Genomic DNA, 57,671 nt, shown 5'->3' on the forward strand with positions numbered 1-57,671 from the left:
GCCAGCTTTTAGTAGCGCCGGGTAGCGAGGAGTGTGGGGGGATAGGCCCTAGCGGGGGTCTTTTGCCATGGATGGCAAAAGTAGCTTACAGGGATGTATTTACAGCGCCCCCGCGTAGGCCTATCACCGCATTAGCTCCGAGCAATGTCACAAGTACCGATTATGCAACGACAACCCCCGAGCCCCTTATGACCACGCCGTTCGTACATCTTCGTGTCCACACCGAATACTCCCTGGTCGATGGCCTGGTGCGCCTCAAGCCGCTGGTCAAGGCGGCGGTGGCACAGGGTACGCCGGCATTGGCCGTCACCGACGAGGCCAACCTGTTCGGCCTGGTGAAGTTCTACAAGGGCGCCGAGGGCGCCGGCCTCAAGCCGATCATCGGCAGCGACCTGTGGCTGCGTAACCCCCATGACGAGGGTCACCCCTACCGCGTGACCTTGCTTGCCATGAATGGCGAGGGCTATCGCAACCTCACCGAGTTGATCTCGCGGGGCTGGATGGAAGGGCAGCACCAGGGTCGGGCGTTGCTGGAGCGCGACTGGGTGCTGGGGCAAAGTGACGGGCTGATCGCTCTCTCCGGCGGTCGCGATGGCGACATTGGCCGCCACCTGCTCAGTGATCATCCCGACCAGGCGCGGGCGCTGCTTGATGAATGGAATGCGGCGTTTCCCGGGCGTTTCTACCTGGAACTGATCCGCACCGGCCGGCCGATGGAAGAAGAGTGCGTTCACCTGAGTGTCGATCTCGCGGTGGCGAGCGGTACACCGGTGGTGGCCACCAACGATGTGCGCTTTCTCGAGCGTGACGATTTCTGGGCCCACGAGACGCGGGTGTCGATCGGCGAGGGCCGGGCGCTGGATGATTCGCGTCGCGAGCGCAAGTACAGCGAAGAGCAGTACCTCAAGAGCCCCGAAGAGATGGCCGAGCTGTTTGCCGATCTCCCCGAGGCCCTCGAAAACAGCCTGATGATCGCCGCGCGCTGCAGCGTCGATGTGCGCCTCGGCGAGATTTTCCTGCCCGAGTTCGAAATCCCCGAGGGGATGACCCAGGACGAGTTCTTCCGCAAGGTCTCCCACGACGGTCTCACCGAGCGTCTCGATTTCCTGTTCCCCGCCGAGCGCTATCCACGTGACGGCGCCGAGTACGCCGAGATCGATGCGCGCTATCGCAAGCGGCTGGATTTCGAGCTCGACATCATCATCCAGATGGGCTTCCCCGGCTATTTCCTGATCGTCATGGACTTCATTCAGTGGGCCAAGGACAACGACGTCCCGGTAGGGCCCGGGCGTGGCTCGGGTGCCGGCTCGCTGGTGGCCTATGCCCAGAAGATCACCGACCTCGACCCCATCGGCTATGACCTGCTGTTCGAGCGCTTCCTCAACCCCGAACGCGTCTCGATGCCCGATTTCGACGTCGACTTCTGCATGGAGAAGCGTGACCGGGTCATCGAATACGTGGCCGAGCGCTATGGTCGCAACGCCGTGTCGCAGATCGTCACCTTCGGCACCATGGCCGCCAAGGCGGTGGTGCGCGATGTGGCGCGTGCCCAGGGGCGCCCTTACTCGCTTGGCGACAAGCTCTCCAAGCTGATCCCCTTCGAGGTCGGCATGACCTTGGCCAAGGCCATCGAGGCCGAGCCCGCGCTCAAGGAGTTCGTCGAAGCCGACGAGGAGGCCCAGGAAATCTGGGAGATGGCGCTCAAGCTAGAAGGCATCACCCGCGGTACCGGCAAGCATGCCGGCGGCGTGGTCATCGCGCCGACCAAGCTCACTGATTTTTCGCCCCTGATCTGCGATGAAGACGGCAGTGGCCTGCGCGTTCAGTATGACAAGAACGACATCGAGGAAGCCGGGCTGGTCAAGTTCGACTTCCTCGGCCTGCGTACGCTGACGATCATCGACTGGGCGCTTGAGATGGTCGACAAGGTGCGCGGCGTGGAGGGCCAGGGGCCACTCGACATCAACAGCATTCCGCTCGACGACGCCCCGACCTTCGAGATGCTCAAGCGTGCCGAGACCACGGCGGTCTTCCAGCTCGAATCGCGAGGCATGAAGGAGCTGATCAAGCGCCTGCTGCCCGATTCGCTGGATGACATGATCGCCCTCGTCGCGCTGTTTCGCCCCGGCCCGCTGCAGTCAGGCATGGTCGACGACTTCATCAACCGCAAGCACGGGCGTGCCGAGATATCCTATCCGCACCCCGACTACCAGCATGAGCTGCTCAAGCCGGTGCTCGAGCCCACCTACGGCATCATCCTCTACCAGGAGCAGGTGATGCAGATTGCCCAGGTCATGGCGGGCTACTCGCTAGGCCAGGCCGACATGCTGCGCCGCGCCATGGGCAAGAAGAAGCCCGAGGAGATGGCCAAGCAGCGCGCGGGCTTCATGGAGGGTTGTGCGGCCAACGGCATCGACAAGGACCTGGCGGGAAACATCTTCGACCTGGTGGAAAAGTTCGCCGGCTACGGCTTCAACAAGTCGCACTCGGCCGCCTATGCGCTGGTCTCCTACCAGACCGCCTGGCTGAAGGCGCACTATCCCGGTCCGTTCATGGCGGCGGTGATGTCCACCGAGATGGACAACCTCGACAAGGTGGTGCCGCTGATCGAGGAGTGCCGCAACCTGGGGCTCACCGTGACGCCGCCCGACGTCAATGTCGGTGAGTACAAGTTCAGCGTCGATGACCAGGCGCGAGTGGTCTACGGCCTGGGCGCGATTCGCGGGGTGGGTGAGGGGCCCATCGGTGCCATCGTCGAGGCGCGTGAGGCCGACGGGGCGTTCAAGGATCTGTTCGACTTCTGCCGCCGGGTGGACCCGAAGCGCATGAACAAGCGCACCCTGGAGGCGCTGATTCGCTCCGGGGCCCTGGATACCCTGGGCCCGAACCGTGCGGTGCTCTCGGCGGCACTCGACGATGCACTGAAGGCCGCGGCCCAGACCCAGACCAACCAGAACCTGGGCATGATCGACATGTTCGGCGAGGCCTTCGCCGACGAGGTGGAAAGCGACGCCTATGCAAGCTACCGGAATGCGCGCGAATGGACCGACAAGGAGCGCCTGGCGGGCGAGAAGGACACCCTTGGGCTGTACCTGACCGGTCATCCGATCGATGAGTACGAGAAGGAGCTCGCGCGCTTCGTCTCCACCCGGATCAGTGATCTCAAGCCATCCCGCGAGCCACAGCGGGTAGCGGGCCTGGTGGTCGGCCTGCGGACCATGAAATCCAAGCGTGGTGATACCATGGCCTTCATCACCCTCGATGACCGCACCGGGCGCATCGAAGCCTCGCTGTTCGGCGAGGTCTTCGAGACGCTGCGTGGCGAGATCGAGGCCGACCAGGTGTTGATCGTCGAGGGCGAAGTGTCCAGCGACGACTATTCCGGTGGCCTGCGGCTGCGTGGCAAGGATGTCACGCCGATGGTCGCGGCGCGTACCCGCTATGGCCAGGCGGTGGAGCTTTCGCTGGATGCCAGTGCCGTCAATGGACGGCTGGTCGATAGCCTGCGCGATAGCCTGGCCCCGCACCGTGACAGTGACGGCCTGCCGGTGCGCCTGCGCTACAGCAATTCCGCCGCCACGGGGTGGCTGGAATTGGCCGACGAGTGGAAGGTGCGCCCCTGCGACGAGCTGCTGATCGGCCTGCGCGACGTGCAGGGGCAGGATGGCGTGCGCCTGAAGTATCGCTGAACCGGCGGCTCCCCGCTCTGCGGGACGCGTCTTGCGTGGGAATGTCAGGGTGCGATAATGCGCAACATTCGACGACTTTCACCGGTCTTTCCGCGGCCGACGAGACAAGGCTAGCCCATGAACCCGAACTATCTAGACTTCGAACAGCCCATCGCCGAGCTCCAGGCCAAGATCGAGGAGCTGCGATTGGTCGGTAACGACAGCCAGGTCAACCTCAATGACGAGATTGGCCGGCTGGAGGACAAGAGTCGCAAGCTGACCGAGTCGATCTTCAAGGACCTCACGCCCTGGCAGGTGTCGCAGCTTTCGCGCCATCCCCAGCGCCCCTACACCCTGGACTACCTCGAGCACGTCTTCACCGACTTCGATGAGCTGCACGGCGACCGACATTTCGCCGACGACGCGGCGATCGTCGGCGGGGTGGCGCGCCTCGACGACCGCCCGGTGATGGTGATCGGCCACCAGAAGGGCCGCGAGGTGAAGGACAAGGTGCGTCGCAATTTCGGCATGCCGCGCCCCGAAGGTTATCGCAAGGCCTGCCGGTTGATGGAGATGGCCGAGCGTTTTCGCATGCCGGTGCTGACCTTCATCGACACCCCGGGCGCCTATCCCGGTATCGATGCAGAGGAGCGTGGCCAGTCCGAGGCGATCGCCTACAACCTGGCCGTGATGTCGCGGCTCAAGACCCCGATCATCGCCACCGTGGTGGGTGAGGGCGGCTCCGGCGGAGCACTGGCCATCGGTGTCTGTGATGAGCTGGCGATGCTGCAGTACTCCACCTACTCGGTGATCTCGCCGGAAGGCTGCGCCTCCATCTTGTGGAAGAGCGCCGAGAAGGCCTCAGATGCCGCTCAGGCGATGGGCATCACGGCGAGTCGTCTCAAGGAGCTGGGGCTGGTCGATACGCTGATTCCCGAGCCGCTGGGTGGCGCCCATCGTCATCCGGTGGATACCTCCGCGCGCGTCAAGTCGGCACTGCTGGCAAGCCTCGAGCGGCTGGATGCCATGGACACCGATGAACTCCTGGCACGTCGCTATGAGCGTTTGATGAGCTACGGCGCGCCGATGTAAGGGGTGATGTAAGGGGGGCTTTCCCGCGCTGGGCCAACGCTGGCGGCGCCTGCTTGCCTGACCAGGTCTTCTCGTGGCCCCGCCGCCGGGCCGAGGATGAGCCATGTCCCTTCAGTCCATGATCGACAACGCCCTGGCAAAGACCTCGTCGGGGCGTGGTGTCTGGGTGGGCCTCTCGGGTGGGCTCGACTCCTCGCTGCTGCTCACGCTTGCCGCAACGGCCTGCCATCGTCATCCACGGCCCTTGCGCGCAGTGCATGTCCACCATGGGCTGCAAGTGGCCGCCGATGGGTTCGAGCGGCACTGCCGGCGGCTCTGCTCGCAGCTTGGCGTCCCGCTGACGGTCGAACGGGTGCATGTCGATCCACAGGCCGGCAAGGGGCTCGAAGGCGCTGCCCGCGACGCGCGTTATGCCGCTTTCGCCCGCTGCGTGCCAACCGGCGATACCCTGTGGCTGGCCCAGCATCGCGATGACCAGGCCGAAACCTGGTGGCTCGCCGCGCTGCGCGGTAGCGGCGTGCGGGGGCTTGGCGGCATGCCCGGCGAGCGCTTGTGGCATGGACGCACCCTGGTGCGTCCCCTGCTCGAGGCGTCAAGGGCCGAGCTCGAGGCGGAGGCCGCGCGGTTGTCGCTCGACTGGGTCGAGGATCCCAGCAATCGCGATGAGCGGCTCGATCGCAATTTCCTGCGTGGCAGTGTATTGCCACTGCTCGAGACCCGCTGGCCCAGGGCAAGCGCGGCACTGGCAAGAAGTGCCGAACTTGCCGGCGAGGCCGATGGCTTGCTTGCCGAGCTCGCCGAACTCGATCTGCAGCGTCTGGGTGAGGAGCCCAGCCGGTTGCCCATTGATGGACTAGCCACTCTGTCGGTTGCCCGCCAGCGTCTGTTGATACGCCATGCCTGCACTCGGTTGACCCTGCCCACCCCACCCGCCAGGCCCCTGAATGCGTTGCTTGAACAACTGACCGCGCGGGCGGATGCCGGCGTCAAGGTCGCATGGCCGGGTGGCGAGGCCCGCCGGTGGCACGGTTCGCTTTATCTGATGCCGCCAACCGAAACGCCTCCCGCTGGCTGGCAGATCCGCTGGGATGGCCGTTCGATGCTCGAGACCCCCTTGGGATCGATCGGCGTTCGGCTGACGCCCGAGTGCGCTGACGGCGCTGGTGACCACGCCTGCGTGCGGGGAGGCTGTCGAACAGGGTTTCGAGTGGCGCTTCGAGTGGCGTTTCGTCAGGGCGGTGAGCGCCTGCGTCTGGCCGGGCGCGGCGGGCGCGACCTCAAGCGGCTGATGCAGGAAGCCGGCGTTCCCCCCTGGCGACGGGCGTGGCTGCTGGTGGTCTGGCAGGCTGACGAGGTGGTGGCGGTGCTCGATCCCCAGGCCGGGCAATGGCTGCTGTGCGCCGAGGGATGGCGGGCCAGCGGCACCGACGATGATGCCCCCGCGCCACCGACCGAGTGATTCAGGTGGTCGTTTCGATATCCATTTCGAGGTTGAAACCGGCGGCCTTCTGGTAGGTGACCTCCTGCTCGAGGTCATTGATGAGGAGTGTCTGGTCGTCACCTGGCACTACGCCAAGGCGCAGGTCGTCGCCCTTGGCGAGGAGGCGGGGAGTGTCCGGTGGTTGCTCCGTGCGGGTGTGATTGAGCAGCACCGCCAGTCGCAGCAGACGGGCAAGCCGGGCATGGGACTCCTGTTCGGAGGTTGGCAGTGCCTGCCACTCCTTGAGGGGGAACTTGCGGCGGTGCGCGCGCACCAGGAAGGCCAGCAGGCGCTGTTCCGGGCGAGAGAACCCGGCCAGGTCGGAATATTCCAGCAAGTAGGCGCCGTGACGGTGGAACTGGCTGTGGGAAATTGCCAGGCCGATCTCGTGCAGACGGCTGGCCCAGCGCAGAAAGCGCGACTGGTCGTCATCCAGCCCCCAGGCAGAGCGCACCTGCTCGAACAAGTCCTCGGCGGTGGCGGCGACATTGCCGGCCTGGCGGTCATCCACGCCGTAACAGCGTTCGAGGCTTTCGACTGTCTTGAGCCGGGAGTCCTCGGGACTGTTGCGACCGACCATGTCATAGAGTACGCCTTCGCGAAGGGCGCCGTCGGCGTAACGCATGGTGGTGAGGTCGAAGGCCTCGAAGATCGCACAAAGGATGGCCACGCCAGCCGGAAAGACCCTGGCACGGTCTGACTTGAGGCCGTCCATGGCGACGCGGTCGAGCCGCTTGCACTTGATCAGCCGGGCACGCAGGTCATGCAATCCCTCGCGGGTCACCACGCCTTCCTGGGCGCCGCCATTGGCATGGATCACCGCGGCGGCGGCCTTGATAGTGCCGCTGGAGCCCACCGGGTCGTCCCAGCCCAGCTTCTGGTAGGGGCGACGAATATTGGCCAGCTCCGAAAGCGCGGCCAGTTCGAGCTTGCGAAAGCGCTTCTCGCTGAGCTCGCCATCGGAAAGGAAGCGATGGGTGAAGGTCACGCAGCCCATGCGCAGGCTTTCGAGTGCCAGTGGTTCGAAGCGCTCGCCAATGATGAACTCCGTGGAGCCCCCCCCGATGTCGACGATCAGGCGGCGGCCATTCTCGGCCAGGGCGTGGGCCGCCCCCAGATAGATCAGGCGCGCTTCCTCGCGGCCAGCGATGATCTCGATGCGTGCTCCCAGCAGCGCCTCGGCGCGTTCGATCAACGCCTGGCTGTTGGCGGCGTCGCGCAAGGCATTGGTGCCGACCACCCGCAGGTGGCCTGGCGTGATATCGCCAAGATAGGGGGCGAACCGAGCCAGACAATCCAGGGCGCGCTGCATGGTGGCTTCATCGAGCAGGCCATCTTCATTGAGCCCGGCGGCCAGCTGCACTTTCTCCCCCTGGCGTGCCACCACCTGCAGGCGTTCGTCCTGGTAGTTGGCTACCAGCAAGTGAAAGCTATTGGACCCGAGGTCGATGGCAGCCAGCCGGCGTGGTGCCTGGGCGGCCGGTGATGGTGCGCCGAAGGCGATGTAGTCGATGGCCGAGTCCTGTGGCGAAGTCATGGCGTGTCCTTTGAGTCTCCTGGGTGAAGGTTGCGGTGACCGTCGGGCGCTGTCAATCGTCATGCTTGGCGTCTGTGCAGGGCGGGGCTTGCGTTTGCGGCCGGCGTTGACTAGTATCGGGTCGTTCGCCTGTTCCGAATGCTTCCCGACCGTTTCACGGCGATCCCGTCTCGGTCAATTTCCAAGTCGTCAGACAGCCCACTGCTTCCAGCGGTTTTCCGGCCGATTGCCAGGCTCCGCTGGTCAGGCGAAAACGAACCTGCTCCCTCTACTCCCGATACGGCCCGGCGTCACCCTGTGTTTACTGCGGTCGCCTCCCCATGGCCATGGGATGTCATTATCACGAGTGGCAGCACGCCGGGCTCTGAACGCACCCCATGCGGCGTTTCCGTTTCGCCTCCCGTCATACGCGGCGCCTACACGCCCGGCTTCCACGAGCAATTTCTGAACAAACCGATGAATCTAACCGAACTCAAGCAAAAGCCCGTGCCGGACCTCCTGGAGACTGCCCGCGAGATGGGCATCGACAACCTGGCACGTTCCCGCAAGCAGGACATCATCTTCGCCATCCTCAAGAAGCACGCCAAGAGCGGCGAGGATATCTATGGTGATGGCGTGTTGGAGATCCTGCAGGACGGGTTCGGCTTCCTGCGCAGCGCCGATAGCTCCTATCTGGCCGGCCCCGACGATATCTACGTCTCTCCCTCGCAGATCCGCCGCTTCAATCTGCGCAAGGGCGATTCCATTTCCGGCAAGATCCGTCCGCCGAAGGAAGGGGAGCGCTATTTCGCGCTGCTCAAGGTCAGCCAGATCAACTTCGACCGGCCGGAAAACGCCAAGCACAAGATCCTGTTCGAGAACCTCACGCCGCTGTTCCCCCAGGAGCGGTTGCGCATGGAGATCGGCAACGGTTCCACCGAGGATCTCACCGCCCGCATCATCGACCTGGTCGCACCTATCGGCAAGGGCCAGCGGGGCCTGCTGGTATCGCCCCCGAAGGCGGGCAAGACGTTGATGCTGCAGAACATCGCCACATCGATCACCCGCAACAATCCCGAGTGCCACATGATCGTGCTGTTGATCGACGAGCGCCCGGAAGAGGTGACCGAGATGTCACGCACCGTGCGTGGCGAGGTGGTGGCGTCGACCTTTGACGAGCCGCCGGCGCGTCACGTTCAGGTCGCCGAGATGGTCATCGAGAAGGCCAAGCGCCTGGTCGAGCACAAGAAGGACGTGGTGATCCTGCTTGACTCCATCACCCGCCTGGCGCGTGCCTACAACACGGTGGTGCCGAGCTCCGGCAAGGTGCTGACCGGCGGTGTCGATGCCCACGCGCTCGAGAAGCCCAAGCGTTTCTTCGGTGCCGCGCGCAACATCGAGGAAGGCGGCAGCCTTACCATCATCGCCACCGCGCTGGTCGATACCGGCTCGAAGATGGACGAGGTGATCTTCGAGGAGTTCAAGGGCACCGGCAACATGGAAGCCCACCTGGACCGCAAGCTGGCCGAGCGCCGCGTCTACCCGGCGATCAACATTCGCCGCTCCGGCACACGGCGTGAGGACCTGCTGGCCTCCGAGGACGAGATGCAGCGCATGTGGATCCTGCGCAAGCTGCTCAATCCGATGGATGACACCGCCGCCACCGAGTTCCTGATCGATCGGCTCAAGGATACCAAGACGAATATCGAGTTCTTCGAGGCCATGAAACGACGTTGATTCTGGCCTGCTGCGCTTGACGATACGGCGTTGGAAAACATCTCAAGTTGCTCATTTACTAAAGTAAACTCCGCACTTTCGTTGTTTTCCGCCTTGTCTCGCCTTCGCTCGCTACGGCCAGCCTGCAACGTCTGCGCTTCCAAAGCTCCACCTGAGTGAGCGGCGCCGGGGACAGGCTGAAGCGGGGGTCTTTTGCCAGGGAAGGCAAAAGTAGCGTACAGGGAGGTATTCACAGCGCCCCCGCAGAAGCCTGTCGCCGGAACAGCCGCGGGCAAAGGACGAGCGGGAAGGAGAGGGGCGGCATGTTATGCTGCCCCTTTCGTCATTCTGGAAACGGGATCGTCCGAATGAAGTACAAGGACCTGCGTGATTTCATCGCGGCGCTGGAGGCCCAGGGGGAGCTCACCCGCGTGAGCGCCGAGGTCGACCCCTATCTCGAGATCACCGAGATCTGCGACCGCACCCTGCGGGCCGGTGGGCCGGCGTTGCTGTTCGAGAACGTCAAGGGCCATGCCATGCCGCTGCTCGGCAATCTGTTCGGCACGCCGAAGCGGGTGGCCATGGGCATGGGGCAGGAGTCCGTCGAGGCGCTGCGCGAGGTCGGCGAGCTGCTGGCGTTTCTCAAGGAGCCGGAACCGCCCAAGGGCTTCCGCGATGCCTGGGACAAGCTGCCGATCTTCAAGCAGGTGATGAGCATGGGGCCGAAGACGGTTCGCTCCGCCCCCGTGCAGGAGATGGTCTACGATGGCGACGAGGTCGATCTGGACCGCCTGCCGATCCAGCACTGCTGGCCCGGCGATGCCGCCCCGCTGGTCACCTGGCCGCTGGTGATCACCCGTGGCCCCCACAAGAAGCGCCAGAACCTGGGGATCTACCGCCAGCAGAAACTCGGGCGCAACCGCTTGATCATGCGTTGGCTGTCGCACCGCGGCGGTGCCCTGGACTTCCAGGAATTCCAGAAGGCCCACCCCGGCGAACCCTTCCCGGTGGCGGTGGCATTGGGTGCCGATCCGGCCACCATTCTGGGTGCCGTGACCCCCGTGCCGGATAGCCTTTCCGAGTACGCCTTTGCCGGGCTGCTGCGTGGCTCGCGCACCGAGCTGGTCAAGTGCGGCCATGCCGACCTGGAGGTGCCGGCTTCCGCCGAGATCATCCTCGAGGGGTTCATCTACCCCGACGACACCGCGCCGGAAGGCCCCTACGGTGACCACACCGGTTATTACAACGAGGTGGATCACTTCCCGGTGTTCACGGTCACGCGCATGACCATGCGTCGCGATGCCATCTATCACTCCACCTACACCGGTCGGCCGCCCGACGAGCCGGCGATCCTCGGCTTGGCGCTCAACGAGGTGTTCGTGCCGATCCTGCGTCGCCAGTTTCCCGAGATCGTCGACTTCTACCTGCCACCCGAGGGTTGCTCCTACCGGATGGCGGTGGTGACCATGAAGAAGCAGTATCCTGGCCACGCCAAGCGGGTGATGATGGGAGTGTGGAGTTTCCTGCGCCAATTCATGTACACCAAGTTCGTGGTGGTGCTCGATGACGATGTCAGCGCTCGCGACTGGAAGGACGTGATCTGGGCCATCACCACCCGCATGGACCCCGCCCGCGACACCGTGCTGGTCGAGAATACCCCGATCGATTACCTGGATTTCGCCTCGCCGGTCTCGGGCCTCGGTTCCAAGATGGGCCTGGATGCCACAAGCAAATGGCCCGGCGAAACCGACCGGGAGTGGGGCACGCCCATCGTCATGGACGAGACCGTCAAGGCTCGCGTGGGCGAGCGCTGGGACGAGCTGGGCATCACCCTTCCCCCCGACAACCCGAATTCCCGATAACTGCATGAGGCATTCATGACGCCAAGGACTTTGACCTGCCAGGTCACCGAGGTCGAGGATCTCTCGCCGGACGTCTTCCGTGTCCAGTTGGAGGGTCGCCGCGAGGCGGTGGCCCACTTGCCTGGCCAATACCTGGAGCTCAAGCTCGACGAGGCAACCTGGGTGCCTTTCTCGATCGCCAATGCGCATGTCGACGACGGTATGATCGAACTGCATATCCAGCACTGGCCCGAGCGTGATAATTCGGCGCGGATTCGCGAGCTGGTGCAGGTAGCCAGCCGCCTGACCCTGCGTTTGCCGGGTGGGGATTGCGTGTTGGACCCTTACAGCACGCGCCCGCTGTTGTTGATCGCCGCGGGAACCGGCTTCGCCCAGATGAAGGCGATCATCGAAGCCGCGCTGCATGCCGACCCCGAGCGGCGAATCGAGCTGTGGTGGGCAGCCCGTGAGCACCGTGACCTCTACCTCGAGCGCCTCGCCCGCGAGTGGGCCGAAGGCCACGCCAACCTGCGCTTTCATGCGGTCACCGAGGTGGCGCCAGAGCCTGGGGAGAGGGTCGACGGGGAGCGCACGCAGGCCCATCTCGGTCGTATCGATCAGGCACTGGCGGCAAGCCTCGAGGATGTCTCGGCGCACGATGTCTACCTGTCGGGCTCCCCCGGCATGGTGTACGCCTGTGTCGATGTGCTGGCATCGCTCGGGCTTGCGGCCTCGCGCACCTTCTCGGACGTGTTCGCCTATGCGCCTCGCGACCCATTGATCCCGACCACCGGCAGCCTGGTCAGGAAATCCCGCGGATGAGTGCTTCGCCGATTCTCATCACCGGTGGCGCGCAACGCCTGGGTCGCCACTGTGCCGAGCGGCTGCGCGATGATGACCACACGGTAATCATCAGCTATCGCCGTGAACGCCCGGAGCTCGATGCATTGCGCGAGCGTGGCATTGTCACCCTCAAAGCCGATTTTTCCAGTGAAGCGGGAATTCTCGACTTCATCGCCCGGCTCAAGGCCGAAACGCGTTCGCTGCGCGCGATCGTCCATAACGCCAGCGACTGGGCACCGGATTCCATGGGAGATGATGCCGGCGCCAACTTCGAGCGGCTGTTTCGGGTGCACATGCAGGCTCCCTATCTGATCAATCTGCACTGTCGTGAACTGCTCGATGCCTGCAGCGAGCCGCAGCGCGACATCATCCACATGACAGACTACGTGGTGCGCAAGGGCTCGAAGAAACACGCCGCCTATGCCGCCACCAAGGCGGGGCTCGACAACCTGACGCTGTCGTTCGCCGCGATGTATGCACCCGAGATCCAGGTCAACGCCATTGCACCGGCACTGATCATGCTGGGTGAGGGTGACGACGAGACCTATGCCGAGAAGGCCAAAGCCAAGTCGGCCATGCAGATGGTGCCGGGCCCGGGGGTGATCTATCAAAGCCTGCGCTACCTGCTCGATAACCGCTATGTCACCGGCGTGATCCTGCCAGTCGATGGCGGTCGGCATCTTCGCTAGAATCAAACGTCGATCCCGGCACCCCTGATAGCAGGGTTTACCGAGCAGGATTTACTGAACCTGGCTTATCGAGAAATGTTGACAGAGCGAACGTGCTCGACACTTCGCGATACGAGGAGAGAGACCCATGGCGGGACATGATGAAAACTTCAGCGATGACAGCGGCATCCTGCCGGTGATCATTGGTCTGGTCGTAGTGGTGAGCATGAGCGCACTGCCGGCGACCATCGGCTGGTTCCAGCTGTTTGCCGGCTGAATCGGCCTGAGCGTACTTGCCAGGCCCAGGCCGATGCGGCACGATGAAGGCTCAAAACAGGAGAACGGCATGATCCCGACAGCGCCTTCCAACGCCTTGCCAGACGCCGCCATTGGTGCGTGCGTAGCGGCTGGCGTGTCGCGCGGCGCGGCGATCATGGTGGCTCTTGCGCGGGTCGTTGTTTCAACGGATTCCATGGGACGTGGCTATTGGTTTGGCTACTGGTTTATCACCGGTGTGCCGGCGCCCTTGTCCCCGTTCAGCGAACCAGACCCGCAACCCCTGAACTGACACGATAGACATGGAGCAAGGCACACCCATCAAGGGTTGCCTTCCCCTGAACCCCCGGACGGCAACCCCGCCCGGGGGTTTTGCGTTTTAGGCCACCTGACATTGACATCCTCCAGACACCCACCCACTCCTCGCATCATCTCGACAAGGACCTGAATGCCATGAATGCGCCACTTGCCACCCCCTCCCAGACCGCTACCGCAAAGAAGGAGGATGCCGCGACAACGCGGGCCTTGCCGACACCCGGTGAATTGCGCCATGCGCAGCCCGTATCTCCTGGGCTGGCACGCCGCATCGATGCCCAGCGCCAGGCCATCCGCGATATCCTCGCGGGCCGTGACGACCGTCTGCTGGTAGTGGTCGGCCCGTGTTCGATTCACGACCCTGGCGAGGCGCTGGACTATGCTCGGCGCCTGGCCGAATTGGCGGACAAGGTCTCCGACCGGCTGCTGCTGGTGATGCGGGTTTACGTGGAGAAGCCGCGTACCACCGTGGGCTGGAAGGGACTGGCCTATGACCCGGCACTGGATGGCAGTGGGGATATGGCGCAAGGCCTGGCGATATCGCGCCGAGTGATGCGTGAGGTCGCTGAACTCGGCCTGCCGGTCGCCACCGAGCTGTTGCAGCCGATGCTGGCGCCTTACCTCGACGACCTGCTCGCCTGGGTGGCGATAGGCGCACGCACCACCGAATCCCAGCTTCACCGCGAGCTGGCCAGTGGTCTTGCGGCGGCGGTCGGCTTCAAGAATGCCACCAGCGGCGATATCGGCGTGGCACTGGATGCCATGCGCGCTGCAGCGCACCCGCATCAGCACTTCGCGGTCGCCCTGGACGGTCAACCGGAAGTGCGTGAGACCGCCGGCAATGCGCATACGCACCTGGTGCTGCGTGGCGGCCATGGCGAGCCCAACTACCAGGCGTCTCATGTCGCGGCGGCGCGGCGAGGGCTGGAAAATGCTGGCCTCTTGCCCCGGATAATGGTGGATTGCAGCCACGCCAACGCGCGCAAGGACCACCGCCGCCAGAGCGAGGTGCTGCTCGATGTGGTGGCCCAACGGCTAGCGGGAGAGCGGGCACTGTGCGGCCTGATGCTCGAGAGCCACCTGCACGAGGGCAAGCAGCCCCTGAACCCCGGCAAGCTTCGCCATGGGGTCTCGGTAACCGACGCCTGCATTGGCTGGGAAACCACCGAGCACCTGCTGCTCGACACTGCCCGGCGACTGCGCCTGAGCTGAACTGTACCCTGGCCGGCAATCCCGCGATAATCGCGGCTTTGCCCGTCACCCAGGAGAGCGACCATGCGGTTCACCTTCGAGCACCACGACCCCGAGACCTATCGCCGCAAGGCCAGGTTCATCAGCCTGGCCATGGCGGGGCAGTTGATCGTCTTCGCCCTGGTGTTCTCGCAGCTGCTGGCGCTGGCCTTTGGCGGCGGCTTCTGGTTCAACGTGCTGGGCGTGGTACTGGGGCTCGTGGCCACCAGCCTGGTGTTCGCGGTACTGCGCGAGCGGCCCTGGATGGGCGAGATGCGCTATGTCTGGCAGCTCAAGCATCACCTTTCGCGGGTCAGCGCCTACCTGCCGGCGCTGCGCCGTGGCATGGGCGAGGAAAACGTCACTGCGCTCGATGTCATGGCGTTCTATCACCAGGGCATGGCGCAACTCGCCGAACTCAACGGCCGCACCCTGGATGACGATGCCGAGCTGATCGCCGAGCGCGAGACGGTCAGGCTGGCTCGCCAGGCGCATGGGCTCGACGAGCGGGTGGAGGGCTTCGACCCTGATGACCTGAGCGCCTTCAAGCGCGGCTGAGCGGTGGGTTGCCTCGCTATCAGCCGCTGGCCCTAAGACTTGGCGGCGTAAGCGTAAAGCAGGGTTTCCTGGGCGCTGATTGGCGCCGCCCCCCCCGCCGACTGCTGAACATAGGTGCCGTCTGCCTGCAGTTGCCAGCTTTGGCAATTGTCGACCAGGTAGGTTTCGAGATCCTTGCGCACCCGCGCGGCAAGCTTGCGGTCGAGTATCGGGAAGCAGGTCTCCACCCGGTGGAACATGTTGCGGTTCATGAAGTCGGCGCTCGACGCCCAGACCTCCGGCTTGCCGCCATTCTGGAAATAGAACACCCGGGTATGTTCGAGGAAGCGGCCGATGATCGAACGCACGCGGATGTTTTCCGACACCCCCGGCAGCCCCGGCCTCAGGCAGCACATGCCGCGGATGATCAGGTCGCACTCCACACCGGCCTGGGACGCGCGGTAAAGCGCCTGGATCAGCTTGGGTTCGGTCAGCGAATTGCACTTGATGATCAGGTGCGCGCGTTTGCCCTTGCTTGCCATCGCGGCTTCCCGGTCGATCATCCCCACCATGCGTTCATGCAGGGTGAAGGGGGCATGCAACAGGGTCTCGATGTGTCGCGCGCGGCCCATGCCGGAGAGTTGCTGGAACACCTGGTGCACGTCTTCGCAGAGCGTCGGGTCGGCAGTCAGCAGGCTGTAGTCGGTGTACAGCTTGGCGGTCTTCGAATGGTAGTTGCCGGTGCCCAGGTGCACGTAGTGGCGCAGCTTGCCTTTCTCGCGACGCACCATGTGCATCATCTTGGCGTGGGTCTTGTAGGCCATCACCCCGTAGATGACGATAGCCCCGGCCTCCTGAAGCCGTGAAGCCAGCGCCAGGTTATCTGCCTCGTCGAAGCGGGCGCGCAACTCGATCACCACCGTGACTTCCTTTCCACCGCGTGCCGCTTCCACCAGCGAGTTGACGATCGGCGAGTCGGCACCGGTGCGGTAGAGGGTCTGCTTGATGGCCAGCACATCCGGGTCGCGGGCAGCCTCCGAGAGCAGATCTTCCACCGGCGAGAACGACTGGAAGGGGTGGTGCAGCAGGATGTCGCTGCCGGCGATGGCGTCGAACAGACTGACTCCCTTCTTCAATGACTTTGGCAGCCCCGGTGTGAAGGGGCGGTAGCACAGCTCCGGTCGCTCCACAGCGCCGAGTACCGACATCATGCGCGTCAGGTTGACCGGGCCATTGACGCGGTACAGGTCGTTCTCTTCCAGCGCGAATTCACGCATCAGGAAGCTCGATAGCTCCTCGGGGCAGGTATCCACCACCTCCAGGCGCACGCCGCTGCCGTAGCGTCGCGCCAGGAGCTCACCACGCAGCGCCGAGGCCAGATCGGACACCTCTTCGGGGTCGACGGTCATGTCTGCGTTGCGGGTCAGGCGAAACTGGTAGCAGCCGCGCACGGCCATGCCGGGAAACACCTCTTCGGCATGCGCGTGGATCATCGAGGAGAGGAACACGTATTCATCGAAGCCCTTGGCGCACAGCTCGCGAGGCAGGGCGATGACCCGCGGCAATGAGCGTGGTGCCGGCAGGATGGCAAGGCCACCCTCGCGTCCGAAGGCATCCTTGCCCTCCAGCTCGACGATGAAATTGAGGCTCTTGTTGACCAGGCGCGGAAAGGGGTGCGAAGGGTCTAGCCCTATCGGGCTGATCACTGGCATGATCTCGCGCTCGAAGTAGTCGCGCACCCAGGCGCTTTGGGCATCGTTCCAGTCGCTGCGCCGGCGGAATCGCAGCCCCTGGGCCTGCAGGGCGGGCAGCAGGGTATCGTTGAGGATGCGGTACTGGCGCTCGATCTGTTCGTGGGCCAGTTGGGAGATCTCGGTGAGCACCGAGCGTGGCGAGCGGCCATCGGAGCCGGTGGTATCGTCACCCAGGGCGATCTGATGCTTGAGGCCGGCGACGCGGATCTCGAAGAACTCATCCATGTTCGACGAGAATATCAACAGGAACATCAACCGGTTGAGCAGCGGGTGGGCCTCATCGAGCGCCTGTTCGAGCACGCGGATGTTGAACTGTAGATGAGAGAGTTCGCGGTTGAAGTACAGGCTCGGGTCGCCCAGGTCCGCCTCGGCTTCGGGCAGTGGCTTGGGCTTGATGCCGGTGCGCGTCTGGTTCAGTCGTGGCACCGGGGGGTCGTTGTGCGTGTCGTCACTCACCCCGGCGGCGGCCGAGGCGCTCTCCAGGCGAGCGGATGATTCGGGACTGCGATCTTCCATGGTCTCTCTCTCGAATGGTGGAAGGGAACGCAGCCCCCTCCGTCACTGCGCGAGCAGCCGAGCTGCGCGCTTGGCGAAATAGGTCAGGATGCCGTCGGCCCCCGCACGCTTGAAGCACAACAGGGATTCGAGTATCACGCTGTCGGCCTCTAGCCAGCCGTTCTCGAAGGCAGCCATGTGCATGGCGTATTCGCCACTGACCTGGTAGGCGAAGGTCGGCACCTTGAGTTCGTCCTTGACCCGGCGAACCACGTCCAGGTAAGGCATGCCAGGCTTGATCATCACCATGTCGGCACCCTCGGCGAGATCCAGTGCCACCTCGTGCAAGGCTTCCTCGCCGTTGCCGGGGTCCATCTGGTAGGTGCTCTTGTCGGCGCGGCCCAGGTTGGCCGCCGAGCCCACCGCATCCCGGAACGGCCCGTAATAGCGCGATGCATATTTGGCGCTGTAGGCCATGATGCGGGTATTGACGAGGTGCTCCTGTTCGAGCACCCGGCGAATTTCGCCGATTCGACCATCCATCATGTCCGAGGGCGCGACCACGTCGGCACCGGCTTCGGCGTGGGAGAGCGCCTGCTTGAGCAGCGTCTCGACGGTGCGGTCATTCTGCACATAGCCATGTTCGTCGAGGATGCCGTCCTGGCCGTGGCTGGTGTAGGGGTCGAGCGCTACATCGGTGATGATGCCAAGCTCCGGGATCGCCTCCTTTAGGGCGCGCACTGAACGTTGCACCAGTCCCGAGGCGCTGTAGGCTTCCTCGGCAAGTTTACTCTTTTGCGCCTGGCCGACTACCGGAAACAGCGCCAGGGCGGGAATACCCAAGTCAAAGGCCTCACGGGCTTCATCGATCAGCAGGTCGATGGAGAGCCTCTCCACCCCTGGCATCGAGGGCACGGCTTCGCGCTGCTCTTCTCCTTCCAGCACGAACACCGGCCAGATCAGGTCGGCGGCGGTCAGGGTGTGCTCACGCATCAGCCGGCGCGAGAAGTCGTTGCGACGCATGCGGCGCATGCGGGTCGCGGGGAACTGGCGTGTGGTCATGAAGCTCAAGGGGGTCTCCGGCATTTGGCACCGCCATCGGTGATTGTGGCGGGCAAAGATGACATCATCGTGACAAAGTGAGTCGCTTGCTCCTGAGTATATCAGCGACCGTCCGCCCGGAAAGCCGTTGTCGTGATCCGGCAAGGTCGCGCCTTGTGGCGGCGGGGACGACTCTCTAAAGTGTGGGATTCGGTTCGTGGGTCCTGCGCGAGCAGGCGAATCCCTTCAAGGAGAGTAGGCATGAGCAAACAGGTGGCGGTCATTCTTTCGGGCTGCGGAGTCCAGGACGGCTCCGAGATCTACGAGGCCACCCTGACCCTGCTGCGGCTGGACCAGTTGGGAATCGGGTATCACTGCTTTGCGCCGGATATCGAGCAACACCACGTGATCGACCACCGCACCGGTGAGGTCGCTGAGGGTGAAGTGCGCAACGTGCTGGTGGAGTCGGCACGCCTGGCACGCGGCGACATTGCGCCACTGTCGGAGCTTGAGGCCGAGGATTTCGATGCAGTGATCCTGCCGGGAGGATTCGGCGCCGCCAAGAACCTTTCGGATTTCGCTGACGCGGGGGCCAATCTGACCGTTCTGGAGGAGCTCGCCGAGAAACTGGCCGAGTTCCGCGAGGAGCGTCGGCCGATCGGCTTGATGTGCATTGCCCCGGTGATGGTACCGCGCCTGCTTGGCGATGGCATTGCCGTGACCATTGGCCATGACCCGAGTGTCGCCGGAGCCATCAGCGCCATGGGCGGTCTGCACCGCAGCTGTAGTGTCGAGGATATCGTGGTGGATTTCGAGAACCGGGTGGTGACCACACCGGCCTATATGCTGGCAACCCGCATCAGCGAGGCGGCCACTGGCATCTTCAAGCTGGTCGACCGTATCGATGAGATGATGGATCTGTGACCCGGCTGCGCCGGGAGCGGTAAGTTAAGAGCTGTAAGCTGTAAGAAAAACCGCCGTCACTTGTGTGGTCGGCGGTATTATCGTGGCTTGTGGCTCACGGCTCGCCCTCTTCGTCACGCTGCTTGCGCCGCACCAGTCGGCCGAACAGTAGCCCGACTTCGTAGAGCAGGTACATCGGCACCGCCAGCAGGCTCTGCGACACCACATCCGGCGGGGTCAGCAGCATGCCGATCACGAAGCAGCCAAGGATGATGTAGGGGCGTTTCTTCGACAGGCTCTCGACCGTGGTGGCGCCCGACAGGATCAGCAGGAAGGTGGCGATGGGTATCTCGAAGGCCACGCCGAAGGCGAAGAACAGCTTGAGCACGAAATTCAGGTAGGCGTTGATGTCGGTCATCACCGTCACGTTCTCCGGCCCGGTCTGGGTGAAGAACTGGAACAACAACGGGAAGACCACGTAGTAGGCGAAGGCCGCGCCAGCGTAGAACAGCAGTATGCTGGAGCCCAGTATCGGCAGCGCCAGGGCCTTTTCGTTGTCGTAGAGCCCAGGAGCGACGAACGCCCACGCCTGATGGAGCACATAGGGGATGGCGGCGAACACCGCTACCACCAGGGTCAGCTTGAAGGGCGCAAGGAATGGCGAGGCCACTTCGGTGGCGATCATCTGCGACCCTTCAGGTAGCAGCGCCATCAGTGGCTGGGCCACGAAGGTGTAAATGTCGTTGGCGAAGGCATACAGGCCAAGAAATATCACCAGTACCGACACGACCGCGCGTAGCAAGCGTGTACGCAACTCGATCAGGTGCTCGATCAATGGGGCCTGCGGCGGTTCCTTCGGTTCAACAGGCATACTCATCGGGAAGAGGCGTCCTTGTCGGCGGAAGAGGTCTCGGCGCGGGCATCGCCCTGGCTTTCCAGGCGCGCATTGGCCAGGGCGTCATCCAGGCGCTGTTCGGGCGTGGTCGGTGCATCGGTGTCCTGGGACTCGGCTTGTTTACCCGCTGGCTTGTCGGGTGCCGAGTCGGCGATGCCTTCCACGCCACGCTTGACCTGATTGACACTCTCGTCGAGTTTCTTCTGCTGCTCGTTGAGTTTCTGGCGCAATTCTTCCGCTTCGAGCTGCGCGCTGATTTCGCGCTGCATGCCGGAGACAGAGCGTTTGATCTTGCCGATCCACAGGCCAGTGGTGCGTGCTGCCTTGGGCAGACGCTCGGGCCCGAGCACCAGCAGGCCGACCACGCCAATGATCAGCAGTTCGAGAAAGCCGATATCGAACATGGCGGGTTACTTGCGCTCTTCCTGTTCCTCGGGCTTGCGCTCGGACTTGACATCATAAGTATTGACGTCCTCCTCATGGCTGACCTGGGCCTGAGGATTGTCGGCGTCTGCCTTTTCTCCATCACCCTTTTCCTCGTCGTGCATGGCTTTCTTGAAGCCTTTCACGGCGCCACCCAGGTCGGTGCCGACATTGCGAAGCTTCTTGGTGCCGAAGATCAGGATGATGATGCCGAGCACGATCAGCAGCTGCCAGATACTGATACCACCTAACATAGGAATTTCCTCTGAGACATGCCCCGCCCCGGGGCGATCAATTAGAGAAACACCGCACGAATGCCTGCGCGGGCAAATCACTGCGTTGCGCGGTGCTCGGAATCCTCACCTATACCCCATAGGCTCCGGTTCCTGTGCTCCGTGCGCCTTGTGCTTCGCTCCGCTCGTCGATTCGTGCGGCATTTCTTCAAGTCCGGCGTTCCCGCGCCGCTTTCTCGTCGTGACCCGAGATACCGAAGCGCCGGGCCAGTTCGTCCAGCACATCGCGATGATCGAGATCGAGGTGCGACAGCATCACCAGGCTATGAAACCACAGGTCCGCCGTTTCAGCGATCAACGCTTGTCGTCTGGATTCATCGCCGTGTTCGGCATCCTTGGCTGCAAGCACCGTTTCGGTCGCTTCCTCGCCCACTTTCTCGAGTATCTTGTTCAGCCCCTTGTGATGCAAGGAGGCAACGTAGGAATCCTCGGGGGGAGCATGTCGACGCTGCACCAGGACATCGTTCAAGCTGTCGAGAATATCACTCATGAGAGTCGGTTCCATTGCAGTGATGAGGCATGAGGGTCAGTGCCAGGCCAGCAATAACACGCCGATGGCGGCGGCAGCCAGTGCCGGCCAGGGTTGTCCGGCGGCCCATTGGGTCAAGGGTTGCCATGCCAGTGCCGCACCGATCAGCAGCAAACCGAGCCGCAGCCGGCGACCGCGACGCCCCAGCTGGCTTAGCTTGTGGTGGATGCCGGTGACCGCATCGGCCTGGCGACGGTGTTGGCGCTGGTCGTGTTCGGCGTGGGAGAGCGCGCGGTGGGCAAGCACCGGCAGCTCCGGCAACTGGCGGGTCAACTCTGGGGCCTGGCGTTTGAGGGACTCCCAGAATCCGCTGACGCCGGCGCGTTCCTTCATCCAGCGCTCCAGGAAGGGCTTGGCGGTTTGCCACAGGTCGAGGTCCGGATAGAGCTGGCGCCCCAGGCCTTCGATGTTGAGCAGGGTCTTCTGCAACAGCACCAGTTGTGGTTGCACCTCCATGTCGAAGCGCCGGGCGGTCTGGAACAGCCCCAGCAACACCTGGCCGAAGGAGATGTCTTTTAGGGGTTTTTCGAGAATCGGCTCGCATACCGTGCGGATCGCCGCGGCGAACTCGTTGGCCCGGGTGTTTTCGCTCACCCAGCCGGATTCGATGTGCAGGGCGGCGACTTCATAATAATCCTGATGGAAGAACGCCAGCAGATTGCGCGCCAGGTAATCCTGGTCCTCGCGGGTCAGGCTGCCGACGATACCGCAGTCGATGGCGATGTACTGGGGATCGGCGGGGTCGTCGCAGTCGACGAAGATGTTGCCGGGGTGCATGTCGGCATGGAAGAAGTTGTCACGAAACACCTGGGTGAAGAAGATCTCCACGCCGCGTTCGGCGAGTTTCTTGAGGTCGGTGCCGCGCTCGACCAGCATTTTCGTGTCCGCCACCGGCACGCCGTGAATACGCTCTTGCACCATCACCCGCTGGCGAGTCAGTGGCCAGTGGATGGCCGGCACGTAGAGCAGTGGCGAGCCCTTGAAGTTGCGCTTGAGCTGGGAGGTGTTGGCGGCTTCCTTGTGCAGGTCGAGTTCGTCGAACAGTGTCGCCTCGTAGTCACGGACTACTTCCACCGGCCTGAGTCGACGTGCCTCGGGCACCCATCTCAGGAATTGGGCGAAGCGGTACATCAATGCCATATCCTGGCGCATCACCCGCTCGATGTCGGGACGAATGATCTTGACCACCACGTCTTCGCCGCTATGCAGCCGCGCGGCATGCACCTGGGCAATCGAAGCAGAGGCCAGTGGGGCGGCATCGAAGCGCGCGAAGGCCAGCTCCACCGACATGCCGAGCTCCTCCTCCACCACCGCACGCGCTTCATCGTCGGGGAAGGGCGGCACCTGGTCCTGCAGTCGCCTGAGTTCGTCAGCGATGTCTTCCGGCAACAGGTCGCGACGGGTGGATAGCACCTGGCCGAACTTGACGAAGATCGGCCCCAGCGACTCCAGGGCCAGGCGTAGCCGCTCGGCACGCGAGCGCTCGCCGATCGGTACCAGGCGCAGCGGTGACAGCTTGAACAAGGTGCGCAGGGCCCAGGGAAGGCGCTCCAGCGGTAGCAGGGTATCCAGCCGGTAGCGTGTGATCACCCAGAAGATGCGTACCAGACGCAGGATCATGCGTGCTCTCCATGCGACTCGCCCAATTGGCGGCGCAGTCGCTGCAGGCGTGCTTCCAGGCGGTCGGCCGACACTTCCAGTTCGGTGAGGTGGTCACGCAGGATCTCGAGCTGGTGGCGGCCGGGCAGCAGCCGGGCCTCCTCGAAGACGTATTCGGAGACATCCGCGCAAAGCTCGTCGCGGGTGCGCAGGCCAAAGCGTCCCAGGCTGCGCAGGCCTTCGGCCAGGCTGTGGGCCGGCGCCTGGCCAAGCCAGGTGGCCAGCTCGCCTTCCCAGTCGATATCGAGGTCGAGCAGCAGGTCTCGCGCTTCTTCCAGCAGGTGGGTACGACCGCGCACCGCAAGCTTGCTCTGAAACAGCAGGCGTTCGATGGAGGCCCCGCCAAGCAGCTCGCCCAGCGTCTCGGCATCAAGCTCCACCACGGCGTCGGCATCTTCCTCGCGGGGGGCGTGCGGGCGGGACAGGTTCATGCCTTGGGCGTGGAAGTGCACGGCAAGGCAAAGCTCGGGCCGTTCGAGACGCACCAGGATACGTTGGCCGGCGAGGCGGGAAAGCCGCGCCGGCGCAGCCGGGTCGCGGGCGAGCAGGCTTTCCAGCGTGCGTTCGATGAGCGCCAGCAACAGCATTACAACTTGATGCCGCGGTGCAGGGCGACGATGCCCCCGGTGAGATTGGTGTACTCGACACGCTCGAGCCCGGCGGTTTCCATCATCTCCTTGAGGGTCCGCTGATCGGGATGCATGCGGATCGATTCGGCGAGATAGCGATAGCTGTCGCCATCGCGGGCGACGAGCTCCCCGATGCGCGGCAGCAGCCGGAAGGAGTATTCGTCGTAGGCCTTCGACAGCAGGGCGTTGGGCGGCTTGGAGAACTCCAGCACCAGCAGCCGGCCCCCCGGCTTGAGTACCCGCGCCATGGAGCGCAGCGCGGCATCCTTGTCGGTGACATTGCGCAACCCGAAGGCAATGGTGATGCAGTCGAAGGTGTTGTCGGGGAAAGGCAGGCACTCGGCGTTGGCCTGCACGTATTCGACGTTACCGCCAACACCGTTGTCGAGCAGCTTGTCGCGACCCACGCTCAGCATCGACTGGTTGATGTCGGCGAGCACTACGCGGCCGCGCGGGCCCACCAGGCGCGAGAATTTCAAGGTCAGGTCACCGGTGCCCCCGGCAATATCGAGCACGCTATGGCCTGGGCGCACCCCGGCCCGCTCGATGGTCAGGCGCTTCCACAGGCGATGGATGCCAAACGACATCAGGTCATTCATGACGTCGTAGCTGGTGGCCACCGAGTGGAAGACATCGGCCACGCGGGAGGCCTTTTCCTCGACCGGCACTTCCTGGTAACCGAAGTGGGTGGTGCGCTTGTCCATGGTGCGGGGCTCCCGAGTCGCTTCGGTGGGCAAGGCCGGCGGCCTTTGAATGCGCGCTATTGTAGCCTTCTCGGCGGTGGCTTGTCTTGACGCTCGCGGGGCTAGAGCTGCTTGATCTCGATGCTCAAGGGCTCGCGGGATGCGCCGGCCTCTTCCAGGCGCTTGAGGTAATCGGCCCAGTTGGCTTCGCGATTCTCGATCAGCCACCACAGGTAGTCCCAACTGAACAACCCGCTGTCATGGCCATCGTCGAAGTGCAGCTTGAGGGCATAGCGGCCTGCCTGGGTGATATTGGCAAGCCCGACATACTGCTTGCCGACCTGCAGCGTGGCGGTGTCGTGGCCATGCCCCCGCACCTCGGCGGAGGGTGAGTAGACGCGCAGGTACTCCACGGCAAGCCGATGGCTCTCGCCGCCCGGGTAGGTGAGCTCCAGCTCACGGGGCGTCTTGTGGTAGTGCACGCGGGTCGGGATCGGGGCTGTCATGGTTAATGTCCGCATCTGGCGTGTCAGGGAACGCGGCTGATCCGGCGACAGGCCTTCTCGGAGGCGCTGTGAACCCCTCCCTGGGCGCTACCAATGCCATCCCTGGCATTGGACCTCCGCTACGGCCTGTCCCCGGCGCCGCGTGGCGACCGCAGAGACGTAAATTACCCTGCGGCGTGCCGTTTGGTTAGAGAATATACCGCGATAGATCCTCGTCCATGGCCAGCTCCCCCAGTTGCGAGTCGACATAGGCGGCATCGATGGAAAGCGGGCTGCCGATGTCGCTGCCACTGAAGGAGGCTTCTTCAAGCAGGCGTTCCATCACCGTGTGCAGGCGGCGGGCGCCGATGTTCTCGGTGCCTTCGTTGACCCGCCAGGCGATCTCGGCGATGCGCTCGATGCCGTCTTCGGTGAACGAGATATCGAGGCCTTCGGTGGCCAGCAGCGCTTGATACTGCTTGGTCAGCGCGGCTGAGGGTTCGGTGAGGATGCGCTTGAAGTCATCCGGTGTCAGGGCATTGAGCTCGACCCGGATGGGCAGGCGGCCCTGCAATTCGGGAATCAGGTCCGAAGGGCGCGACAGGTGGAAAGCGCCGGAGGCGATGAACAGGATGTGGTCGGTCTTGACCATGCCGTACTTGGTGGACACCGTGGAGCCCTCGATCAGCGGCAGCAGGTCGCGCTGCACGCCCTCGCGGGAGACCTCGCCACCGCTGGACTGGCCACTGCCCTTGGCGACCTTGTCGATCTCGTCGAGGAACACGATCCCGTTCTGCTCCACCGCCTCGATGGCGCGATGCTTGATATCCTCCTCGTTGACCAGCTTGGCGGCTTCCTCGTCGCGCAGCAGGGCGAAGGCGTCCTTGACCTGCACACGGCGGGTCTCGGTCTTCTGCTTGCCCATGCCGGAGAACAGGCTCGAGAGTTGCTGGGTCATCTCTTCCATGCCCGGTGGGGTCATGATGTCGATGTTCGGCCCCTGCTGGGAGACCTCGACGTCGATCTCCTTGTCATCGAGCTGGCCTTCGCGGAGTTTCTTGCGGAATACCTGGCGGGTGCCGCTCTCGGCGCGCGGCTCGTCTTCCTGGCCGCGCGGCGGGGGCAGTAGGGCATCGAGAATACGATCCTCGGCGGCGTCCTCGGCGCGGTGGCCGACCTCTTCCTTGGCCTGTTCGCGCACCAGCTTGATGGCCGATTCGGTGAGGTCGCGGATGATCGATTCCACGTCGCGACCCACATAGCCCACCTCGGTGAACTTGGTGGCCTCGACCTTGATGAAGGGGGCCCGGGCAAGCTTGGCCAGGCGGCGGGCGATCTCGGTCTTGCCCACCCCGGTGGGGCCGATCATCAGGATGTTCTTGGGGGTGACTTCCTGGCGCAGGTCACCTTCGAGCTGCATGCGCCGCCAGCGGTTGCGCAGGGCAATGGCCACGGCGCGCTTGGCGTCCTGCTGGCCGATGATGAACTGGTCCAGGGCGTGGACGATCTCGCGGGGGGTCATCTGGGTCATGGGTTCGGCCTTAGCGTGCCTTGGCTGGCAGCTCTTCAAGGGTGATGTGATGATTGGTGAACACACAGATATCACCGGCGATCTCGAGGGATTTCTCGGTGATCTCGCGGGCCGAGAGGTCGGTGTTCTCGAGCAGTGCACGGGCGGCGGACAACGCGAAGTTGCCACCGGAGCCGATGGCGATGATACCGCGCTCGGGTTCCACCACATCGCCGTTGCCGGTGATGATCAGCGAGGCATCCTTGTTGGCGACCGCCAGCAATGCCTCCAGGCGGCGCAGGGCGCGGTCGGTGCGCCAGTCCTTGGCCAGCTCCACGGCGGCCTTGACCAGATTGCCCTGGTACTTCTCCAGCTGTGCCTCGAAGCGCTCGAACAGCGTGAAGGCATCGGCGGTACCGCCGGCGAAGCCAGCCAGCACCTCGCCACGGTAGAGGCGGCGTACCTTGCTGGCGTTGCCCTTCATCACGGTGTTGCCCAGCGACACCTGGCCATCACCGGCCAGGGCGACCTGGTCATCGCGGCGCACGGAAACGATCGTGGTCATGGAGGGGACTCCTTGTGGGAGTAGGTGACTCCCGATGACTTTCGGCGCCCAAGGTGGACGAGCGCCGTGAGTGGTTGATCAACAATGAGCTTTCAAGGGACGTATGGGCGGTGCGCCTGGAATTCAACCGCAGGCACAGCCAGGTCGTCCTGCTCAGTTCTGCAGGCGAATCAACAGCGGTTCGATGCCCTGGGTCACCATCAGGTCCTGGGCCCGGTTCAGCTCGCGGCTGTCGGCGTAGGGGCCGACCTGAACGCGATGCCAGGTTTGGCCGCCGGAGGCCTTGACCTCGCTGACCTGGGCCAGCAACCCGAAGTCACGCAGTCGTCCGCGCAACTGCTCGGCATCACCGGGTTCGCGGAAGGAGGCCGCCTGGAGCATGTAGCGGCTACCGCTGGCCGCGGCAGGCGCCGGCTCTTCGCTTGGTTGTTGCTCCTCGGGGGTGAGGTTGGCGGCGATCACCTGGGCGATCGGGTCGTCGCTCGCCGGTGTGGAGGAAGACGCTTGCGACTCCTGCGACGCCGCTGATTCCGGCTCTTCCAGACGTGGAGGCGGAGTGGCGGTGGAGGCGGGGAGTTCACCGCGTGGGGCGATGACCTCCGATTCCGGCAGCAGGGTGTAGAACTCGAAGGTTGGCATGCGCGGCTCGTCTTGCGCCGGCGGTGCGGTCGATTCCTGACCGGTTTCCTCGCTGGGCGGTGCCGAGCGCGGCAGCACGGTGGCCAGCGGAGAGTCCTCTACCTGCCAGGGCGCGACGCCCATCTGGTGCTGGGACAGCAGAAAACCGGCGATCACCCCCGTGATGCCCCACAGCCAGCCGGGAATTCCACGGCGTGCCTTGGGCGCTGCCGGGCGACGCTTGCTGGTGGTGGCGCCCCGTTTCCCTGGGGTCTGGCGGCTAGCCATGCGTTACATCTCCTCGGGAGCGCTCACGCCCATCAGGTCAAGGCCGTTACGCAATACTTGGCGGGTGGCGAGGCCAAGGGCGAGACGTGCGTTGCGCAGCGCGTCATCATCGACCATCACTTTCACCGCGTTATAACAGGTGTGGAAGTCCGCGGCCAGATCAAGCAGGTATTGGGCGATCTGTTGCGGTTCGCGGTTCAAGGCGGCGTGGGCGACCGCTTCGGGGTAGCGTGCCAGGCGATTGAGCAGCGCCTTTTCCTGATCCTCCTCGAGCAGAGCCAGGTTGGCCATGCCGAGCGTGTGATCGAAGGGCTTGCCATCGCTCTGGGCCTTGCGCGCGACACTGCACACTCGCGCATGGGCGTACTGCACGTAGTAAACCGGGTTGTCGTTGGATTGCGAGCGCGCCAGGTCGATATCGAAGGTCAACTGGGAGTCGGCGCGACGGGCGGCGAGGAAGAAGCGGGTGGCATCCCGGCCCACTTCGTCGATCAGGTCTCGCACGGTGACGTAGCTGCCGGCGCGCTTGGAGAGTTTCACCTCGACCCCGGAGCGCGTCACCATCACCATCTGGTGCAGCACGTAATCGGGCCAGCCCTGGGGAATGCCGACTTCCAGCGCCTGCAGGCCAGCGCGTACGCGGGTCACCGTGGAGTGATGGTCGGCGCCCTGTTCATTGATCACCGTGGTGAAACCACGCTGCCACTTGTCATGGTGGTAGGCGACATCGGGCAGGAAGTAGGTGTAGTGGCCGTCGGTCTTGCGCATCACCCGGTCCTTGTCGTCACCGAAATCGGTGGTGCGCAGCCACAGGGCGCCCTCCTGCTCGTAGGTGTGGCCGCCCTTGATCAGTTGCTCGACGGTGGCCTCGACCTTGCCATTCTGATAAAGCGATGACTCCAGGAAATAGACATCGAACTCGACGCCGAAGGCTCGCAGGTCGAGATCCTGCTCGCGGCGCAGGTAGGCCACGGCGAAGTCGCGTATGGCATCGAGGTCGTCGGGGTCGGCCTTGGCGGTGACATGGCGGTCATCGGCATGCACGGTCTCGCCGGCCAGGTAGGCGTTGGCGACGTCGATGATGTAGCCGCCGCGGTAGCCGTCCGCCGGCCAGGCGTCGTCGTCGGGGTCGATGTCCTTGACCCGCGCCTGCACCGAGAGCGCCAGGTTGGCGATCTGGGCGCCGGCATCGTTGTAGTAGAACTCGCGGGTGACGTCGTAGCCCACGGCCTCGAGCAGGCGGCAGATGCAGTCGCCGATCGCCGCGCCACGGCCATGACCGACATGCAGCGGGCCGGTGGGATTGGCCGAGACGAATTCCACCTGCACCTTGTGGCCGTGTCCCGAGAGGCTGCGCCCGAAGGTGTCGCCTGAATCGAGGACCTGGCGCACTACCTGGGCGGCGGCATCGGTGGCGGCGAAGAAGTTGATGAAACCTGGGCCGGCGATCTCCACCTGGCTGACGGCATCGCTTTCCGGCAGCGCCTCGACCAGCGCCTCGGCGAGTTCACGGGGTTTCTTGCCGGCGGGCTTGGCCAGCATCAACGCCAGGTTGGTGGCGTAGTCGCCATGGGCCTTGTCGCGGGCCGGGTCGACCTTGATGGCGGGCGACAGGTCGACAGGCAGCACACCTTGCTGCTTGAGATTGTCGAGAGCGCCTTCGAGCAGGGTGACGATGATCTCTTTCATGAAGCGGTAATGTCCTTTGGCGCTGGGTCGCGAGCGGCCGATGAACCGGCGATGAAGAGTCGCTCGGCCCGGCGCGGGCATGTAACGGAGCCTGGATCAGGCGCGGTTGACCATTATCGGCAATTGCGTCGCGGCTTTAAAGGGTGGACTCAGCTCAGCGTCTGCGGGTCGATATCGAGGGACCAGCGAACCCGGCGCGCGTCGGGCGACGCCGCGAGCCAGCCGGTCAGCCAGGCGCCCGCCTCGTGGAGACGGCTGCGCTTGTCGCTGGCCAGCATCAGTTGCAGGTGGTAGCGGTTCTGGCGGCGTTCCATGGGGGCTGGCACTGGCCCCAGGCAATCCACGGCAAGCTTGCGTGTCGACAGCCATTCGCGCAATGCGTCGGCCGCCTGGGCGGCGAGTTCGCTGACCTGTTCTTCCCTGGGGCTTTCCAGGCGCAACAGCGCCATGAAGCGAAACGGTGGCAGCCCGGCGGCGCGCCGCTCTTCCAGCAAATGAGTGGCCAGTGCGGCATATCCCTGTTCGGCCAGCAGGCGCAAGTGCGGGTCGTCGCTGTGCAGTGTCTGTACCAGCACGCGCCCGGGGTGGGCGGCGCGACCGGCGCGACCGGCCACCTGCACGAGCAACTGTGAGGTCTGTTCCAGCGCGCGGAAGTCACTGGCGTAGAGGCCGGCATCGGCATTGACCACCACGACAAGCGTCACGTGAGGCAGGTGGTGGCCCTTGGCGAGCATCTGGGTGCCGACCAGCAGGCAAGGCTCGCCGCGCTTGACCTCGCCGAGAACCTGTTCGAGGGCATCGCGGCGGCGTGTGCTGTCGCGATCGATACGGTGGACCGGCACCTTGGGGAAGAGACCAGCGAGGGTCTCTTCGGTGCGTTCGGTACCGCTGCCCAGGGGGCGCAGATCGATACTGCCGCACTCCGGACAGCTCTCCGGCAGGGCGCGGCGGCGGTCGCAGTGGTGGCAGGCCAGCAGTGGTGGCGTGCGATGCAGGGTCATGCGCGCGTCGCAGTGGTCGCACTCGGCAAGCCACCCGCAGGCGTGGCAGGCAAGCGTGGGGGCGAAGCCGCGACGGTTGATGAACACCAGTACCTGGTGGCCGGCCGTCAGGGTATCGCGAATGGTATCGATCACCGGCGGAATCAGCCCGCCCTGGCGGGGCCGTCCGCGCAGATCGACGAGTTCCAGGAGGGCCGGTGCGTGGCGGCTGGCACGCCGGGTCAGTTGGAGGTGACGCCAATCGCCACTGCGTGCGCGGGCGAGGCTCTCGAGCGACGGGGTGGCACTGCCCAGCACCAGCGGAATGCCATGCCTGTGGGCGCGGGCCACGGCCAGGTCCCGGGCATGATAGCGCAGGCCATCCTGTTGCTTGAAGGAGCCGTCGTGCTCCTCGTCGACGATGATCGCACCGGGCCTGGCCAGGGGGGTGAAAATGGCGGAGCGGGTGCCGATGATGATTGGCGCCCGGCCACTCGCGGCGGCTTCCCAGGCATCGAGACGCTCATGCTCGGTGAGCCCGGAATGCAGGGCGACCACCTGCACCTGGAAGCGCGCGCGGAAACGCGCAAGCGTCTGTGGTGTGAGGCCGATTTCCGGCACCAGTACCAGCGCCTGTCGGCCGCGCCGAACCACTGCCTCGATCAGTTGCAGGTAAACTTCGGTCTTGCCACTGCCGGTGACGCCGTCGAGCAGGCAAGGGTGATAGTGGTCGAGTTTTTCGTGCAGCGCGGCAAGCACCGTGGTCTGCTCGCTCGTCAGCGGCAACGGCGGCTCGGCAAGCAAGTGGGTGCTGTCGCTTTTTGGCTGCGCGGTCAGCGCCTCTTCGCGACGCGTCACCAGCCCCTTGGCAAGCAACGACTTGAGCTGTTCGCGAGTAAATGACTGAGCGACGATCGCCTGGGTGACAAGGCCGTGGGGGTGCTGGCGCAACATGGTCAGCAATTCGGCCTGACGGTGCGCGCGGGCAAGCGTGGGGGGATCATTGTCGGGGGCGTTCGAGTTTGCCTGCCAGCGCTCGCGCATACGCGCCTCCAGGGGCCTGCCCTGGCGCAGCAGCACCGGCAAGGCCTGGTGCAGGGTGTCACCCAGGGGGTGCTGGTAGTAGCGGGCCGTGAAATGACATAGCCAGAGCCAGTCGGCAGGCAGCGGCGCGCTATCGAGGCACGCTTCCACGGGCTTGAGATCGGCCAGCGGCAACTCGCTCTGGTCGCGGCATTCGATCACCACACCGACGATCTGGCGGCGCCCGAAGGAGATGCGTACCCGCAGGCCGGGTTGCCAGCCACAGGCAGGCATCTCTCGACACGGGCGATAGTCGAACAGGCGACGCAGTGGCGATGGGACGGCGATGGCCAGCACACGCGGGGGTAACGCTTGAGGGTTTGGCAATTGGCCTCCGGCATCGGCTCTGCTAGAATGTTGCGCCTCCCTGGCTGCCGAACGCGGGCAGGGCGGAAACCGGTTCGTACACACGGTCAATCGGCTTTGCGCCATCAACCGCAAGACAACCCGTATGCGGTGCCTGGCAGACGATCAGGTGGCGGCATACAGCTTCATGAGGCTCAAGATGAAACAAGGTATCCACCCGGATTACAAGACGGTCAATGCGTCCTGCTCCTGTGGCGCCACCTTCGAGGTCGGTTCCACGTCAGGCCACGATTTCTCGCTGGACGTCTGCTCGCAGTGCCACCCCTTCTATACCGGCAAGCAGAAGCAGGCCACCACCGGTGGTCGCGTCGAGCGCTTCAACAAGCGTTTCGGTGCCGCGATCAAGCGGGGCTGATCGACGTCGCAAGATGTCATCGACCGCCGGCGCGTGATCCTTGTGATCACCGCCCGAAGAGACCCGCCCATCGTGGCGGGTCTTTTTTTATTGGCGAGTTGTGGTCGAGTTGAGCGATGAGCCAATGATAAGGAAAGCGTTATGATTATGCGCAGTAGCCATAAGTTGCGACAAATGCCGGTGATCGGAGTCAAACAAGCGACTAAAAGGCGGGAAAATTCATCCAGTTGAGGTGTGGAAGGTTTTTCTATATTCTCTTTGTACTCTCCAAACACTGACCCGGAATCTCAGCATGACGGATGCAAGACAGGCGGCGCTTGATTATCACGCGAACCCCATTCCCGGTAAGTTGTCGGTGGAGCTCACCAAGCCCACCGCGACTGCCCGAGACCTCTCCCTGGCCTACAGCCCGGGCGTGGCGGAGCCGGTTCGCGAGATCGCCCGCGACCCAGAGAATGCCTACCGCTATACCGGCAAGGGCAACCTGGTGGCAGTGATCTCCGATGGCAGCGCCATCCTGGGACTTGGCAATCTGGGGGCGCTTGCCAGCAAACCGGTCATGGAAGGAAAGGGTGTCCTGTTCAAGTGCTTTGCCGGCATCAACTCGGTGGACATCGAGGTCAACGCCGAGAGCCCGCAGGCCTTCATCGACACCGTGGCGCGGATTGCCGATACCTGGGGAGGCATCAACCTCGAGGATATCAAGGCGCCCGAGTGCTTCGAGATCGAACAGGCGCTTATCGAGCAGTGCAACATCCCGGTATTTCACGATGACCAGCATGGTACCGCCATCGTGACCGCCGCTGGCATGTTGAATGCTCTGGACATCGCCGGCAAGCGCCTGGAAGACGCCAGGATCGTTTGTCTGGGCGCCGGTGCGGCAGCCATTGCCTGCATGAAGCTGCTGGTCTCCTGCGGTGCGCGTGCCGACAACCTGGTGATGCTCGACCGCAAGGGGGTCATCCACACCGGCCGCGAGGACCTCAACCAATACAAGGCGATGTTTGCCGTCGACACCGACAAGCGCACGCTGGATGATGCCATCGATGGCGCCGATGTGTTCATCGGGCTGTCCGGCCCGGGGCTGATGAGTGCCGACCATATCCGCAAGATGGCGGCCAACCCGGTGGTCTTCGCCTGCACCAACCCGGACCCCGAGATTCATCCGGACGTCGCCCGCGAGGCGCGCCCCGATGTGATCATGGCCACCGGTCGCTCCGATTTTCCCAACCAGGTCAACAATGTGCTGGGCTTCCCGTTCATCTTCCGTGGTGCTCTCGATGTGCGAGCCACCCGGATCAACGAGGAAATGAAGGTAGCGGCGGTGCATGCGTTGAAGGACCTGGCCCGTGAGCCGGTGCCTCAGGTCGTGCTGGATGCCTACGAGATGCCGAGCATGAGCTTCGGGCGCGAATACATCATTCCGACACCGGTGGACGTGCGCCTGCTGGAGCGGATTACCTCGGCGGTTGCCCAGGCGGCGGTGGACTCCGGTGTGGCGCGCCGCCCCTATCCTTCGCACTATCCGCTGAAGAGCATCGACGACGTCTACGGCGACTGAGTATTGCTCACGGTGTGAAATGGTAAGGCCGGCCTCTGGGGCCGGCCTTCCTGCGTTTGGATGTACCGGACGACGGCGTCGTCCTGGCCACCGTCGACTAGAAGATTGCCTCGAAGGCACCGGTGCCTTCCGAGCCCGTTTGCCGCTCGACCTCACGGTCGACACGACGCGTCTGGACGTCGGGCAAGTAGTCTGGGTGGAAGATCTCGCTGATGCCGCCCCCCTGGCCCTCGGGCAGGCGGCGGCCACTGTCGGGGTCGACCTGGGCGGTAATCAGTTCTTGCGGGGGCTCAGGCATGGCTTCCGGGGTGCCTTCCAGTGCATTGCCCATGAAATCCATCCAGATAGGCAGTGCTGCACTGGCACCATACTCGGCGGTGGTATCGTTGTCGTCCTTGCCTACCCAGACGGTGGCGACGAGTTCGCTATTGTATCCGGCAAACCAGGTGTCGCGCTGGTTGTTGGTGGTGCCCGTCTTGCCGACGATGTCGCTGCGGCCAAGCTCCAGTGCCGCACGACCGGTTCCGGACTCGATCACGTCGCGCAGCATGTCGCGCAGGATATAAACGGCTACCGGGTCGGCGACTCTGGGAGCCACGGGATGCATGCGTCCGTCGATTTCCACTTCGTTCTGATCATCGCTGCAGGTCTGGCAGGCAACCGCGGGTAACGCTTCCTCAATGACCGTGCTGTCATCGCCGCGTGTGACACGCTCGATGAACCAAGGAGCGACTTGATGGCCGCCATTGGCCAGCACGGCATAGGCGTTGGTCATCTCGAGCGGTGTCAGGCTCGCGCTACCAAGTGCCAGAGACAGCCCGCGAGGCAGTCTGCTCTCGCTGAAGCCGAAGCCTTCGAGGAACTCGATGGTGGCATCGAGGCCCACCTGCTGGAGGATGCGGATGGTCACCAGGTTGCGCGAACGGGCCAGTGCGGTACGCAGGCGCGTCGGGCCGAGGAAGTCACCGCTGGAGTTGACCGGGCGCCACAGTTCACTGCTGCCATCCTGCAACACGACCGGCGCGTCGTTGACGACGCTTGCCGCGGTCATCATGCCGCTATCCAGCGCGGCCAGGTAGACGAATGGCTTGAAGATCGAGCCGGATTGGCGCTGGGCTTGAACGGCGCGGTTGAACTTGCTGGCCTGGAAGCTGAATCCGCCCTGCAGCGCCAGGATGGCGCCCGTGTCGGGGTGCATCACCACCAGCGAGCCTTCGGCGCCTGGGCGTTGGGCAAGGCGCAGGCTGTCATCTTCACGTTCGAGTACGCGAACCAGGTCGCCGGCACTCGCGATCTCACTGGCCGAACTCGGTTCGGCGCCGCGCGAGCGCGGGCTGCGGTAGGCGCGGGCCCAGCTCAGTCCGTCCCAGGCAATGGTCGAGAGTTCTCCGCCACGTGTCATCACGCGCATTTCACGCCCTTCGCTTTCCACCACGATGGCGGGTTGCAGTGGACCGAAGCCGGGGGTGCGCTCGAGCACCTGCAGCCAGTTGCTGACATCGCCCTCTATCCCTTCGACCTCACTCTGGCTTCGCTCCGCCGCCTGGCGCGCGGTTTCCAGTACTTCGGGGGATTCGTCCAGTTCCTCTTCGAGGCCGCGGCGCTCGGTGCGATCCTGGGCCTCGACGAGGCTCTGGGGGATGTCGCGCTCCTCCGGTCCACGCCAGCCGTGGCGAGTGTCGTAGGCAATCAGGCCATTGGCCAGTGCCTCGCGGGCAAACGGCTGCAGGTCGCTGTCCAGGGTGGTGTGAATGCGATAGCCACCGGTGTAGGCCTCATCGCCAAAGCGCTCGACCGCGAACTGGCGGGCCATCTCGGCCACATAGTCGGCTTCCACCTCGGTTTGCGCCACGTATCGGCTGGCGGTGATCGGCGCCTGGACAGCCTCCTGGTAGGTGTCCTGGTCGATATGACCGAGTTCACGCATGCGGAACAGGATCCAGTTGCGGCGGATCAGCGAGCGTTCCGGGTTGGCCAGCGGGTTGAATGAGGAGGGGGCCTTGGGCAGACCGGCGATCATGGCCGTCTCGGCGAGCGTCAGTTCGTCGAGCGGACGGCTGTAATAGATCTCGGCGGCGGCGGCGATGCCATAGGCCCGGTTGCCCAGGAAGATCTTGTTGACGTAGAGCTCGAGTATCTCCTCCTTGGAGAGTATCTGTTCCATTTCCAGTGCCAGGAGGATTTCACGGATCTTGCGGGTGAAGGTGCGATCGAGCGTGAGCAGGTAGTTGCGAGCCACCTGCATGGTGATGGTGGAACCGCCGGACTGGATATCGCCTCCGCTCGAGGCAAGTTCGAGCGCTGCGCGAGCCAGGCCGCGTGGGTCGACGCCGCGGTGGTCGAAGAAGGCGGCGTCCTCGGCGGACAGCAACGCCTGGAGCATGGGGTCGGGAATCTCGTCGAAGTCGACCGGCATCCGGCGTTCGTCGCCATACTCGCCGATCAGCTTGCCATCGCGGGTGAAGATGCGCAGTGGCGTGTGCAGCTCGAAATCCTGCAGTTGCCGGACATCGGGCAGGCCTGGTGCGAAGTACAGCGCGGCCCCCGCCACGCCAAGCGCCGTCGCGGCGGCGAGCGATACCAGCAGCCAGAAGATGGAAAAAATCAAGGTTCTGAGAAACGTCATGAAAAAACGGTATCCATGCAGGTATGGAGCAGTGTGGAGACGATGTGTGGCAATGCGGCTGCGCCGCCATTATAGGAAGCCATTCCTGAGGTCACCAGCGTTGACTAGGGTAAAATAATGATAGCCGTGTGAGGCTGGGCAATATCATGTAACCTTTGATTTACAGAATCATAAACCCAAGCTTCTCGTGATAGCGCCTGACGAGAGGTATATCACAATTAGGCGGGTCAGCCGCACGGATTAGGCAGGGGCATTATCCAGATGCGACTCAGGGCATCCAGCAAGGGAATCATCGGTGTCGATATTACCTCCGCCACCGTCAAACTCATGGAACTCAAGCGTGTAGGTTCCACCTTCCAGGTCGAGAGCTACGCGGTTAGGCCATTGCGCGAGGGGGCAGTGGTGGAGCGACGCATCCACGACATGGGTGAGGTGGTGGAAGCGCTCGCGCGCGCCGTCCAGCAGGCCAAGCCGCATACCCGGCGTGCGGTGGTGGCCGTCCCGGCCAGTGCGGCGATCACCAAGACACTGACGTTGCCTGCCGCACTCAACGATGATGAGATCGAAGCGCGCATACAGCTTGATTCAGACAAGCACGTTCCCTTTCCGTTCAATGAAGTGGCCTTCGATTTCCAGAAGCTGGGCCTCAATGCCCGCTATGGCGACCAGCAGGACGTGTTGCTCGTGGCCTGTCGGCAGCAGGATGTCAGCCAGTTGACCGATGCCGTTCTCCAGGCCGAGCTGATTCCCGAGGCAGTCGATGTCGAGACATTCGCCATGGAGCGCGCCTTCACCGAGATTCGACACCAGTTGCCACTGCTCAGCGGCGATGATGACTGCGTGGCGCTGGTCGATATCGGCGCCACCATGAACACCTTCCATGTGCTGCGCGAGGGGCGGGTCGTCTATAGCCGAGATACCGTTTTCGGGGGGCGTCAGCTCACCGATGAGATCCGCAACCGCTACGGCCTGAGCCTCGACGAGGCGGGCCTTGCCAAGAAGCGTGGTGGCTTGCCGGAGGATTACCAGCGCACGGTACTCGATCCGTTTCTCGACACACTGGTTCAGCAGGTCGGACGATCGCTACAGCTCTACTACACCGCCGGTCGCAAGCAGGAAGTGCGCCGCATGGTGCTGGCCGGTGGTTCCAGCGTGATTCCCGGGCTCGCCGAGCGATTGGCGGAGGAGAGCGGGATGGAAGTGACCATCGCCAATCCGCTCCAGCGCATGAAGGTAAATTCACGCATTGATGTACAGACCTTGTCCGGTGATGCGCCGGCCATGCTGACGTCGTGCGGACTGGCGATGAGGTCCCGCTCATGACGATCGAGATCAACCTGCTGCCGTGGCGGGAGGAGCTGCGTGCCAGGCGCAGCAAGCGTTTCTACCTGGCGCTTGCGCTGGTGGCACTGCTCGGCCTGGGCGGTGGGTACGCCATGACCTGGTATTACCAGCAGCAGCACGAAGCCCAATTGCAGCGCAACGCCCATGTACAGGCGCAGAGCCGGGAGCTGGATGAGGCGATTCGCGAGATCAGTGAGCTGGAGGCGATTCGTGAGGAGATGCTCGAGCAGGTCCAGCTGTTCACCGAACTGCAGCTTGGGCGTACCCAGACCGTGCATGTCATGAGCGACCTCACCACCAGCCTGGTGGAAGGGGTCTACTACACTCAGCTCAATCGTCAGGGGGATAGCCTGCGCCTTGCCGGCCTGGCCGAGAACAATCGCCAGGTTTCCGACCAGTTGCGTGCGCTGGCGGCCGCCGCGTCATTCTCCGAGCCGGTACTCTCCGAGGTCGAGGCCGAGGGTGAGGCCGAGGGTGAGCCGGGGCGGCGCTTCAGCTTGAGCATGAGCCAGCAGTTACCCGGGCGCGAGCAGACATCGGCTGACCAGGACGAGCTGGCGGGAGGTGGCTCATGAGCGCTAAGGGAGAGCTGCGCCGCCTGCGTGAGCTGGAATGGCGCGAACTGGATATCAAGGAAGCCGGAAGCTGGCCCTGGTCGCTGCAGTTCATCTGTTGTGTACTGCTGCTGTGCCTGACCTTCGCCGGCATGCACTGGTACCTCGCGGCGCCAGCGGCCGAAGAGCTCGAGCAGGTGCGGGCGGAGGAGTCACGCTTGCTCAGGGATTACCGCAGCAAGGCGGCTCAGGCGGCCAATCTCGAGGTGATGCGCAGCGAGATGGAGAACCTCGAGTCGCGCATGCGCACGCTTCAGCAGATGCTGCCGACAGGGGCGGAGATTCCGGCACTGATCGATGACATCAGCGGCACGGCCATCGACAATCAGCTGGCGATTGACTTCATCCGCCTGCGCGCGCCGGTGGAACGTGAGCACTATGTCGAACGCCCCTTCGATATTCAGGTACAGGGAGATTACCACCGGTTGGCGGCCTTCCTGGCCGGGGTGGCCGGATTGCCGCGTATCGTCACGCTGCATGACATGACGCTTGCGCCGGAAGGAGACAATGGCCAGAACCTGCGGCTCTCCTTGCTGGCGCGAACGTATAGCTATCGGCAGGACGAGGAGGCGCCATGAGCAGAAGAATCCGTTCATCGGGGCTGGCCTTCGGCGTGCTGCTGGTGCTGGCGGGATGCGCCGACCCGCAGTTGGGGGCGCTGGATCGCGAGCTGGCGGCCATTCGCAGCGACCCGGGGCCGACGCCGCAGATCACACTGCCCGAGATTCCGGAACTCGAGTCGGTTCCCTATGACGAGTCGCAGCAACGCAGCCCGTTCATTGCCCGACTTCCGGAAGTGGCGGATACACCGCGAGGCTCGGAGGATCTGGCGCCGGACTTGAGCCGAAGCCGCGAACCCCTGGAGGCCTATGGGCTCGAGCAGCTCGACCTGGTGGGGACCTTGACCCAGGGAGGGCAGCCCTATGCGCTGGTGCGCGCCCCCGAGGGTCAGGTGCATCGTCTACGGGTAGGCAATCACATGGGCAGCGATTTCGGGCGTATCGTGAGCATCACGTCATCCTCGGTGCAACTGGTCGAGGTCGTGCCCACGGGCCGGGGCGGCTGGATCGAACGCAACACGCGACTGACGCTGGACGACTAGAAGGCGACTCGCCGACTCGTTGAAAAGGGCGGGCGGCGACAAGTGGGGAGAGGGAATCATGACACCAATAATGAAACGTGGCATCGCGACATTGATGTTGCTCGTAGCCTCTACGTCGTCGGCACTGGCGGCCTCGACGCTGGATGATCTCAATTTTCGCCAGGGGGCGAGTGGTGAGCTGGAAGTCGACCTGGGCTTTGCAGGCCCTGTTCCTGAAGTCAGGGGCTACCGTCTGGATGATCCAGCCCGGTTGACCATCGATCTGATGGACACCGCCAATCGGCTCGAGCAGCGGCGCTATGATCTTGGCATCGGTGGCGTGCAGGGTGTCACCGCGCTGGAGGCAGGTTCGCGAACCCGGCTGGTATTCGACCTGGAAGGTCCGCTGCCCTACAACACCCGTGAACTGGGTGATCAGCTGCTTCTGTCGATCGGTGGCGGTGCCGTCGATCAACCGGCAGCCGAGGTCGCCAGCACCAGTCGAGCACAAAGCGAACCCGCACGCCCGGCAAGCACCGGGCCAACTGTCGAGGATATCGACTTCCGGCGTGGCGACGGGGGTGCCGGCCGCCTGATCGTGACCTTCGACCGCGCCGGTGTCGATGCCCGGGTCAGCGAAAGCGGGAGGCAGCGCATCACCGCCGACTTGCGTGGCGTCGAACTGCCAAGCTCGCTTGATCAGGTCTATGACGTCAGCGACTTTGGCACGCCGCTTTCACGTATCACCCCGCGAGCCGGGCGCGACGGGGTGATCCTCGATATCCAGGGCAGCGGTGAATACGCCATGGTGTCGACCCAGAGTGGCCGCCAGCTGACCATTGAAGCGCAGCCGGTCACTCAGCAGCAGCGCGAGGAGCGCGTCCGCGAGCAGTTCCCCTACACCGGAGAGCGGATCACCCTCAACTTCCAGGACATCGAGGTGCGGTCGGTGCTGGCGATCATCGCTGACTTCACCGGGCTGAACCTGGTGGCCAGTGACAGCGTCACCGGCCGCGTGACGCTCAATCTCGAGGATGTGCCCTGGGATCAAGCGCTCGATCTGGTGCTTCAGAGCCATGGCCTGGCCAGCCGCCAGGAGGGTAACGTGATCGTGGTGGCGCCGGCCGCCGAACTCGCCAATATCGAGCGTCAGGAGCTCGAGGCCCGCGAGCAGATGGATGTTCTCGCCCCGCTGACCAGTGAGTATATCCAGGTGCGCTACGCCAAGGCCGATGACCTGGCCACCCTGCTGCGCGGTGGCGAAGGCTTCGGGCTGCTGACGGACCGTGGGCGGGTGGCCGTGGACCAGCGCACCAACACGCTGCTGATCCAGGACACCGCCGAGCAGATCGATAACATCATCCAGACGCTGGATCGCCTGGATGTGGCGGTGCGACAGGTGCAGATCGAGGCGCGTATCGTGATCGCCAGCGACAGCGCGACCCGTGAACTGGGGGTCAATTGGGGGGTGTCGAGCCCGGCCAGTAGCCGCTTCGATCTCTCCGGCGCATCGGATGGCAGCCCGGTGTCCGGGCTTGGCGGTCTTGCCGTCGATCTTGGCACCGGGGCCGATCGCACAGGTGGCATGACCAGCTTCGCCTTCGGGTATCTATCCGGTGACGTGCTGCTCGACCTCGAGCTTCGCGCCATGGAGAGCGAGGGGCGCAGCCACACCATTTCCCAGCCCCGAGTGATTACCGCCAATCAGCGTACCGCGGTGATCAAGCAGGGTCAGGAGCGGGCCTATCGCGAGGCATCGGCCAGCGGGGCGTCGGCGGTCGAGTTCAAGGAGGCCGTGCTGTCACTCGAGGTGACCCCGCAGATCACTCCGGACAACCGCATCATCATGGATGTGGCGATCACCAATGATACCTTCGGCGAGTTCAACCCCGGTGAAGAGCCGCCGATCAACAAGAACGAGATCGAGACCCAGGTGCTGGTCGACAACGGCGAGACCGTGGTGCTGGGCGGCATCCTGCAGACCGAAGAGCTGCGCAACCTGGTCAAGACGCCGTTTCTTGGCGACCTGCCGGTGCTGGGTAATCTATTTCGCTATACCCAAGAGACCAACGAAAAGGTAGAGTTGCTGGTATTCATCACACCCCGAATACTGGACGATGGCGTGGCCCTTCGCTGATGCAGGAACTACCCAATCTGATACTGATCGGCCCCATGGGGGCCGGCAAGAGCACCATCGGCCGCCTGCTGGCGGCCGAACTGTCTCGCCAATTCTTCGACAGCGACCATGAGATACAAGCTCGCTGCGGCGCCGATATCCCGTGGATCTTCGACGTCGAGGGCGAGGTAGGCTTTCGTGATCGCGAGACCCAGATGATCGATGAACTGACCCGCCGCGAGGGCGTGGTCATCGCCACCGGCGGCGGTGCGGTGCTGCGTGAGCAGAACCGGCGCGCCCTGCGCGAACGTGGCACGGTCATCTACCTGTTCACCACCGTGGAGCAGCAGCTAAGGCGCACCGCCAAGGATCGCAACCGGCCGTTGCTGCAGCGTGGTGATCGAGAGCAGGTGCTGAGTGACATGTTCGCGTTGCGTGACCCGCTGTACCGCGCTACGGCAGATTTCATGGTGCGTACCGACAAGCGCGGGCCGCGTGCCGTGGTCAATGAGATCGTGCGGCGCGTCACGCGCATGGTCGACCCCCTTCAATGCAAGGCCTGATGCCATGAGTGACGATTCAGCGACCCTGCCCCGCGCCCTCGAGGTGTCGCTGGGTGAACGCAGCTACCCCATCCATATCGGTCCAGGGCTACTCGGCGATCCCGCACGGCTGACGCCTTTCCTGGCCGGAAGGCAAGTGATGGTCGTCACCAATACCGCGGTCGCCCCGCTGTATCTCGAGCGCCTCAAGGCCGGGCTGGACGACGGCCTTGAGGTGCGCGAGCTGGTGCTGCCCGACGGCGAGGCCACCAAGACCTTCGCGACCGTCGAGCGCATCTGGGACGCTCTTCTCGAGGCCGGCTTCAATCGGCGCTGCACGTTGATCGCGCTGGGCGGTGGAGTGATCGGCGACATGGTCGGCTTCGCCGCGGCCTGTTATCAGCGCGGGGTGGCCTTCATCCAGGTGCCGACCACGCTGCTTGCCCAGGTGGATTCCTCGGTGGGCGGCAAGACAGGCGTCAACCATCCGCTGGGCAAGAACATGATCGGCGCCTTCTGGCAGCCCCGCGCTGTGCTGATCGATACCGACACCTTGTCCACCCTGCCGCCGCGCGAGCTGTCGGCGGGGCTTGCCGAAGTGATCAAGTATGGCCTGATTCGTGATGCCGGCTTCCTGGCTTGGCTCGAGGAGACGATGCCTCGATTGCGCGACCTCGATGCCGCGGCATTGACCCGGGCCATCGAACGCAGCTGCGCCATCAAGGCCGAGATCGTCGCCGAGGATGAGACAGAGCAAGGCGTGCGCGCGCTGTTGAATCTTGGGCATACCTTCGGTCATGCCATCGAGGCGCACCAGGGCTACGGTGTCTGGCTGCATGGCGAGGCGGTGGGCGCCGGTATGCAGATGGCCGTCGAGCTATCGGCGCGCCTTGGCTGGCTCGATGCGGATGAGGTGGCGCGTTGTCGCCGCATCATCGCCTCGGCAGGACTTCCGCTGGCGGCGCCGGCGGCGATGGGAGCCGATGACTTCCTGGCGCGGATGCGCCTCGACAAGAAGAACCTCGACAGCCGCATGCGCCTGATCCTGTTGCGCTCGCTGGGTGACGCCTGTGTTCATGACGAGACCCCGCCAGCGCTGCTGAGCGAGTTCATCGGTGCCTTTGCACGCAGGTGATGTCCACTCGTGGCCCTGTCGACTGACGCCCACCTTTGTGTGGGCGTCAGTCGTTTTCGGACGCCGTTCGGCAATCACCATGAATTCGAAGGGGAGGCGGCAAGCGTGAGAATTTGCATGCCTTATGCCGGATCGGCATGGGTGGAGGTCGTGGAATAAGACTAAAGTCTTATGTCTTTGGCCCCTCTGTGTGAATCGGCTCCCTGCACTTGCAAGCCGTTGAGTTATCGAGGGTTTTTACACTCTTTACATTTGCAAGTCGCGGATTTCGCGATGGTTTTTGTGGAGTCAGGCGTCTGCAGCGTTGCGCGGACGGTGGCTTCGTCGCTATGCTGGTCGGCCTTTTATTACGCAGTAACGCAGCCCACATGGAAAAGCACTGATTTGAAAAAAACCGGTTAGATTATCACGCTGCGATTGCAAAAGAAACCACCAATTCCGAGGCACGCCAATGAACAGAGGTCTTCACCAACCCGGCGAGTTCCGTGACAACTGCGGGTTCGGCCTGATTGCCCACATGGAGGGGCGCGCCAGTCATGAGCTGCTGAAAACCGCTATCGAGTCGCTGACCTGCATGACCCACCGTGGCGGGATTGCCGCCGACGGCAAGACCGGCGACGGCTGCGGGCTGTTGCTGAAGATGCCGGATGCCTTCATGCGTGGCGTGGCCGAGGAGTCGCTCGGCGTCGAACTCGGCGAGCATTACGCCGTGGGTGCCGTGTTCCTGCCGGATGACGACGCCCGCGAGCAGCGTGCCCGCGATACGCTGGAAGGCGAATTGCGTGCCTGTGGCCTGGTGATTCGTGGCTGGCGTGACGTGCCGGTGGATTCGAGCGTCTGCGGCCCGATGGCCCTGGACTGTCTTCCGCGCATTCGCCACGTGTTCGTCGAGCCCGGCAAGGGCACAGACGCCACGCGCTTCGATGTCGAGCTGTTCATGGCGCGCCGGCGTGCGGAGTTTGCGCTGCGCGATGACGAGGATTTCTACGTCTGCTCGTTGTCGACCGAGGTGGTGTCCTACAAGGGATTGGTGATGCCGGTCGACCTGCCGGCTTTCTACCATGACCTGGGCGATACGCGTCTGGAAACCGCCATCTGCGTCTTCCACCAGCGCTTCTCCACCAATACCGCGCCACGTTGGCCACTGGCCCAGCCGTTCCGCCTGCTGGCCCATAACGGCGAAATCAACACCATCGAGGCCAACCGTGGCTGGGCGAACTCACGCAAGGAAAACTTCGTCTGCGAGCGGCTCCCGGACATCGCGAGCCTCGAGGAGATCGTCAACACCACCGGCTCCGACTCATCGAGCATGGACAACATGCTCGAGGTGCTGCTGACCGGTGGCATGGAGCTGCACCGTGCGGTGCGCATGATGGTGCCGCCCGCCTGGCAGAACGTCGAGGTCATGGACGGTGACCTGCGTGCCTTCTACGAGTACAACTCCATGCACATGGAGCCATGGGATGGCCCGGCCGGCGTGGTGATGACCGATGGTCGCCAGGCGGTCTGCATGCTCGACCGCAATGGCCTGCGTCCGGCGCGCTGGGTGATCACCAAGAATGGCTTCATCACCCTTGCCTCCGAGATCGGCACCTACGACTACAAGCCCGAGGATGTGGTCGCCAAGGGCCGTGTCGGGCCGGGCCAGATACTCGCCGTGGATACCGAGACCGGTGAGGTGCTGCACACCACCGATATCGACGAGCGCCTCAAGTCGGCCTATCCCTACAAGCGCTGGTTGAAGCAGGAAGCCCAGTACCTTGAATCCGCCCTGACCGAGCTTGCCAGCTTCCACAATATGCAGGCCGACGAGCTGGCGGTCGCCCAGAAGATGTTCCAGGTCAGCTTCGAGGAGCGTGACCAGCTGCTGCGTCCGCTGGCCGAAAGCGGCCAGGAGGCGGTTGGCTCGATGGGTGACGACACGCCCATGGCGGTACTGTCCAGCAAGCGTCGTTTGCTGACAGATTACTTCCGCCAGAAGTTTGCCCAGGTCACCAACCCGGCCATCGACCCGCTGCGCGAAGCGATCGTGATGTCGCTGGAAACCTGCATCGGCGCCGAGCTCAATGTCTTCAAGGCCACGCCCGAACATGCGCATCGCATCATCCTGACCACCCCGGTGCTGTCACCACGCAAGTTTGCGGCACTGGTCGGCCAGGACGACCCGGCGTTTGCCAGCCACGAACTCAGCCTTGGCTACGACCCGGAGCAGATGGGGCTCAAGGCGGCGATCCATGCGCTGTGCCGGCGTGCCGAGCAGGCCGTGCATGATGGCAAGGTGGTGCTGGTGCTCTCGGATGCCAAGCTCGACAAGGGGCAGCTGCCGATTCATGCCGCCTTGGCGGTGGGCGCCGTGCATCACCACCTGGGTCGCCTGGCGCTGCGTCCGCGTGCCAACATCGTGGTGGAAACCGGTTATGCCCGCGACGCCCACCAGATGGCGGTGCTGTTCGGGGTGGGCGCCACGGCGGTCTTCCCGTGGCTGGCCTACCAGGTGATGGCCGACATGCACCACACCGGCGAGCTGGTCGGCAACCCGGCCGATGCCCGCGAGAACTATCGCAAGGGCCTGCAGAAAGGGCTGTTCAAGATCCTCTCCAAGATGGGGATCTCGACGCTGGCTTCCTACCGTGGCTCGCAGCTGTTCGAAGCGGTAGGCCTGTCGTCCGAGGTCATGGACCTGTGCTTCACCGGCATGGCATCGCGTATCCAGGGCACCGGCTTCAGCGAGCTTCAGCTGCAGCAGGAACTGCTTGGCCGCGACGCCTGGAGCCCGCGCAAGGGCATCTCTCAGGGCGGTCTTGTCAAGTACGTGCACGGCCACGAGTATCACGCCTACAACCCGGATGTGGTCATGGCGTTGCAGCAGGCCGTGCAAGAGGGCAACTACACCAAGTGGAAGAAGTTCGCCGCGCTCGTCAACGAGCGGCCGCCCGCCACCATCCGAGACCTGCTCGGGCTCAAGCCCGCCGCCGAGCCGGTGCCGCTCGAGGAGGTCGAGGCCGTCGAGGATCTGCTGCCACGCTTCGACAGCGCCGGCATGTCGCTGGGTGCGCTGTCGCCGGAGGCCCACGAGGCGCTGGCCCAGGCCATGAACGAAGCCGGCGGGCGTTCCAACTCCGGTGAGGGTGGTGAGGATCCGGCGCGCTACGGCACCATCCGCTCCTCCAAGATCAAGCAGATCGCCTCGGGCCGTTTCGGTGTCACGCCGGCCTACCTGGTCAATGCCGAGGTGTTGCAGATCAAGGTCGCCCAGGGCGCCAAGCCCGGTGAGGGCGGCCAGCTACCCGGTGGCAAGGTCAACGAGCTGATTGCGCGCCTGCGCTATGCCGTGCCGGGCGTGACGCTGATCTCGCCGCCGCCGCACCACGATATCTACTCCATCGAGGATCTCGCCCAGCTGATTTTCGACCTCAAGCAGGTCAATCCGGATGCCCAGGTATCGGTGAAGCTGGTCTCCGAGCCCGGTATCGGTACCATCGCCACGGGCGTGGCCAAGGCCTATGCCGACCTGATCACCGTGTCGGGCTACGATGGCGGCACCGCGGCGAGCCCGATCACCTCGATCAGGCATGCCGGCTCACCGTGGGAACTGGGCCTGCCCGAGGTCCACCAGGCACTGCGCATCAACGGCCTGCGTGACAAGATTCGCCTGCAGACCGACGGCGGGCTCAAGACCGGTCTGGATGTGGTCAAGGCAGCGATTCTCGGCGCCGAAAGCTTCGGCTTCGGCACCGCCCCGATGGTCGCGCTGGGCTGCAAGTACCTGCGCATCTGCCACTTGAACAACTGCGCCACCGGGGTCGCCACCCAGAATGACTACCTGCGTGGCGAACACTTCCGCGGCACCGTCGACATGGTCAAGCACTACTTCCGTTTCATCGCCGAAGAGGTGCGTGAACTGATGGCCATGCTGGGGGTTCGCCAGCTTACCGACCTGATCGGTCGTACCGATCTGCTCGAGGTGCTGGAGGGGGTGACACCGTCGCAGCGCAAGCTCGACCTCACACCACTCTTGACCAACGACTTTGTGCCCGCCGATGCGCCGCAGTACTGCCAGGTCAGCCGCAACGTGCCCCACGATCCGGGCGCCAAGAACCAGGAAGTGCTGGCCGCGCTCAAGGCTGCCATCGAGCACAAGTCCGGTGGCGAGTTCGACTTCTCGATCACCAACTGCGACCGTAGCGTGGGGGCATTGAGCTCCGGCGCCATCGCCAAGCGTTATGGCGAACAGGGTCTCGAGGATGCCCCTCTGGTGGCGCGCTTCAAGGGCGTTGCCGGTCAGAGTTTCGGGGTGTGGAACGCGCGAGGCCTGCACTTGTATCTGGAAGGTGATGCCAACGACTACGTCGGCAAGGGCATGAACGGTGGCAAGGTGGTGATCACGCCTCCGGCCGCTAGCCGCTTCGAGAGCCACAAGACCGCGATCGTCGGTAATACCTGCCTTTACGGGGCCACTGGCGGCAAACTGTTCGCCGCGGGTACCGCCGGTGAGCGCTTCGGCGTCCGCAATTCCGGCGCCCATGCGGTGATCGAAGGGGCCGGAGACCACTGCTGTGAGTACATGACCGGCGGCCTTGTCTGCGTACTCGGCGAGACCGGCGTCAACTTCGGTGCCGGCATGACCGGCGGGTTCGCCTACGTGCTCGATGAAGACCGCAGTTTCGTCGACAAGTACAACCACGAGCTGGTGGAAATCCACCGGGTCAACACCGAAACGATGGAAGCCTATCGGCGCCATCTGCGCGAAATCATCGAGGAGTTCGTGGCCGAGACCGGCTCCGCCCGCGGTCAGGCGATTCTCGAGGACTTCAGTGACTTCATTCGCCACTTCTGGCTGGTGAAGCCCAAGGCGGCAAGTCTGAACAGCCTGCTTGCCCAATCCCGGCGTCAGCCGGAATAGGAGGCTCCCGGCGTTGGCCGGGGTGAACATGGCGGCCCCGGCGACCCAGGGGCGGCAGGCAATCAGGACTTCCAGGAGAGACCAGCATGGCAAACCGTCTTAGCAACGATTTCCAGTTCATCGACGTCGGTCGCAAGGACCCGCAGAAGAAGGACGCCGGTAAGCGTTCGCGGGAGTTCGCCGAGATCTACGAGCCCTACAAGCCCCAGGATGCGGCCAGTCAGGCACATCGCTGCCTGCACTGCGGCAACCCCTACTGCGAGTGGAAGTGCCCGGTACATAACTACATCCCCAACTGGCTGCAACTGGTCAGCGAGGGCAACATCCTCGAGGCGGCGGAGCTTTCCCACCGCACCAACTCGCTGCCCGAGGTGTGTGGCCGGGTTTGCCCTCAGGATCGCCTCTGCGAGGGTGATTGCACCCTTAACGATGGCTTCGGTGCGGTGACCATCGGTTCGGTGGAGAAGTACATCACCGATACCGCCTTCGCCATGGGCTGGCGTCCCGACATGTCCAACGTGACCTGGACCGACCGCAAGGTGGCGATCATCGGCGCTGGCCCGGCGGGTCTTGGGTGTGCCGATATCCTGGTGCGCAACGGCGTGAAGGCGGTGGTGTTTGACAAGTATCCGGAAATCGGCGGGCTGCTGACCTTCGGCATTCCCGAGTTCAAGCTCGAGAAGACCGTCATGGAGCGTCGCCGCGCGGTCTTCGAGGAGATGGGCGTCGAATTCCGTCTCGGCACCGAGATCGGCAAGGACGTGGCCTTCGACAGCCTGCTTGAGGAGTACGATGCGGTGTTCCTCGGCATGGGGACCTACAAGTACATGCAGGGTGGCTTCCCCGGCGAGGACCTGCCGGGCGTGCACAAGGCGCTCGACTTCCTGATCGCCAACGTCAACCACTGCCTGGGCTTCGAGAAGAATCCCGACGATTACATCTCCTTCGAAGGCCAGCGCGTGGTGGTGCTGGGCGGCGGCGACACCGCCATGGACTGCAATCGCACCTCGATTCGCCAGGGCGCGGCAAGCGTGACCTGCGCCTACCGCCGTGACGAGGGGAACATGCCGGGCTCGCGTCGCGAGGTGGCCAACGCGCGCGAAGAGGGTGTGGAGTTTCTGTTCAACCGCCAGCCGGTGGCAGTGGTCGGCGAGGACAAGGTGGAAGGCGTGAAAGTGGTGCGCACCCGCCTTGGCGAGCCGGACGAGAACGGCCGCCAGCGCCCCGAAGTGGTGCCGGGCTCCGAGGAGGTCATCGCCGCCGATGCGGTGGTCATCGCCTTCGGTTTCCAGCCGAACCCGCAGCCTTGGTTCGCCGAGGTCGGCATCGAGCTCGACGAGCGCGACCGCGTCAAGGCGCCGGAGCAGGGGGCCTACCCGTTCCAGACCACCAACGAGAAGATCTTCGCCGGTGGCGACATGGTGCGCGGCTCGGATCTGGTGGTCACCGCTATCTATGAGGGCCGTCAGGCCGCCGAGGGCATTCTCGACTATCTGGCTGTCTAGGTTTCGGGCTACGGGCTACGGGCTACGGGCTACGGGCTACGGGCCTCGAAACCTTGCACAAGGTCAGCGGCGCCGAGGGCAGGTCGTAGAGGGGGTCCTACGCCATGGAAGGCGTCGGTAGCGTACAAGGATGTATTCATAGCGCCCCCTCGTAGACCTGTCCTCGGAATAGCCGCTGGCTAGTGGTTCGCCCCGCGGCTATTCCGGCGACCGACCATCGCGGAGGCGCTGTGAACCCTTCCCTGGGCGCTACATTCTTCTTCCCTGAAGAATGACCTCCGCTCCGGCCTGTCCCCGGCGCCGCTCACCAATTCGATTGAAATTCGCTGGCTGAATCAGCCGGTTGACCCTATCGTCAGCGCTACCGCTGGGATAGTCGCGGGTCGAAGCCGGATGAAGACGCCTTGGGTCGGGCGGGCGGCCCAAATTGAGCCATTGGTCGTATTCTGCTACTCTGTCGTCCCATCCTGGCGCGGCTTTCTGCCGAGCCTCATGCTCACGTTTCGACAGGTTCTCCATGACACGATATATCTTCGTGACCGGCGGCGTTGTGTCCTCTCTCGGCAAGGGCATTGCGTCGGCCTCGCTTGCGGCGATTCTCGAGGCGCGTGGCCTCAAGGTCACCATGCTCAAGCTCGACCCGTACATCAACGTGGATCCGGGCACCATGAGCCCCTTCCAGCATGGCGAGGTGTTCGTTACCGAAGATGGTGCCGAGACCGACCTCGACCTCGGCCACTACGAACGCTTCATCCGTACCAAGATGACCCAGGGCAACAACTTCACCACTGGCCGTGTCTACGAACACGTGCTGCGCCGCGAGCGCCGGGGTGACTACCTGGGGGGTACCGTCCAGGTGATCCCGCATATCACCGACGAGATCAAGCGTCGGGTGTATGCTGGAGGCGAAGGTTTCGACGTGGCGCTGGTGGAAATCGGTGGCACCGTGGGCGATATCGAGTCGCTGCCGTTTCTCGAGTCGATCCGCCAGATCCGCAGCGAGCAGGGCGCCAGCCGTGCGATCTTCATGCACCTGACACTGGTGCCCTATATCAAGACGGCCGGCGAGACCAAGACCAAGCCGACCCAGCACAGCGTCAAGGAGCTGCGCTCGATCGGTATCCAGCCGGATATCCTGATCTGCCGCAGCGAGGTCGAGCTCGAAGAGACCGAGCGGCGCAAGATCGCGCTGTTCACCAACGTCGAGGAGCGTGCCGTCATCCCCTTACAGGATGCCGATACCATCTATCGCATCCCGCTGATGCTTCACGAGCATGGTCTCGATGAGATCGTCTGCGACAAGCTGCGCCTGGAAGCGGGTGAGGCTGACCTCGGCGAATGGGTCAAGGTGCTCGACGCCAAGCTCAACCCGCTCAAGTCGATCAACATCGCCATGGTCGGCAAGTACATGGAGCTGCTCGACGCCTACAAGTCGCTGAACGAGGCGCTGATTCACGCCGGCATCCAGACCCGCGTGAAGGTCAATGTCGATTACATCGACTCCGAGGACATCGAGCGCCACGGCACGGAACGGCTGGCCGGCAAGGACGCGATCCTGGTGCCGGGCGGCTTCGGTGAGCGTGGCGTGGAAGGCAAGGTCGCAACGGCCAGGTTTGCCCGCGAAAGCGGCATCCCTTACCTTGGCATCTGCCTTGGCATGCAGGTCGCGGTGATCGAGTTCGCCCGCAACGTGGCTGGCTGGGAAGACGCCGATTCCACCGAGTTCACCCATGACACCCAGCATCCGGTGGTGGGCCTGATCACCGAGTGGATCACTCCCGAAGGCAAGATCGAGTTGCGCGATGCGGCCTCCGACCTTGGCGGCACCATGCGCCTGGGCGGCCAGGTGTGTCATCTCAAGGCCGGCTCCAGGGCTCGCGACGCCTACGGCAGCGACGAGATCGTCGAACGCCACCGGCACCGTTTCGAGGTCAACAACCAGTTCGTGGATGACCTGGAGAAAGCCGGGCTGGTGGTGTCGGGCAAGAGCGTCGACCAGTCGCTGGTCGAGATGGTCGAGTTGCCCGATCACCCCTGGTACGTGGCTTGCCAGTTCCACCCGGAATTCACCTCCACGCCGCGCGATGGTCATCCGCTGTTTACCGGCTTCGTCAATGCCGCGTTGGAGCACAAGGCAGCGCGCAATCGTGCGCACTCTTCGCATCAGGAGTGAGGCAGAGCCATGACCCAGTCGATGATACCCGAACGCCAGACCGCGGAGCGTCATATATCGGTTGCCGGTCTCACCGCCGGCAATTCCCTGCCGCTGATGCTGCTCGGCGGCATGAACGTGCTGGAGTCCCGTGAGCTGGCACTGGAAGTGGCCGAGGCCTATGTCGAGGTCACCGGCAAGCTCGGCATGCCCTACGTATTCAAGGCGAGCTTCGACAAGGCCAACCGCAGCTCGATCCACTCCTACCGTGGCCCGGGGCTCGACAAGGGCCTGGCAATCCTCGCCGAGGTCAAGGAGCGCTTTGGCGTACCGGTGATCACCGACGTTCACGAGCCCTGGCAGGCCGCCGCGGTCGCCGAAGTGGCCGATATCATCCAGCTACCGGCCTTCCTGGCGCGCCAGACCGACCTGGTGGTGGCCATGGCCGGTACCGGGGCGGTGATCAACATCAAGAAACCGCAGTTCCTGGCGCCCCACGAGATGCGCCATATCATCCACAAGTGCGAGGAGGCGGGCAACGACCAGTTGCTGCTTTGCGAGCGTGGTTCGAGCTTCGGGTACAATAACCTGATCGTCGACATGCTCGGCTTCGGTGACATGAAGCAGACCGGCTATCCGGTGTTCTTCGATGTCACCCATGCCCTTCAGCGTCCCGGCGGGCGTGCCGACAGCGCCGATGGCCGCCGCGCTCAGGTGGCGGAATTGGCGCGTGCCGGTGTTGGCGTGGGGTTGGCCGGAGTGTTCCTCGAAGCCCACCCTGACCCGGACGCCGCGCTCTGCGATGGCCCCTGCGCCTTGCCGCTGGACAAACTCGAGCCGTTCCTTGCCCAACTCAAGGCCATGGATGACCTGGTCAAGGGGTTTGCACCGCTCGAGATCCAATAACGACTCAACAGCTGACACGAAAAAAAGGAAACCCGTATGACCAAGATCGTCGAGATCCATGCCCTCGAGGTGCTCGATTCGCGTGGCAACCCCACCGTGCAGGCCGAAGTCCGCCTGCAGAGTGGTGCCGTGGGTGTGGCCTGCGCGCCCAGTGGTGCCTCCACCGGTTCGCGCGAGGCCCTGGAACTGCGTGACGGCGACAAGAGCCGCTACCTGGGCAAAGGCGTGCTGAAAGCCGTCGAGGCCGTCAATGGCGATATTCGCCAGCGCCTGCTGGGTATGGATGCGCGTGACCAGCGCGGCCTGGACGACGCCATGCTGGCCCTCGATGGCACCGACAACAAGGCCAAGCTTGGCGCCAATGCGATCCTCGCCGTCTCTCTGGCCGCGGCCAAGGCAGCCGCCAACGCCAAGGGCATGCCGCTCTACGCCCACATTGCCGAACTCTATGGCAAGCCGGGCGAGTACCTGATGCCGTTGCCGATGATGAATATCCTCAACGGTGGCGAACATGCCGACAACAACGTCGATATTCAGGAGTTCATGGTGCAGCCGGTCGGCGCACCGAGCTTCCGTGAAGGCCTGCGCATGGGGGCCGAGATCTTTCATGCCTTGAAGAAGGTGCTCAGCGCCCGCGGGATGGCCACCTCGGTGGGTGACGAGGGTGGCTTCGCGCCCAACCTCTCCTCCAATGCCGAGGCATTGGCAGTGATCAAGCAGGCCGTCAGCGACGCCGGATACACCTTGGGTCAGGACGTGACCCTGGCGCTCGACTGCGCCTCATCGGAGTTCTACAAGGACGGCAAGTACGACCTGTCCGGTGAAGGCAAGGTGTTCGATGCCGCCGGTTTCGTCGATTACCTGGCCGAGCTCAGCGAGCAGTTCCCGATCGTCTCCATCGAGGATGGCATGGACGAGTCCGACTGGGACGGCTGGAAGGCCCTGACCGACAAGCTGGGCGACAAGGTGCAACTGGTCGGCGATGACCTGTTCGTCACCAATACCCGGATCCTCAAGCGCGGCATCGACGAGCAGATCGGCAACTCCATTCTGATCAAGTTCAACCAGATCGGCTCGCTCACCGAGACCCTGGACGCCATCAAGATGGCCCAGGATGCCGGCTTTACCGCGGTGATTTCTCACCGTTCCGGCGAGACGGAAGACACCACCATCGCCGACCTGGCCGTGGGCACCTCTGCCGGACAGATCAAGACGGGCTCGCTCAGCCGCTCGGATCGTGTGGCCAAGTACAACCGCTTGCTGGTGATCGAGCAGGAACTGGGCGACCGGGTCAGCTACCCGGGGCGTTCGGCCATCAAGGGCCAGTAATCGAACACTGTTGTCTTTGGCGCGATGTCATGTAGGAAATTGCTGACATCTACACGACGACATTCGCTAATACTGTATACGAAGACCGATGCCCTTGGCATCGGTCTTTTTTATAATATATTGATTATTATAATTTTTATTGAGTGTCTGCTGTGGGAGACGTATGCCGATGGCGACAGTGAGAGCGCGATGGAGCGGGTTGTGCTGCAACGCAGCTCTGCCACAATGCACTCGGGATAAGGAAACACGGCGGACAGGACGTTCGGGTGTTTCCGGCAGGAAGCAACGGGATGGTTACGGTGATGCGCCAGGTGCGGCAGGATGCTGCCTCCGGGCAAGGAAGACATCACAGGAGTCGGGCGGAGGGAACCGCCCATGGAATAGCTGGGAGCGGGCGGCCTGCGGGCCGCCTTTTTTTGTGCTCCGGACAAAATGACGCCGCCGAGTGTGTGAGACATTCGGCGGCGTCCTTGGTGTGCGGACATTGGTGTGCGGAGATTGGTGGGCGGAGATTGGTTTGCGTGCCAGGAGAATTACGCTTCGTTCAGCGCTCCAGCTGCTCGAGCTTGCCCGGCTTGCCATCCCACTCCTCGGCGTCAGGCAGCGGGTCCTTCTTTTCGCTGATGTTCGGCCACACCTCGGCAAGCTCGGCGTTGATCTCGATGAACGGTTCCTGGCCATCGGGTAGCTCATCTTCCGAGAAGATCGCCTCGGCGGGACACTCGGGCTCGCACAGTGCGCAGTCGATGCACTCGTCGGGATGGATCACCAGGAAATTGGGTCCTTCGTAGAAGCAGTCCACCGGGCAGACTTCGACACAGTCGGTGTACTTGCACTTGATGCAGTTCTCGGTGACGACGAATGTCATGCCACTCTTCCTCCCTCTGACCGGCGGTTGCCACGGTCGATGATGTGTGATGATAAAGTTATAAAAGCCAGCTTTTTTATGCTGAGTCTGCCGATGATCCGGTCATTCTAGTCGTGGCCTCATGGCCTCGCAAGCGATGGTAGGGCTGCTTCGCCTCGGCGCTGACCCGTCGGCAGGCCTGCGAGGAGGCGCTGTGAACCCATCCCTGGGCGCTACCGATGCCCTGCTTCTCTCTCGCGTCCCGCTTCGTTTGCAGGACCGGTGCTGGCCATCCATGGCCAGCCCGTTCGGAGCAGTGCTCCTCACCCATGGCATAGGACCTCCTCTTCGGCCTGCCCCCGGCGCGCCTCGCGATACGCCTCGCTATAAGGCGTCCCGCCAGCGGTAGAGCAGTTCCAGCGCCTGGCGGGGTGTCAGGTCATCCATGGCAAGGTTACCCAATTCCTCCACCAGGGGATGCGGGGCGCTGGCGAACAGGTCGTTCTGCAGTGGCATGGCCGTGTCGGTGTTGCCCGCGGAACGGCTTCCCTGATCGATTTCCTGCTGTTCCAATTGGCTCAGCTTCTCACGGGCGCGGGCGATCACTGCCTGGGGTACGCCGGCCAACTGGGCCACCTGCAAGCCATAGCTCTGGCTTGCCGGGCCGTCCTCGACGCGGTGCATGAAGACGATGCCATCCTTGTGCTCGGCGGCGGTGAGATGCACGTTGGCCACGCCCTCGGCCTGTTCGGCCAGCGCCGTCATCTCGAAGTAGTGGGTGGCGAACAGCGTGAAGGCGCGGCTGCGGGTCAGGTGCTCGGCACTGGCCCAGGCCAGCGACAGACCGTCGAAGGTGCTGGTGCCACGGCCGATCTCGTCCATCAGCACCAGGCTCTGGTCGCTGGCATTGTGCAGGATGCTGGCGGTTTCGGTCATCTCGACCATGAAGGTGGAGCGCCCGCCGGCCAGATCATCCGAGGAGCCGATGCGCGTGAAGATACGATCCACCGGGCCGATCTCGGCGCCATCGGCGGGCACGAAGCTGCCGGTATGGGCGAGCAGCGTGATCAGCGCGGCCTGGCGCATGTAGGTGGATTTGCCGCCCATGTTGGGCCCGGTGATCACCAGCATCCGGCGCGAGTCGTCCATCCGCAGGTCATTGGGCACGAAGGGAGCGTCGCTGACCTGCTCCACCACCGGGTGGCGTCCTCCCTGGATGGCGATGCCCGGGGTGTCGGCGAGGCGGGGGCGCACGAAATCCAGTGCCTGGGCGCGTTCGGCGAAGGCACACAGCACGTCCAGCGTTGCCAGGGCTCTGCCGCTTGCCTGAAGGGCATCGAGCTCGCCGTTGAGAGTGTCGAGCAGGCCGTCGTAGAGCAGCTTTTCGCGCGCCAGGGCGCGGGACTTGGCGGACAGCGCCTTGTCTTCGAACTCCTTGAGCTCGGGAATGATGAAGCGTTCGGCGTTCTTCAGGGTCTGGCGGCGCACGTAATCGACCGGCGCGTCGCGGGCCTGGGCACGTGGAATCTCGATGTAGTAGCCATGGACCCGGTTGTAGCCGACCTTGAGGCCGGCAAGCCCGGTGCGCTCGCGCTCACGGGTTTCGAGCCTCACCAGGTAGTCGCCGGCATGTTCCGCAAGCCCGCGGTGCTCGTCGAGCTCGGCATCGAACCCCGTGGCAAGCACGCCACCGTCGCGAATCACCACCGGCGGATTCTCGACCAGCGCGCGGGTCAGGGTGTCGGCGAGTTCGGGGTAGGGGCGGATATGGCGCTTCAGGTCGTCCAGCGCGCTGCCCTCGGCATAGTCGGCCAGGGCGGCGGCGAGTGCCGGCAGGGCGTTGAAGGCATCGCGCAGCCGCGCGAGATCGCGTGGCCTGGCACTGTAGAGCGCGACCCGGGCAAGGATGCGTTCAACGTCGCCGATGGCCTTGAGCGATTCGCGCAGATCGACGTAGCCTTCCTGGTCGATCAGCAATGTCACCGCCGCCTGGCGTGCCTGTACCTGGTCGCGATCGCGCAGCGGGCGGTTCAGCCAGCGCTTGAGCAGCCGCGAGCCCATCGCCGTGGCGCTGGTGTCGAGCACGCTTGCCAGGGTGTTGTCGTGGGTCCCGGCGAGGTTGGTATCGATCTCCAGGTTGCGCCGGCTGGCCGCGTCGATCACCACTGTATCATCGCGGCTCTCGACGCCGATGGCGGTGACATGGGGAAGCCGCGAGCGCTGGGTGTCGCGGGCGTACTCCACCAGCACGCCAGCGGCGGTGATGGCGGACTCCAGATGGGCACAACCGAATCCACGCAGGTCCTGGACCTGGAACTGATCGCACAGCAGGCGCGTGGCGCCTTCCAGGTCGAACAGCCAGTCGCTCTGGCGACGCAGGCCGCGCCTCCCCTCGAGCGTGGGGGGGAGCGACAGGCTCTCGGCCACCAGCAACTCGGCAGGATCGAGGCGCTGAAGTTCCGCCAGCATCTCGTGTTCGCCCTCCACCTCGAGCACGCTGAAGCGTCCGCTGGAAAGCTCCAGCCACGCCATGCCGATACGTTGGCCCGCGGCATGCACCGCCACCAGCAGGTTGTCGCGGCGGG

The 57,671-nt window shown here is 64.0% G+C and carries 45 protein-coding genes (1 of these 45 cut by a window edge); 26 read left to right on the forward strand and 19 right to left on the reverse strand.

Annotated elements, in window-relative coordinates; all coding sequences use genetic code 11:
- Positions 1-188 precede the first annotated feature (188 nt).
- The 3 genes from dnaE to tilS all read left to right on the forward strand — a co-directional run bounded on the left by dnaE (position 189) and on the right by tilS (position 6,219).
- Positions 189-3,689: a DNA polymerase III subunit alpha gene (dnaE, locus tag C6V82_RS14635; RefSeq protein ID WP_102588007.1), complete on the forward strand. Its 3,501-nt coding sequence runs from the start codon at positions 189-191 to the stop codon at positions 3,687-3,689.
- Positions 3,690-3,806: 117 nt separating this feature from the next.
- Entirely contained in the window at positions 3,807-4,760 is a 954-nt protein-coding gene (gene accA, locus C6V82_RS14640; protein WP_102588006.1) for an acetyl-CoA carboxylase carboxyl transferase subunit alpha, read from the forward strand.
- Between the two features lie 103 nt (positions 4,761-4,863).
- Complete coding sequence (tilS, locus tag C6V82_RS14645) at positions 4,864-6,219, forward strand: tRNA lysidine(34) synthetase TilS (RefSeq protein ID WP_102588005.1); 1,356 nt, start codon at positions 4,864-4,866, stop codon at positions 6,217-6,219.
- 1 nt (position 6,220) lies between these two features.
- On the opposite strand, the gene ppx is transcribed toward tilS, so the two are convergent.
- Positions 6,221-7,777, reverse strand: a complete 1,557-nt coding sequence (gene ppx, locus C6V82_RS14650; protein ID WP_102588004.1) for an exopolyphosphatase — start codon at positions 7,775-7,777, stop codon at positions 6,221-6,223.
- 456 nt (positions 7,778-8,233) lie between these two features.
- Between ppx and rho the strand changes: the two genes are divergently transcribed.
- The 8 genes from rho (at position 8,234) to C6V82_RS14685 (ending at position 15,203) form a co-directional block, all read left to right on the forward strand.
- Positions 8,234-9,493: a transcription termination factor Rho gene (gene rho / locus C6V82_RS14655; RefSeq protein WP_102588003.1), complete on the forward strand. Its 1,260-nt coding sequence runs from the start codon at positions 8,234-8,236 to the stop codon at positions 9,491-9,493.
- Between the two features lie 347 nt (positions 9,494-9,840).
- Positions 9,841-11,334, forward strand: a complete 1,494-nt coding sequence (gene ubiD / locus C6V82_RS14660; RefSeq protein WP_102588002.1) for a 4-hydroxy-3-polyprenylbenzoate decarboxylase — start codon at positions 9,841-9,843, stop codon at positions 11,332-11,334.
- Positions 11,335-11,349: 15 nt separating this feature from the next.
- Positions 11,350-12,135, forward strand: coding sequence for an NAD(P)H-flavin reductase (locus C6V82_RS14665; protein ID WP_102588001.1), 786 nt, complete (start codon positions 11,350-11,352; stop codon positions 12,133-12,135).
- Entirely contained in the window at positions 12,132-12,845 is a 714-nt protein-coding gene (gene folM, locus C6V82_RS14670) for a dihydromonapterin reductase (RefSeq protein ID WP_102588000.1), read from the forward strand. The genes C6V82_RS14665 and folM overlap by 4 nt, the downstream gene beginning before the upstream one ends.
- 127 nt (positions 12,846-12,972) lie before the next feature.
- A complete protein-coding gene (locus C6V82_RS18375; protein WP_268248471.1) occupies positions 12,973-13,101 on the forward strand; it encodes a hypothetical protein in 129 nt (42 codons plus the stop codon).
- Between the two features lie 69 nt (positions 13,102-13,170).
- Complete coding sequence (locus C6V82_RS14675; protein WP_102587999.1) at positions 13,171-13,392, forward strand: hypothetical protein; 222 nt, start codon at positions 13,171-13,173, stop codon at positions 13,390-13,392.
- A gap of 161 nt (positions 13,393-13,553) precedes the next feature.
- Positions 13,554-14,627: a 3-deoxy-7-phosphoheptulonate synthase gene (locus tag C6V82_RS14680; protein ID WP_102587998.1), complete on the forward strand. Its 1,074-nt coding sequence runs from the start codon at positions 13,554-13,556 to the stop codon at positions 14,625-14,627.
- A 63-nt stretch (positions 14,628-14,690) separates the two neighbouring features.
- Positions 14,691-15,203, forward strand: a complete 513-nt coding sequence (locus C6V82_RS14685; RefSeq protein ID WP_102587997.1) for a DUF3087 family protein — start codon at positions 14,691-14,693, stop codon at positions 15,201-15,203.
- Between the two features lie 32 nt (positions 15,204-15,235).
- On the opposite strand, the gene ppk1 is transcribed toward C6V82_RS14685, so the two are convergent.
- On the reverse strand, positions 15,236-17,452 hold the full coding sequence (gene ppk1, locus C6V82_RS14690; protein WP_102587996.1) for a polyphosphate kinase 1: 2,217 nt from the start codon (positions 17,450-17,452) through the stop codon (positions 15,236-15,238).
- Between the two features lie 42 nt (positions 17,453-17,494).
- Positions 17,495-18,493: a porphobilinogen synthase gene (gene hemB / locus C6V82_RS14695; protein WP_373297638.1), complete on the reverse strand. Its 999-nt coding sequence runs from the start codon at positions 18,491-18,493 to the stop codon at positions 17,495-17,497.
- A gap of 240 nt (positions 18,494-18,733) precedes the next feature.
- Here hemB and elbB point away from each other — a divergent pair, with 240 nt between their 5' ends.
- Positions 18,734-19,396 carry an isoprenoid biosynthesis glyoxalase ElbB gene (gene elbB / locus C6V82_RS14700; RefSeq protein WP_102587994.1) on the forward strand — a complete coding sequence of 221 codons (663 nt, stop codon included), beginning with the start codon at positions 18,734-18,736 and terminating at the stop codon, positions 19,394-19,396.
- A 94-nt stretch (positions 19,397-19,490) separates the two neighbouring features.
- Here elbB and tatC read toward each other — a convergent pair whose 3' ends face one another.
- The 13 genes from tatC to C6V82_RS14765 form a co-directional block, all read right to left on the reverse strand.
- Positions 19,491-20,252: a twin-arginine translocase subunit TatC gene (gene tatC / locus C6V82_RS14705; protein ID WP_102587993.1), complete on the reverse strand. Its 762-nt coding sequence runs from the start codon at positions 20,250-20,252 to the stop codon at positions 19,491-19,493.
- Positions 20,249-20,674, reverse strand: coding sequence for a Sec-independent protein translocase protein TatB (tatB, locus tag C6V82_RS14710; protein WP_102587992.1), 426 nt, complete (start codon positions 20,672-20,674; stop codon positions 20,249-20,251). The genes tatC and tatB overlap by 4 nt, the downstream gene beginning before the upstream one ends.
- Positions 20,675-20,680: 6 nt before the next feature.
- Positions 20,681-20,947 (reverse strand): Sec-independent protein translocase subunit TatA, encoded by a 267-nt coding sequence (tatA, locus tag C6V82_RS14715; protein ID WP_102587991.1) that lies wholly within the window; start codon positions 20,945-20,947, stop codon positions 20,681-20,683.
- 187 nt (positions 20,948-21,134) lie between these two features.
- Positions 21,135-21,476: a phosphoribosyl-ATP diphosphatase gene (locus C6V82_RS14720; protein WP_102587990.1), complete on the reverse strand. Its 342-nt coding sequence runs from the start codon at positions 21,474-21,476 to the stop codon at positions 21,135-21,137.
- 36 nt (positions 21,477-21,512) lie between these two features.
- Positions 21,513-23,135, reverse strand: a complete 1,623-nt coding sequence (gene ubiB / locus C6V82_RS14725; protein ID WP_102587989.1) for a ubiquinone biosynthesis regulatory protein kinase UbiB — start codon at positions 23,133-23,135, stop codon at positions 21,513-21,515.
- A complete protein-coding gene (locus tag C6V82_RS14730) occupies positions 23,132-23,761 on the reverse strand; it encodes a ubiquinone biosynthesis accessory factor UbiJ (RefSeq protein ID WP_102587988.1) in 630 nt (209 codons plus the stop codon). Before C6V82_RS14730 ends, ubiB begins: the two co-directional genes overlap by 4 nt.
- Positions 23,761-24,507 carry a bifunctional demethylmenaquinone methyltransferase/2-methoxy-6-polyprenyl-1,4-benzoquinol methylase UbiE gene (ubiE, locus tag C6V82_RS14735; RefSeq protein WP_102587987.1) on the reverse strand — a complete coding sequence of 249 codons (747 nt, stop codon included), beginning with the start codon at positions 24,505-24,507 and terminating at the stop codon, positions 23,761-23,763. The genes C6V82_RS14730 and ubiE overlap by 1 nt, the downstream gene beginning before the upstream one ends.
- Positions 24,508-24,608: 101 nt before the next feature.
- Positions 24,609-24,992 (reverse strand): gamma-butyrobetaine hydroxylase family protein, encoded by a 384-nt coding sequence (locus tag C6V82_RS14740; RefSeq protein WP_102587986.1) that lies wholly within the window; start codon positions 24,990-24,992, stop codon positions 24,609-24,611.
- A 187-nt stretch (positions 24,993-25,179) separates the two neighbouring features.
- Entirely contained in the window at positions 25,180-26,502 is a 1,323-nt protein-coding gene (hslU, locus tag C6V82_RS14745; RefSeq protein WP_102587985.1) for an ATP-dependent protease ATPase subunit HslU, read from the reverse strand.
- A 10-nt stretch (positions 26,503-26,512) separates the two neighbouring features.
- Entirely contained in the window at positions 26,513-27,046 is a 534-nt protein-coding gene (gene hslV, locus C6V82_RS14750) for an ATP-dependent protease subunit HslV (protein ID WP_102587984.1), read from the reverse strand.
- A gap of 153 nt (positions 27,047-27,199) precedes the next feature.
- Positions 27,200-27,952: an SPOR domain-containing protein gene (locus tag C6V82_RS14755; RefSeq protein ID WP_102587983.1), complete on the reverse strand. Its 753-nt coding sequence runs from the start codon at positions 27,950-27,952 to the stop codon at positions 27,200-27,202.
- Positions 27,953-27,955: 3 nt separating this feature from the next.
- Positions 27,956-29,641, reverse strand: a complete 1,686-nt coding sequence (gene argS, locus C6V82_RS14760) for an arginine--tRNA ligase (RefSeq protein WP_102587982.1) — start codon at positions 29,639-29,641, stop codon at positions 27,956-27,958.
- A gap of 149 nt (positions 29,642-29,790) precedes the next feature.
- Complete coding sequence (locus C6V82_RS14765; RefSeq protein WP_229843213.1) at positions 29,791-32,031, reverse strand: primosomal protein N'; 2,241 nt, start codon at positions 32,029-32,031, stop codon at positions 29,791-29,793.
- A 178-nt stretch (positions 32,032-32,209) separates the two neighbouring features.
- On the opposite strand from C6V82_RS14765, the gene rpmE reads away from it, so the two are divergent.
- Together rpmE and C6V82_RS14775 are read left to right on the forward strand one after the other, a co-directional pair.
- Positions 32,210-32,425 carry a 50S ribosomal protein L31 gene (gene rpmE, locus C6V82_RS14770; protein WP_102588080.1) on the forward strand — a complete coding sequence of 72 codons (216 nt, stop codon included), beginning with the start codon at positions 32,210-32,212 and terminating at the stop codon, positions 32,423-32,425.
- A gap of 292 nt (positions 32,426-32,717) precedes the next feature.
- A complete protein-coding gene (locus tag C6V82_RS14775) occupies positions 32,718-33,986 on the forward strand; it encodes a malic enzyme-like NAD(P)-binding protein (protein ID WP_102587980.1) in 1,269 nt (422 codons plus the stop codon).
- A gap of 97 nt (positions 33,987-34,083) precedes the next feature.
- On the opposite strand, the gene C6V82_RS14780 is transcribed toward C6V82_RS14775, so the two are convergent.
- Positions 34,084-36,612 (reverse strand): penicillin-binding protein 1A, encoded by a 2,529-nt coding sequence (locus tag C6V82_RS14780; protein ID WP_102587979.1) that lies wholly within the window; start codon positions 36,610-36,612, stop codon positions 34,084-34,086.
- 261 nt (positions 36,613-36,873) lie between these two features.
- Here C6V82_RS14780 and pilM point away from each other — a divergent pair, with 261 nt between their 5' ends.
- The 12 genes from pilM to eno all read left to right on the forward strand — a co-directional run bounded on the left by pilM (position 36,874) and on the right by eno (position 54,239).
- Positions 36,874-37,935, forward strand: coding sequence for a type IV pilus assembly protein PilM (gene pilM / locus C6V82_RS14785; protein WP_102587978.1), 1,062 nt, complete (start codon positions 36,874-36,876; stop codon positions 37,933-37,935).
- Positions 37,932-38,531, forward strand: a complete 600-nt coding sequence (locus C6V82_RS14790; RefSeq protein WP_102587977.1) for a PilN domain-containing protein — start codon at positions 37,932-37,934, stop codon at positions 38,529-38,531. The genes pilM and C6V82_RS14790 overlap by 4 nt, the downstream gene beginning before the upstream one ends.
- On the forward strand, positions 38,528-39,148 hold the full coding sequence (locus C6V82_RS14795) for a type IV pilus inner membrane component PilO (protein WP_102587976.1): 621 nt from the start codon (positions 38,528-38,530) through the stop codon (positions 39,146-39,148). Before C6V82_RS14790 ends, C6V82_RS14795 begins: the two co-directional genes overlap by 4 nt.
- Positions 39,145-39,672: a pilus assembly protein PilP gene (locus tag C6V82_RS14800; protein ID WP_102587975.1), complete on the forward strand. Its 528-nt coding sequence runs from the start codon at positions 39,145-39,147 to the stop codon at positions 39,670-39,672. Before C6V82_RS14795 ends, C6V82_RS14800 begins: the two co-directional genes overlap by 4 nt.
- A gap of 58 nt (positions 39,673-39,730) precedes the next feature.
- Positions 39,731-41,788 (forward strand): type IV pilus secretin PilQ, encoded by a 2,058-nt coding sequence (locus tag C6V82_RS14805; RefSeq protein ID WP_102587974.1) that lies wholly within the window; start codon positions 39,731-39,733, stop codon positions 41,786-41,788.
- Complete coding sequence (gene aroK / locus C6V82_RS14810; RefSeq protein ID WP_102587973.1) at positions 41,788-42,330, forward strand: shikimate kinase AroK; 543 nt, start codon at positions 41,788-41,790, stop codon at positions 42,328-42,330. The genes C6V82_RS14805 and aroK overlap by 1 nt, the downstream gene beginning before the upstream one ends.
- 4 nt (positions 42,331-42,334) lie before the next feature.
- Entirely contained in the window at positions 42,335-43,444 is a 1,110-nt protein-coding gene (gene aroB, locus C6V82_RS14815; RefSeq protein ID WP_102587972.1) for a 3-dehydroquinate synthase, read from the forward strand.
- 451 nt (positions 43,445-43,895) lie between these two features.
- The gene (gene gltB / locus C6V82_RS14820; protein ID WP_102587971.1) at positions 43,896-48,347 is read left to right on the forward strand and encodes a glutamate synthase large subunit; all 4,452 of its coding nucleotides are present in this window, start codon (positions 43,896-43,898) and stop codon (positions 48,345-48,347) included.
- A gap of 86 nt (positions 48,348-48,433) precedes the next feature.
- The gene (locus C6V82_RS14825) at positions 48,434-49,852 is read left to right on the forward strand and encodes an FAD-dependent oxidoreductase (RefSeq protein ID WP_102587970.1); all 1,419 of its coding nucleotides are present in this window, start codon (positions 48,434-48,436) and stop codon (positions 49,850-49,852) included.
- Positions 49,853-50,369: 517 nt separating this feature from the next.
- Positions 50,370-52,025 carry a CTP synthase gene (locus C6V82_RS14830; RefSeq protein WP_102587969.1) on the forward strand — a complete coding sequence of 552 codons (1,656 nt, stop codon included), beginning with the start codon at positions 50,370-50,372 and terminating at the stop codon, positions 52,023-52,025.
- Between the two features lie 9 nt (positions 52,026-52,034).
- Entirely contained in the window at positions 52,035-52,910 is an 876-nt protein-coding gene (gene kdsA, locus C6V82_RS14835; protein ID WP_373297628.1) for a 3-deoxy-8-phosphooctulonate synthase, read from the forward strand.
- 36 nt (positions 52,911-52,946) lie between these two features.
- Positions 52,947-54,239: a phosphopyruvate hydratase gene (gene eno, locus C6V82_RS14840; RefSeq protein ID WP_102587968.1), complete on the forward strand. Its 1,293-nt coding sequence runs from the start codon at positions 52,947-52,949 to the stop codon at positions 54,237-54,239.
- 544 nt (positions 54,240-54,783) lie between these two features.
- Here eno and fdxA read toward each other — a convergent pair.
- Positions 54,784-55,107: a ferredoxin FdxA gene (gene fdxA, locus C6V82_RS14845; protein ID WP_023007499.1), complete on the reverse strand. Its 324-nt coding sequence runs from the start codon at positions 55,105-55,107 to the stop codon at positions 54,784-54,786.
- 363 nt (positions 55,108-55,470) lie between these two features.
- On the reverse strand, positions 55,471-57,671 hold the 3' portion of the coding sequence (mutS, locus tag C6V82_RS14850; protein WP_102587967.1) for a DNA mismatch repair protein MutS. It continues 373 nt past the right edge of the window; only the last 2,201 of its 2,574 coding nucleotides appear in the window; the start codon falls outside the window, past its right edge; it ends in the stop codon at positions 55,471-55,473.

The organism is Halomonas urumqiensis, from assembly GCF_003028575.1.
In the GTDB taxonomy this organism is placed as follows: Bacteria; Pseudomonadota; Gammaproteobacteria; order Pseudomonadales; family Halomonadaceae; genus Halomonas; species Halomonas urumqiensis.

Coding starts and splice junctions, on each gene's coding strand:
- dnaE (WP_102588007.1), top strand. CDS start 189: ATGACCACGCCGTTCGTACATCTTCGTGTCCACACCGAATACTCCCTG.
- accA (WP_102588006.1), top strand. CDS start 3,807: ATGAACCCGAACTATCTAGACTTCGAACAGCCCATCGCCGAGCTCCAG.
- tilS (WP_102588005.1), top strand. CDS start 4,864: ATGTCCCTTCAGTCCATGATCGACAACGCCCTGGCAAAGACCTCGTCG.
- ppx (WP_102588004.1), bottom strand. CDS start 7,777: ATGACTTCGCCACAGGACTCGGCCATCGACTACATCGCCTTCGGCGCA.
- rho (WP_102588003.1), top strand. CDS start 8,234: ATGAATCTAACCGAACTCAAGCAAAAGCCCGTGCCGGACCTCCTGGAG.
- ubiD (WP_102588002.1), top strand. CDS start 9,841: ATGAAGTACAAGGACCTGCGTGATTTCATCGCGGCGCTGGAGGCCCAG.
- C6V82_RS14665 (WP_102588001.1), top strand. CDS start 11,350: ATGACGCCAAGGACTTTGACCTGCCAGGTCACCGAGGTCGAGGATCTC.
- folM (WP_102588000.1), top strand. CDS start 12,132: ATGAGTGCTTCGCCGATTCTCATCACCGGTGGCGCGCAACGCCTGGGT.
- C6V82_RS18375 (WP_268248471.1), top strand. CDS start 12,973: ATGGCGGGACATGATGAAAACTTCAGCGATGACAGCGGCATCCTGCCG.
- C6V82_RS14675 (WP_102587999.1), top strand. CDS start 13,171: ATGATCCCGACAGCGCCTTCCAACGCCTTGCCAGACGCCGCCATTGGT.
- C6V82_RS14680 (WP_102587998.1), top strand. CDS start 13,554: ATGAATGCGCCACTTGCCACCCCCTCCCAGACCGCTACCGCAAAGAAG.
- C6V82_RS14685 (WP_102587997.1), top strand. CDS start 14,691: ATGCGGTTCACCTTCGAGCACCACGACCCCGAGACCTATCGCCGCAAG.
- ppk1 (WP_102587996.1), bottom strand. CDS start 17,452: ATGGAAGATCGCAGTCCCGAATCATCCGCTCGCCTGGAGAGCGCCTCG.
- hemB (WP_373297638.1), bottom strand. CDS start 18,493: ATGACCACACGCCAGTTCCCCGCGACCCGCATGCGCCGCATGCGTCGC.
- elbB (WP_102587994.1), top strand. CDS start 18,734: ATGAGCAAACAGGTGGCGGTCATTCTTTCGGGCTGCGGAGTCCAGGAC.
- tatC (WP_102587993.1), bottom strand. CDS start 20,252: ATGAGTATGCCTGTTGAACCGAAGGAACCGCCGCAGGCCCCATTGATC.
- tatB (WP_102587992.1), bottom strand. CDS start 20,674: ATGTTCGATATCGGCTTTCTCGAACTGCTGATCATTGGCGTGGTCGGC.
- tatA (WP_102587991.1), bottom strand. CDS start 20,947: ATGTTAGGTGGTATCAGTATCTGGCAGCTGCTGATCGTGCTCGGCATC.
- C6V82_RS14720 (WP_102587990.1), bottom strand. CDS start 21,476: ATGAGTGATATTCTCGACAGCTTGAACGATGTCCTGGTGCAGCGTCGA.
- ubiB (WP_102587989.1), bottom strand. CDS start 23,135: ATGATCCTGCGTCTGGTACGCATCTTCTGGGTGATCACACGCTACCGG.
- C6V82_RS14730 (WP_102587988.1), bottom strand. CDS start 23,761: ATGCTGTTGCTGGCGCTCATCGAACGCACGCTGGAAAGCCTGCTCGCC.
- ubiE (WP_102587987.1), bottom strand. CDS start 24,507: ATGGACAAGCGCACCACCCACTTCGGTTACCAGGAAGTGCCGGTCGAG.
- C6V82_RS14740 (WP_102587986.1), bottom strand. CDS start 24,992: ATGACAGCCCCGATCCCGACCCGCGTGCACTACCACAAGACGCCCCGT.
- hslU (WP_102587985.1), bottom strand. CDS start 26,502: ATGACCCAGATGACCCCCCGCGAGATCGTCCACGCCCTGGACCAGTTC.
- hslV (WP_102587984.1), bottom strand. CDS start 27,046: ATGACCACGATCGTTTCCGTGCGCCGCGATGACCAGGTCGCCCTGGCC.
- C6V82_RS14755 (WP_102587983.1), bottom strand. CDS start 27,952: ATGGCTAGCCGCCAGACCCCAGGGAAACGGGGCGCCACCACCAGCAAG.
- argS (WP_102587982.1), bottom strand. CDS start 29,641: ATGAAAGAGATCATCGTCACCCTGCTCGAAGGCGCTCTCGACAATCTC.
- rpmE (WP_102588080.1), top strand. CDS start 32,210: ATGAAACAAGGTATCCACCCGGATTACAAGACGGTCAATGCGTCCTGC.
- C6V82_RS14775 (WP_102587980.1), top strand. CDS start 32,718: ATGACGGATGCAAGACAGGCGGCGCTTGATTATCACGCGAACCCCATT.
- C6V82_RS14780 (WP_102587979.1), bottom strand. CDS start 36,612: ATGACGTTTCTCAGAACCTTGATTTTTTCCATCTTCTGGCTGCTGGTA.
- pilM (WP_102587978.1), top strand. CDS start 36,874: ATGCGACTCAGGGCATCCAGCAAGGGAATCATCGGTGTCGATATTACC.
- C6V82_RS14790 (WP_102587977.1), top strand. CDS start 37,932: ATGACGATCGAGATCAACCTGCTGCCGTGGCGGGAGGAGCTGCGTGCC.
- C6V82_RS14795 (WP_102587976.1), top strand. CDS start 38,528: ATGAGCGCTAAGGGAGAGCTGCGCCGCCTGCGTGAGCTGGAATGGCGC.
- C6V82_RS14800 (WP_102587975.1), top strand. CDS start 39,145: ATGAGCAGAAGAATCCGTTCATCGGGGCTGGCCTTCGGCGTGCTGCTG.
- C6V82_RS14805 (WP_102587974.1), top strand. CDS start 39,731: ATGACACCAATAATGAAACGTGGCATCGCGACATTGATGTTGCTCGTA.
- aroK (WP_102587973.1), top strand. CDS start 41,788: ATGCAGGAACTACCCAATCTGATACTGATCGGCCCCATGGGGGCCGGC.
- aroB (WP_102587972.1), top strand. CDS start 42,335: ATGAGTGACGATTCAGCGACCCTGCCCCGCGCCCTCGAGGTGTCGCTG.
- gltB (WP_102587971.1), top strand. CDS start 43,896: ATGAACAGAGGTCTTCACCAACCCGGCGAGTTCCGTGACAACTGCGGG.
- C6V82_RS14825 (WP_102587970.1), top strand. CDS start 48,434: ATGGCAAACCGTCTTAGCAACGATTTCCAGTTCATCGACGTCGGTCGC.
- C6V82_RS14830 (WP_102587969.1), top strand. CDS start 50,370: ATGACACGATATATCTTCGTGACCGGCGGCGTTGTGTCCTCTCTCGGC.
- kdsA (WP_373297628.1), top strand. CDS start 52,035: ATGACCCAGTCGATGATACCCGAACGCCAGACCGCGGAGCGTCATATA.
- eno (WP_102587968.1), top strand. CDS start 52,947: ATGACCAAGATCGTCGAGATCCATGCCCTCGAGGTGCTCGATTCGCGT.
- fdxA (WP_023007499.1), bottom strand. CDS start 55,107: ATGACATTCGTCGTCACCGAGAACTGCATCAAGTGCAAGTACACCGAC.